This window comes from Rhodococcus sp. SBT000017 (assembly GCF_003688915.1).
Classification (GTDB): domain Bacteria; phylum Actinomycetota; class Actinomycetes; order Mycobacteriales; family Mycobacteriaceae; genus Rhodococcoides.
In genome coordinates this window covers 3660755-3716239 of record NZ_REFU01000001.1, presented here as the reverse complement: position 1 = coordinate 3716239, position 55485 = coordinate 3660755, and the positions used below count along the sequence as shown (strand labels likewise).

General features: G+C 64.0%; 62 protein-coding genes and 2 pseudogenes (2 of these 64 only partly in view). 35 read left to right on the top strand and 29 right to left on the bottom strand.

Translation table 11 applies throughout. The features are described from left to right. The 4 genes in view from AYK61_RS17395 to AYK61_RS17380 are tightly spaced (at most 58 nt apart) and all read left to right on the top strand, a layout consistent with a single transcriptional unit that may run on beyond the window. Nucleotides 1–785, top strand: the 3' portion of a protein-coding gene (locus AYK61_RS17395) for an ABC transporter substrate-binding protein (RefSeq protein WP_121871721.1). 511 nt of this gene lie to the left of the window's left edge; only the last 785 of its 1296 coding nucleotides appear in the window; the start codon falls outside the window, past its left edge; its stop codon occupies nt 783–785. Between the two features lie 58 nt (nt 786–843). After that, nucleotides 844–1743, top strand: coding sequence for a carbohydrate ABC transporter permease (locus AYK61_RS17390; protein ID WP_121871720.1), 900 nt, complete (start codon nt 844–846; stop codon nt 1741–1743). After that, complete coding sequence (locus tag AYK61_RS17385) at nt 1743–2672, top strand: carbohydrate ABC transporter permease (protein ID WP_121871719.1); 930 nt, start codon at nt 1743–1745, stop codon at nt 2670–2672. The genes AYK61_RS17390 and AYK61_RS17385 overlap by 1 nt, the downstream gene beginning before the upstream one ends. Next, entirely contained in the window at nt 2669–4801 is a 2133-nt protein-coding gene (locus AYK61_RS17380) for an alpha-galactosidase (protein WP_259468104.1), read from the top strand. Before AYK61_RS17385 ends, AYK61_RS17380 begins: the two co-directional genes overlap by 4 nt. 81 nt (nt 4802–4882) lie before the next feature. Here AYK61_RS17380 and AYK61_RS17375 read toward each other — a convergent pair whose 3' ends face one another. After that, on the bottom strand, nt 4883–6139 hold the full coding sequence (locus tag AYK61_RS17375) for a reverse transcriptase family protein (protein WP_237669001.1): 1257 nt from the start codon (nt 6137–6139) through the stop codon (nt 4883–4885). 248 nt (nt 6140–6387) lie between these two features. Continuing rightward, nucleotides 6388–6966, bottom strand: a complete 579-nt coding sequence (locus tag AYK61_RS17370) for a hypothetical protein (RefSeq protein ID WP_128644938.1) — start codon at nt 6964–6966, stop codon at nt 6388–6390. Nucleotides 6967–7066: 100 nt separating this feature from the next. On the opposite strand from AYK61_RS17370, the gene AYK61_RS17365 reads away from it, so the two are divergent. Both AYK61_RS17365 and AYK61_RS17360 read left to right on the top strand, forming a co-directional pair. Further along, on the top strand, nt 7067–7642 hold the full coding sequence (locus tag AYK61_RS17365) for a DUF3558 domain-containing protein (RefSeq protein WP_310886835.1): 576 nt from the start codon (nt 7067–7069) through the stop codon (nt 7640–7642). A gap of 28 nt (nt 7643–7670) precedes the next feature. Then, on the top strand, nt 7671–8057 hold the full coding sequence (locus AYK61_RS17360; RefSeq protein WP_121871717.1) for a hypothetical protein: 387 nt from the start codon (nt 7671–7673) through the stop codon (nt 8055–8057). A gap of 27 nt (nt 8058–8084) precedes the next feature. Here the strand turns inward: AYK61_RS17360 and AYK61_RS17355 are convergent, their stop codons facing one another. From AYK61_RS17355 to AYK61_RS28290, 4 genes and pseudogenes are all read right to left on the bottom strand, one after another. Continuing rightward, on the bottom strand, nt 8085–10481 hold the full coding sequence (locus tag AYK61_RS17355; RefSeq protein WP_183130330.1) for an ABC transporter permease: 2397 nt from the start codon (nt 10479–10481) through the stop codon (nt 8085–8087). Further along, nucleotides 10400–11233, bottom strand: a complete 834-nt coding sequence (locus tag AYK61_RS17350) for an ABC transporter ATP-binding protein (RefSeq protein ID WP_121871716.1) — start codon at nt 11231–11233, stop codon at nt 10400–10402. Before AYK61_RS17350 ends, AYK61_RS17355 begins: the two co-directional genes overlap by 82 nt. Nucleotides 11234–11328: 95 nt before the next feature. Beyond that, nucleotides 11329–11634, bottom strand: coding sequence for a DUF6790 family protein (locus AYK61_RS27650; RefSeq protein ID WP_220709125.1), 306 nt, complete (start codon nt 11632–11634; stop codon nt 11329–11331). Nucleotides 11635–11692: 58 nt separating this feature from the next. Continuing rightward, nucleotides 11693–11842, bottom strand: a pseudogene (locus tag AYK61_RS28290) (hypothetical protein); the annotation flags it as partial. A gap of 56 nt (nt 11843–11898) precedes the next feature. Between AYK61_RS28290 and AYK61_RS17340 the strand changes: the two are divergent. From AYK61_RS17340 to AYK61_RS17320, 5 genes are all read left to right on the top strand, one after another. Next, complete coding sequence (locus AYK61_RS17340) at nt 11899–12351, top strand: MarR family winged helix-turn-helix transcriptional regulator (protein WP_121871715.1); 453 nt, start codon at nt 11899–11901, stop codon at nt 12349–12351. A gap of 305 nt (nt 12352–12656) precedes the next feature. After that, nucleotides 12657–13604 (top strand): ABC transporter ATP-binding protein, encoded by a 948-nt coding sequence (locus tag AYK61_RS17335; protein WP_121871714.1) that lies wholly within the window; start codon nt 12657–12659, stop codon nt 13602–13604. A gap of 9 nt (nt 13605–13613) precedes the next feature. Further along, nucleotides 13614–14396, top strand: a complete 783-nt coding sequence (locus AYK61_RS17330; RefSeq protein ID WP_121871713.1) for an ABC transporter permease — start codon at nt 13614–13616, stop codon at nt 14394–14396. Nucleotides 14397–14468: 72 nt separating this feature from the next. Further along, the gene (locus AYK61_RS17325) at nt 14469–15614 is read left to right on the top strand and encodes a sensor histidine kinase (protein ID WP_121871712.1); all 1146 of its coding nucleotides are present in this window, start codon (nt 14469–14471) and stop codon (nt 15612–15614) included. Continuing rightward, nucleotides 15611–16219, top strand: a complete 609-nt coding sequence (locus tag AYK61_RS17320) for a response regulator transcription factor (RefSeq protein WP_121871711.1) — start codon at nt 15611–15613, stop codon at nt 16217–16219. Before AYK61_RS17325 ends, AYK61_RS17320 begins: the two co-directional genes overlap by 4 nt. Nucleotides 16220–16365: 146 nt before the next feature. Here the strand turns inward: AYK61_RS17320 and AYK61_RS17315 are convergent, their stop codons facing one another. Then, a complete protein-coding gene (locus tag AYK61_RS17315) occupies nt 16366–16923 on the bottom strand; it encodes a helix-turn-helix domain-containing protein (protein ID WP_121871710.1) in 558 nt (185 codons plus the stop codon). Between the two features lie 66 nt (nt 16924–16989). On the opposite strand from AYK61_RS17315, the gene AYK61_RS17310 reads away from it, so the two are divergent. Genes AYK61_RS17310 through AYK61_RS17300 form a run of 3 tightly spaced genes read left to right on the top strand, consistent with a single transcriptional unit; the run spans nt 16990 to nt 18776 of the window. Next, the gene (locus AYK61_RS17310; protein WP_121871709.1) at nt 16990–17688 is read left to right on the top strand and encodes an AzlC family ABC transporter permease; all 699 of its coding nucleotides are present in this window, start codon (nt 16990–16992) and stop codon (nt 17686–17688) included. Further along, nucleotides 17685–17996: an AzlD domain-containing protein gene (locus tag AYK61_RS17305; protein WP_121871708.1), complete on the top strand. Its 312-nt coding sequence runs from the start codon at nt 17685–17687 to the stop codon at nt 17994–17996. The genes AYK61_RS17310 and AYK61_RS17305 overlap by 4 nt, the downstream gene beginning before the upstream one ends. A gap of 18 nt (nt 17997–18014) precedes the next feature. Next, nucleotides 18015–18776 (top strand): IclR family transcriptional regulator, encoded by a 762-nt coding sequence (locus tag AYK61_RS17300; RefSeq protein WP_121872843.1) that lies wholly within the window; start codon nt 18015–18017, stop codon nt 18774–18776. Here AYK61_RS17300 and AYK61_RS17295 read toward each other — a convergent pair. From AYK61_RS17295 to AYK61_RS17285, 3 genes are all read right to left on the bottom strand, one after another. After that, nucleotides 18750–19895, bottom strand: coding sequence for an aromatic ring-hydroxylating dioxygenase subunit alpha (locus AYK61_RS17295; RefSeq protein WP_121872842.1), 1146 nt, complete (start codon nt 19893–19895; stop codon nt 18750–18752). The genes AYK61_RS17300 and AYK61_RS17295 overlap by 27 nt on opposite strands. Continuing rightward, nucleotides 19892–21031, bottom strand: coding sequence for an N-methyl-L-tryptophan oxidase (solA, locus tag AYK61_RS17290; protein WP_121871707.1), 1140 nt, complete (start codon nt 21029–21031; stop codon nt 19892–19894). The genes AYK61_RS17295 and solA overlap by 4 nt, the downstream gene beginning before the upstream one ends. A 76-nt stretch (nt 21032–21107) precedes the next feature. Then, nucleotides 21108–23540: an FAD-dependent oxidoreductase gene (locus tag AYK61_RS17285; RefSeq protein WP_121871706.1), complete on the bottom strand. Its 2433-nt coding sequence runs from the start codon at nt 23538–23540 to the stop codon at nt 21108–21110. A 177-nt stretch (nt 23541–23717) separates the two neighbouring features. Between AYK61_RS17285 and AYK61_RS17280 the strand changes: the two genes are divergently transcribed. The 3 genes from AYK61_RS17280 to AYK61_RS17270 all read left to right on the top strand — a co-directional run bounded on the left by AYK61_RS17280 (nt 23718) and on the right by AYK61_RS17270 (nt 26488). Further along, nucleotides 23718–24053: a bifunctional 3-phenylpropionate/cinnamic acid dioxygenase ferredoxin subunit gene (locus AYK61_RS17280; protein WP_183130329.1), complete on the top strand. Its 336-nt coding sequence runs from the start codon at nt 23718–23720 to the stop codon at nt 24051–24053. Beyond that, the gene (locus tag AYK61_RS17275; RefSeq protein WP_183130328.1) at nt 24050–25195 is read left to right on the top strand and encodes an NAD(P)/FAD-dependent oxidoreductase; all 1146 of its coding nucleotides are present in this window, start codon (nt 24050–24052) and stop codon (nt 25193–25195) included. The genes AYK61_RS17280 and AYK61_RS17275 overlap by 4 nt, the downstream gene beginning before the upstream one ends. 273 nt (nt 25196–25468) lie before the next feature. Further along, on the top strand, nt 25469–26488 hold the full coding sequence (locus AYK61_RS17270) for a DUF5914 domain-containing protein (protein WP_037195433.1): 1020 nt from the start codon (nt 25469–25471) through the stop codon (nt 26486–26488). Between the two features lies 1 nt (nt 26489). Here AYK61_RS17270 and AYK61_RS17265 read toward each other — a convergent pair whose 3' ends face one another. Beyond that, entirely contained in the window at nt 26490–26957 is a 468-nt protein-coding gene (locus AYK61_RS17265; RefSeq protein ID WP_121871705.1) for an SRPBCC family protein, read from the bottom strand. Then, nucleotides 26954–27298, bottom strand: a complete 345-nt coding sequence (locus AYK61_RS17260; protein WP_121871704.1) for a helix-turn-helix transcriptional regulator — start codon at nt 27296–27298, stop codon at nt 26954–26956. Before AYK61_RS17260 ends, AYK61_RS17265 begins: the two co-directional genes overlap by 4 nt. 229 nt (nt 27299–27527) lie before the next feature. Here AYK61_RS17260 and AYK61_RS17255 point away from each other — a divergent pair, with 229 nt between their 5' ends. Beyond that, a complete protein-coding gene (locus tag AYK61_RS17255) occupies nt 27528–27965 on the top strand; it encodes an Hsp20/alpha crystallin family protein (RefSeq protein ID WP_121872839.1) in 438 nt (145 codons plus the stop codon). Between the two features lie 50 nt (nt 27966–28015). Then, a complete protein-coding gene (locus tag AYK61_RS27375; RefSeq protein WP_183130327.1) occupies nt 28016–28189 on the top strand; it encodes a hypothetical protein in 174 nt (57 codons plus the stop codon). 52 nt (nt 28190–28241) lie between these two features. Here the strand turns inward: AYK61_RS27375 and AYK61_RS17250 are convergent, their stop codons facing one another. The 7 genes from AYK61_RS17250 to AYK61_RS17220 are packed head-to-tail and all read right to left on the bottom strand — an operon-like array spanning nt 28242 to nt 34240. Beyond that, nucleotides 28242–28697, bottom strand: a complete 456-nt coding sequence (locus tag AYK61_RS17250; protein WP_183130326.1) for a GNAT family N-acetyltransferase — start codon at nt 28695–28697, stop codon at nt 28242–28244. Nucleotides 28698–28705: 8 nt separating this feature from the next. After that, nucleotides 28706–30223 (bottom strand): NAD(P)/FAD-dependent oxidoreductase, encoded by a 1518-nt coding sequence (locus tag AYK61_RS17245; RefSeq protein WP_121871703.1) that lies wholly within the window; start codon nt 30221–30223, stop codon nt 28706–28708. Further along, nucleotides 30220–30957: a class I SAM-dependent methyltransferase gene (locus AYK61_RS17240; RefSeq protein ID WP_121871702.1), complete on the bottom strand. Its 738-nt coding sequence runs from the start codon at nt 30955–30957 to the stop codon at nt 30220–30222. The genes AYK61_RS17245 and AYK61_RS17240 overlap by 4 nt, the downstream gene beginning before the upstream one ends. After that, nucleotides 30954–31187 carry an RNA-binding S4 domain-containing protein gene (locus tag AYK61_RS17235; RefSeq protein WP_032397061.1) on the bottom strand — a complete coding sequence of 78 codons (234 nt, stop codon included), beginning with the start codon at nt 31185–31187 and terminating at the stop codon, nt 30954–30956. Before AYK61_RS17235 ends, AYK61_RS17240 begins: the two co-directional genes overlap by 4 nt. Before the next feature lie 43 nt (nt 31188–31230). Then, nucleotides 31231–33417: a cation-translocating P-type ATPase gene (locus AYK61_RS17230; RefSeq protein WP_121871701.1), complete on the bottom strand. Its 2187-nt coding sequence runs from the start codon at nt 33415–33417 to the stop codon at nt 31231–31233. After that, nucleotides 33414–33701, bottom strand: a complete 288-nt coding sequence (locus tag AYK61_RS17225; RefSeq protein ID WP_121871700.1) for a hypothetical protein — start codon at nt 33699–33701, stop codon at nt 33414–33416. Before AYK61_RS17225 ends, AYK61_RS17230 begins: the two co-directional genes overlap by 4 nt. Nucleotides 33702–33727: 26 nt before the next feature. Continuing rightward, on the bottom strand, nt 33728–34240 hold the full coding sequence (locus AYK61_RS17220) for a GNAT family N-acetyltransferase (RefSeq protein WP_259468103.1): 513 nt from the start codon (nt 34238–34240) through the stop codon (nt 33728–33730). A 104-nt stretch (nt 34241–34344) separates the two neighbouring features. Between AYK61_RS17220 and AYK61_RS17215 the strand changes: the two genes are divergently transcribed. Beyond that, entirely contained in the window at nt 34345–36039 is a 1695-nt protein-coding gene (locus AYK61_RS17215) for a cutinase family protein (RefSeq protein WP_121872837.1), read from the top strand. A 261-nt stretch (nt 36040–36300) separates the two neighbouring features. Here the strand turns inward: AYK61_RS17215 and AYK61_RS17210 are convergent, their stop codons facing one another. Together AYK61_RS17210 and AYK61_RS17205 are read right to left on the bottom strand one after the other, a co-directional pair. Then, nucleotides 36301–37530, bottom strand: a complete 1230-nt coding sequence (locus tag AYK61_RS17210; protein ID WP_121871698.1) for a hypothetical protein — start codon at nt 37528–37530, stop codon at nt 36301–36303. 16 nt (nt 37531–37546) lie between these two features. Further along, nucleotides 37547–39081: pseudogene (locus AYK61_RS17205) on the bottom strand (aldehyde dehydrogenase family protein). 124 nt (nt 39082–39205) lie between these two features. Here AYK61_RS17205 and lat point away from each other — a divergent pair. Next, nucleotides 39206–40534: an L-lysine 6-transaminase gene (gene lat / locus AYK61_RS17200; protein WP_121871697.1), complete on the top strand. Its 1329-nt coding sequence runs from the start codon at nt 39206–39208 to the stop codon at nt 40532–40534. On the opposite strand, the gene AYK61_RS17195 is transcribed toward lat, so the two are convergent. Continuing rightward, nucleotides 40531–40857, bottom strand: a complete 327-nt coding sequence (locus AYK61_RS17195; RefSeq protein WP_121871696.1) for a hypothetical protein — start codon at nt 40855–40857, stop codon at nt 40531–40533. The genes lat and AYK61_RS17195 overlap by 4 nt on opposite strands. A 127-nt stretch (nt 40858–40984) precedes the next feature. On the opposite strand from AYK61_RS17195, the gene AYK61_RS17190 reads away from it, so the two are divergent. Further along, nucleotides 40985–41389, top strand: a complete 405-nt coding sequence (locus tag AYK61_RS17190; RefSeq protein ID WP_121871695.1) for a hypothetical protein — start codon at nt 40985–40987, stop codon at nt 41387–41389. A gap of 1 nt (nt 41390) precedes the next feature. On the opposite strand, the gene AYK61_RS17185 is transcribed toward AYK61_RS17190, so the two are convergent. Further along, complete coding sequence (locus tag AYK61_RS17185) at nt 41391–42245, bottom strand: LysR family transcriptional regulator ArgP (RefSeq protein WP_121871694.1); 855 nt, start codon at nt 42243–42245, stop codon at nt 41391–41393. Between the two features lie 75 nt (nt 42246–42320). On the opposite strand from AYK61_RS17185, the gene AYK61_RS17180 reads away from it, so the two are divergent. From AYK61_RS17180 to AYK61_RS17170, 3 genes are all read left to right on the top strand, one after another. After that, nucleotides 42321–42938, top strand: coding sequence for a LysE/ArgO family amino acid transporter (locus AYK61_RS17180; protein ID WP_121871693.1), 618 nt, complete (start codon nt 42321–42323; stop codon nt 42936–42938). Between the two features lie 101 nt (nt 42939–43039). After that, nucleotides 43040–43393, top strand: a complete 354-nt coding sequence (locus AYK61_RS17175) for a PLD nuclease N-terminal domain-containing protein (RefSeq protein ID WP_121871692.1) — start codon at nt 43040–43042, stop codon at nt 43391–43393. Between the two features lie 4 nt (nt 43394–43397). Continuing rightward, nucleotides 43398–43922 carry a DUF664 domain-containing protein gene (locus tag AYK61_RS17170; protein WP_121871691.1) on the top strand — a complete coding sequence of 175 codons (525 nt, stop codon included), beginning with the start codon at nt 43398–43400 and terminating at the stop codon, nt 43920–43922. Nucleotides 43923–43926: 4 nt separating this feature from the next. On the opposite strand, the gene AYK61_RS17165 is transcribed toward AYK61_RS17170, so the two are convergent. Together AYK61_RS17165 and AYK61_RS17160 are read right to left on the bottom strand one after the other, a co-directional pair. Continuing rightward, nucleotides 43927–44313, bottom strand: coding sequence for a VOC family protein (locus AYK61_RS17165; protein ID WP_121871690.1), 387 nt, complete (start codon nt 44311–44313; stop codon nt 43927–43929). Between the two features lie 19 nt (nt 44314–44332). Then, a complete protein-coding gene (locus AYK61_RS17160) occupies nt 44333–44710 on the bottom strand; it encodes a VOC family protein (protein WP_121871689.1) in 378 nt (125 codons plus the stop codon). A gap of 45 nt (nt 44711–44755) precedes the next feature. Between AYK61_RS17160 and AYK61_RS17155 the strand changes: the two genes are divergently transcribed. The 3 genes from AYK61_RS17155 to AYK61_RS17145 all read left to right on the top strand — a co-directional run bounded on the left by AYK61_RS17155 (nt 44756) and on the right by AYK61_RS17145 (nt 46997). After that, on the top strand, nt 44756–45580 hold the full coding sequence (locus AYK61_RS17155; protein WP_259468102.1) for a helix-turn-helix transcriptional regulator: 825 nt from the start codon (nt 44756–44758) through the stop codon (nt 45578–45580). A gap of 117 nt (nt 45581–45697) precedes the next feature. Further along, nucleotides 45698–46768, top strand: a complete 1071-nt coding sequence (mraY, locus tag AYK61_RS17150; RefSeq protein ID WP_121871688.1) for a phospho-N-acetylmuramoyl-pentapeptide-transferase — start codon at nt 45698–45700, stop codon at nt 46766–46768. 16 nt (nt 46769–46784) lie between these two features. Next, entirely contained in the window at nt 46785–46997 is a 213-nt protein-coding gene (locus tag AYK61_RS17145; RefSeq protein ID WP_121871687.1) for an oxidoreductase, read from the top strand. 4 nt (nt 46998–47001) lie between these two features. Here the strand turns inward: AYK61_RS17145 and AYK61_RS17140 are convergent, their stop codons facing one another. Further along, nucleotides 47002–47346 carry a hypothetical protein gene (locus AYK61_RS17140; protein WP_237669082.1) on the bottom strand — a complete coding sequence of 115 codons (345 nt, stop codon included), beginning with the start codon at nt 47344–47346 and terminating at the stop codon, nt 47002–47004. Between the two features lie 139 nt (nt 47347–47485). Then, entirely contained in the window at nt 47486–48115 is a 630-nt protein-coding gene (locus tag AYK61_RS17135) for a hypothetical protein (RefSeq protein ID WP_121871686.1), read from the bottom strand. A 217-nt stretch (nt 48116–48332) separates the two neighbouring features. On the opposite strand from AYK61_RS17135, the gene AYK61_RS17130 reads away from it, so the two are divergent. From AYK61_RS17130 to AYK61_RS17120, 3 genes are read left to right on the top strand one after another with little or no spacing between them, the layout of a single operon-like run. Further along, a complete protein-coding gene (locus AYK61_RS17130) occupies nt 48333–49457 on the top strand; it encodes a Cmx/CmrA family chloramphenicol efflux MFS transporter (protein ID WP_121871685.1) in 1125 nt (374 codons plus the stop codon). Between the two features lie 34 nt (nt 49458–49491). After that, on the top strand, nt 49492–49941 hold the full coding sequence (locus AYK61_RS17125; RefSeq protein ID WP_121871684.1) for a hypothetical protein: 450 nt from the start codon (nt 49492–49494) through the stop codon (nt 49939–49941). Between the two features lie 50 nt (nt 49942–49991). Beyond that, nucleotides 49992–50417: a hypothetical protein gene (locus tag AYK61_RS17120; RefSeq protein ID WP_128645270.1), complete on the top strand. Its 426-nt coding sequence runs from the start codon at nt 49992–49994 to the stop codon at nt 50415–50417. A gap of 134 nt (nt 50418–50551) precedes the next feature. Here AYK61_RS17120 and AYK61_RS17115 read toward each other — a convergent pair whose 3' ends face one another. After that, a complete protein-coding gene (locus tag AYK61_RS17115) occupies nt 50552–51277 on the bottom strand; it encodes a haloacid dehalogenase type II (protein ID WP_121871682.1) in 726 nt (241 codons plus the stop codon). Nucleotides 51278–51474: 197 nt separating this feature from the next. Between AYK61_RS17115 and AYK61_RS17110 the strand changes: the two genes are divergently transcribed. Genes AYK61_RS17110 through AYK61_RS17100 form a run of 3 tightly spaced genes read left to right on the top strand, consistent with a single transcriptional unit; the run spans nt 51475 to nt 53416 of the window. After that, a complete protein-coding gene (locus AYK61_RS17110) occupies nt 51475–52587 on the top strand; it encodes a hypothetical protein (RefSeq protein ID WP_121871681.1) in 1113 nt (370 codons plus the stop codon). A 2-nt stretch (nt 52588–52589) separates the two neighbouring features. Then, nucleotides 52590–52958, top strand: coding sequence for a cupin domain-containing protein (locus AYK61_RS17105; protein WP_121871680.1), 369 nt, complete (start codon nt 52590–52592; stop codon nt 52956–52958). Next, entirely contained in the window at nt 52955–53416 is a 462-nt protein-coding gene (locus AYK61_RS17100; RefSeq protein ID WP_183130324.1) for a GNAT family N-acetyltransferase, read from the top strand. The genes AYK61_RS17105 and AYK61_RS17100 overlap by 4 nt, the downstream gene beginning before the upstream one ends. Nucleotides 53417–53428: 12 nt before the next feature. Here the strand turns inward: AYK61_RS17100 and AYK61_RS17095 are convergent, their stop codons facing one another. Further along, nucleotides 53429–54502 (bottom strand): aldo/keto reductase, encoded by a 1074-nt coding sequence (locus AYK61_RS17095; RefSeq protein ID WP_121871679.1) that lies wholly within the window; start codon nt 54500–54502, stop codon nt 53429–53431. 129 nt (nt 54503–54631) lie between these two features. Here AYK61_RS17095 and AYK61_RS17090 point away from each other — a divergent pair, with 129 nt between their 5' ends. Next, nucleotides 54632–55485, top strand: the 5' portion of a protein-coding gene (locus AYK61_RS17090) for a helix-turn-helix transcriptional regulator (RefSeq protein WP_121871678.1). The gene runs 16 nt beyond the window's last position; 854 of the gene's 870 nt are visible here — the first part of the coding sequence; the start codon lies at nt 54632–54634; its stop codon lies beyond the right edge, outside the window.

Genomic DNA, 55485 nt, shown 5'->3' with positions numbered 1-55485 from the left:
GGTACGAGCCCCCGGCGACGTACGACCAGTGGGTGGCGCTGAGCAAGCAGATGCAGGCCGACGGCCTCACCCCGATCGGCTTCGGTGCCCGCGACGGATGGCCACCGTTCGGAACGTTCGACTACCTCAATCTGCGGCTCAACGGCGTCGAGTTCCACCGAACCCTGCTCGCAGGCGACGTGAGCTGGACCGACAATCGCGTGCGCTCCGTGTTCGACACCTGGCGGGAACTGCTGCCGTTCCACCAGCCACAGCCACTGGGCCGCAAGATCGCCGACGCGCAGATGGCACTGCTGAACAAGAGCGTCGGGTCGCTCGTCGCCGGCATGTTCGTCGCCCAGAGCTTCCCCGCCGGTGCCGAACGCGACGATCTGGACTTCTTCACCTTCCCCGAACTCGACTCCGCCGTAGGAACATCCACGGTCGAGGCACCGATGGATGGGTTCATGATGCGCACCGACCCTCGCAACCGGCCCGGAGCCGAGGACTTCCTCACCTACATGACCGGCCCCGACCCTGCCGTCGCCTACGCGAAGCAGGATCCGCAGGCCATTCCCGCTCATCGTGATGCCGACCTGTCGAGTTTCCCTGCGCTGGTCCGCAAATCGGCGGACCTCGTGCAGAACGCCGAGGAGATCACCCAGTTCTTCGACCGCGATACCCGTCCCGATTTCGCGTCGATCGTCATGATCCCGGCCCTGCAGCAGTTCATCGGTAACCCCGACGATGTCGACGGCCTGGTACGCAGTATCGAACGCCAGAAGTCAGCGGTGTTCGGAACATGATCGTGCGCAGTGTGATTCGACGCCCATCATCCACTCGACATCGAGATCAGGTAATGCCATGACCGCACCCGAACGGGTCAAGTCGCCGAAGGTTCGGCGCAGTGTTCGCGAGAAGTGGACGATCGCGCTCATGCTCGGGGTCCCCGCGCTGATCGTCATCGGGCTCGTCTGGATTCCGACGATCTTCACGGTGATCCTGTCGTTCGCCCGCTGGGACGGCATCGGCGGCACGTCGAGCATCGAGTGGATCGGCACCCAGAACTACGTCGACGCGGTGCAGGCCTACCCGCCGTTCCAACAGGCCCTGCACAACAACGTGCTCTGGCTCGTCTTCCTGTTCCTCGTCCCCACCGTCATCGGTATCCTGCTGGCGATCCTTCTGGACAAGAACCTCAAGGGATCTCGGCTGTACCAGAGCATCTTCTACATTCCCGTGGTGCTGTCGATGGCCCTCATCGGCTTCATCTGGCAACTCATCTACTCCACCGAGGGTGGCGTCCTCAACAGCCTGCTGGGTACCGACGTCGACTGGCTCGGCGACCCGGACATCAACATCTGGGCCGTGATGGTCGCAGCCGGTTGGCGTCACACCGGTTACATCATGCTGTTGTACTTGGCCGGCCTCAAGGCCATCGATCCGTCCGTCCGCGAAGCCGCGGTGATGGACGGCGCCGGTCCGATCCGCACGTTCTTCAGCGTCATCTTCCCGCTGATGAAGAACACCAATCTGCTCATCGTCGTCATCACCGTCATCGAGGCACTGCGCGCCTTCGACCTGGTCTGGGTGATCAACAGGGGCAGAAACGGATTGGAACTGATATCGGCGTTGGTCACCGCCAACGTCGTCGGTGAAGCAGGCCGCATCGGCTTCGGCTCGGCCCTCGCGACAGTCATGCTTCTCATCTCTCTCGTCTTCATCGCCCTGTACCTCGCCATCGTTCTTCGGAGCAAAGACTGATGACCACTTCACTCACCCGCACAGCGCCTCCCGAGCGCGATCCGCTGACCCGCAACCGCACCGCCGTCGCCAACCGTCGGCGCGCAGGCACAGCCCAGATCGCGATGTACGTGCTGCTGACCGTCATGGCGCTCGTCTGGATGTTCCCGCTCGTGTGGGCGGTGTACAACTCGTTCCGCGACTACGACTACGTGTTACTCAACGGATACCTGTCCGTCGGCGGCTATACGTTCAGCAACTACATCGACTCGTGGCAGATCGGCGGGATCCCGCACTACTTCTTCAACTCGCTGATCATCACCGTGCCGTCGGTACTGCTCATCCTGTTCTTCGGCTCGATGGCGGCGTTCATCCTGGCCCGCTTCAGCTGGAAGTTCAACATCTTCATGCTCGCGGTGTTCATCGCAGGGAACCTGCTGCCCCAGCAGACGCTGCTCACGCCACTCTTCCGTCTGTACAACGCAATTCCCGTTCCGTACTGGATGAGTTCGTCGGGATCGCTGTACGACAGCTACTGGGGTCTGATCATCGTGCACGTCGCGTTCCAGACCGGGTTCTGCGTGTTCGTGCTGAGTAATTACATGAAAACCGTGCCGCACGAACTGCTCGAGGCCGCCACCGTCGACGGAGCGAGTCTGTTTCGTCAGTACTGGCAGGTGGTGATGCCGCTGTGCCGTCCGGCCTTGGCCGCACTCGCCACGCTGATGGTGACGTGGATCTACAACGACTTCTTCTGGGCTCTCGCCCTGATGGTCAGCGGCGACAAGCTCCCGGTGACGACGGCGCTGCAGAATCTGCAGGGTAGCTTCTTCACCGACACCAATCTGCTCGCCGCGGGCTCGGTGCTGGTGGCTCTACCGACAGTGCTCGTATTCGTTGCGCTGCAACGCCACTTCGTGTCCGGTCTGACGATGGGTGCCAACAAGTGAGTTTTTCCGCCCTTCGCCGTGACGGTGTCATGGTGATCCTCGGCCCGTCGTCCACCGCCGTTCCGGCTGTGCTGCACTGGGGTACCGACCTGGGCGAGCTGTCCGACAACGACCTCACCGAGGTGCGCAGGGCCGCGATCCCCGCTGTCCCGCATTCGAGCGTGGATGTGCCCAGGTGGCTCACCCTCGCACCCGGCGGCGACGACGCCTGGCAGGGAACACCGGCTCTGGCATTGCACCGCTCCGGCACCGTGCAATATCCGCGGTGGGCCGACGTCACCGTTCGTTCCGGTGAATTCCATTGTGCGGTGGAGGCGTCCGACTCCGAGTTGGGAATTGCATGGTCGATCGAGTTGTCACTCGAGGTCGGCGGTTCGCTCCGTGTGCGTCAGAGTGTGCGCAACGTCTCCGGTGGCCCGTTGACCGTCGACGGCGTCGTGACACTGATGCCGTTGCCGGACACTGCAACCGAACTACTCGACCTGACGGGACGGCATTGCCGCGAACGTACACCGCAGCGGCGACGGTTCGATCACGGCTCGACCGTGCGTGCCTCACGACGCGGAAGAACCGGGCACGACGCCACCCTGGTCCTCACTGCCGGGAGCGAGGGCTTCGGCTTCCGCGACGGCGAGGTGTGGGGTGCGCATGTCGCCTGGAGCGGTGATCACCTGCATCTGGCCGAGCGTCTACCCGAGCGGGCCGGACAGGCCTCGGGGGTTCTGGGTGGCGGCGAGCTGCTCGCGCCCGGCGAGGTGGTACTGCAGAGCGGCGACACCTACACGACCCCGTGGGTGCATTTTGTGTATTCCGCTGCAGGACTGGATGGTTCTGCGCAATCGTTGCACCGATGGATGCGATCTCGACCCGCGCATCCCACCTCGCCGCGTCCCGTGGTGTTGAACGTCTGGGAAGGCGTCTACTTCGATCACGATCTCACCCGACTCCGCGGGATCGCCGACGTCGCCGCGCACGTGGGCGTCGAACGATTCGTGCTCGACGACGGCTGGTTCCGACACCGACGCGACGACCGGGCCGGCCTCGGCGACTGGCAGGTGGACGAGGGCGTCTGGCCCGACGGGCTGGCCCCGCTGTTCGATCACGTTCGCGCCCTCGGCATGAGCCCAGGTCTGTGGTTCGAACCCGAGATGGTCAACCTGGATTCCGATATCGCTCGGGCCCATCCGGATTGGCTGCTCGCGGCACCCGGGCGGATCCCGCTGGAGTGGCGTCATCAGCTCGTGCTGGATCTGACCCGTCCGGAAGTGTTCGAGTATCTCCTCTCTGCCATCGATACGGTGCTGACGAACGAGCAGCCGGACTACGTGAAGTGGGACCACAACCGGGATCTGATGCTGGCGGTCGACTCCGACGGGCGAGCGGCGGTGCATGCCCAGACCTCGGCGTTCTATCGGTTGTTGGACGCGTTGCGTTCCCGGCATACCCGCATCGAATTCGAGTCCTGCGCATCCGGCGGCGCCCGCATCGACCTCGAGGTTCTCGAACACACCGACCGGGTGTGGGCGTCGGACACCAACGATCCACTCGAACGTCAACGCCTGCAACGATGGACGACGCAGTTGCTGCCGCCGGAGCTGATCGGATCGCATGTCGGTCCGCAGATCGCGCACACGTCCGGTCGATGGTCGACTCTTCAGTTCCGTTGCTTGACATCATTGTTCGGCCATGCCGGGCTGGAGATGGACGTCACCGAGCTGGCGGCGGAAGATCACGAATACCTGCGGTCGTGGACTTCGCTGTACAAGGAATTGCGCGGGTTGCTTCACACCGGCAACGTGGTACGCGCCGACCATCCCGACCCGAGTGTCTGGGTGCACGGCGTCGTGGCAGCGGACTGCTCGGAGGCCGCATATGCGGTGGTGCGGATGGACACCTCGCCCGAGGATCGCACCGATCGGGTTCGGCTTCCCGGTCTCGATCCGATCGTTCGGTATCGGGTCGAATTCGTGCGGGAACTCAGCGATCTGGGCAACGGAATAGCACTGCCGCCGTGGATAGCCGACGGTGGAGTGGTCGAGCTGTCGGGTTCGATGTTGGCTCGGGCTGGCGTGGCACTACCGGTGTTGTTCCCGCAGACCGGGGTGTTGCTCAGGGTGCAAGCCGTCTGAACTGTGAATCGGCTCCTCAGTTCTGGATTTCCGACTGCGATCAGAGGATGGAATCCGAATCCGAGGAGCCGATTCGCCGCTTCAGTCCCAATTCACCCGGGACGCCATGTTCAGTAGCTTCGCTCGACGCGTTTCGTTCGTTTCGCCGATTCGGGCGATGCGTCCGTGGACGTGAGCTCGGAAGTCGCTTCGGTCGTCGCGATTCTGCTCGGCTGCGCCGGTGGCAATGCAGTTGTGCAGCAGCGCCCTGAGAGTGTCGTACTCCTCTCGGGGCACTGCCGGCCACGCGTTGACGACAAGCCCGGTCAGCTGTTGTCGCTGATGAGCGCGTCGAACCCTGGTCTTGTCGGGATGAATCGTGAAGCTTTCGTCGTGGGCGATCTGAGAAATCAGCCACAGCAGTCTGTCCACGTCGATGTCTGCACCACCGGAGAACGCCAGATCGTCGGCGTAGCGGCTGTAGCGGGCACCGACGGACCGGGCCAGGCCTGCGGCCCGGATATCGAGCTGTCGCGCAGCCAGATTCGCCAACGCGGGTGACGTGGGCGCGCCCTGCGGCAAGTGGGTGGCTCGAAGCCGCGCCGCAGTGGGACGGTCCACGCCGACCAATTCACCTGCCGGGGTGACCGTCGTGCAGAGCGCGGCGAGATTCGCCGCGACCTTCCTGGGATAGCCGACCGCCTCGAAGATCGCGACCACGCGATCGAACCCGATGGACGGAAAGAAGCGTCGAAGATCCACCGAGATCACCACGTCACGTTCGGAATGCGGCATCGCGAATGTTCTGGGACTTCGCGCTGTGCGAAACCCGTGCGCGGCGGGATGAGCCGGAATACGATCGAGAATGCGGCGCAGTATCTTTCGCTGAATCTCGCGCAATCGTGGTTTCGGCACCTCGAGCAACCGGATACCCTGACGCTTGTCGAGCCGTGCAGATCGATAGTGCTGCAGCGGGAACGGCGCGGCGCGTAGCCTGCCCTGCAGATCGGCGAACCATTCGATCTCCGAGATCGTCAAGTCCAGCGACCGCGCGAGCTGACCGGTGGTCTCGTACCGCGGTACCTCGAATCGCCAGGGCTTGTCACTGTGACGCGTCGGTCTCTGTGACGACACCGACGGCTCCGGAATGAACGGAAGGTCGCGCAGCAGAACGAAAGTCGATGCTTCGTCGAACGGCGGACTCGGATACAGATTGATGACCCGATCCGCCAACCACGACGCCTTGGCCGGGACGAGTGGCTCGAACGCCTCCTCGAGTCCGGACCGCGTCCATTCGGCGTCGGCAGCCAGGCGGGCCAGAGTCGCCGCTGCTCGCGGAGTGAACTCCCGCTCGATCACGGATGCCTACCGATCGGGTGCAGCGCTGTGAAATGCAACGGCGCGGGGCGACCGAAATCTTTCGTCCTCGGAGCGGGCAAGCACGCGGAGCGTGCAGAGCTGCTTCGGACGCAGTGCTCGATTCTCGTGATGTACCCAGGGGTTACCCCTGAGACCGGTCCCGCGGACCAACTCTCGCCCACGCGCCGCTGCATCCCTCCACCATGCCAAAGGGAGGCAGATCTGTCAGCGCGTTGCCCGCAGGACCGTCACGGAAGAATTGATTCGACTGCGCCCATGACGATCGTCGTCAACGACAGTCCGCCGGTTCCGAACGCCGCGGCCACGACGATGCCGATCAGAGCATCTTCACGAGTCGGTGTCGGCGGTTCGATCGTCCTGTTCATCATCGTGAACGGTAGTGACCACAACACCTCGACGCCCCCACCGAAAACGCGCGTCAACACCCCGAACTCGTTGTCGCCCCGATCCGACGGCCCGTCCAGCAGCGCACTGTCTTCGAGGTTCTTCGCCCGCAGCGTCAGAGTGCGCCCGCCGTACTGGATACCGACGCGGTAGGACCGTTTGAAGAGCCTCGCGCGGCCTGGATCGAGAACGATCTCTCGGCCGTCGATGCCGGCCCGCAGGTTCGCGGCAGTGCGCGTCCCGATCGGCACCTTGTCCGAGGTCCGAGGCCCCGTACGAGAGATCGTGACGGTCATGGGTACGCCCTCGCGATACGAACCGAAGATACTTTCGTCCCGATGGGTCAGGTCCGCTTCCCCGTAGATGCCTGTCTCGACCACTGCAGCGGTGAAGTCCGCGGAGTCATCGTCGCAATCCTGCATCTGCGCCACCCTGTCATAGATCCTGATCGTCTGGAATCGGCCCAGGTTCGGGAACCGACAGGGGTCGCGCTGCGTCCAAGGACGTAGACGTTCGTGAGAAATGGGTGAGGCAATGCGCAGGGCACGACGATGGATACTGGCGATGGCGGTGCTGCTGATCGCCGCAGGCTGCTCGAGCACCGCAGATGGGGACGCCGTCGCCGGCGCGACATCGAGTGCGGTGCCCAGTACGACGACCTCTGCGCCGACGCCTTGGGACCCATGCACCATCCCCGACGAGGCCATCGAGCGTGCAGGATTGAACGTGGACACCAAGGAATCGGGGGTGTTCGGGCGGGATCAATTCGGATTCAAGATCTGTGGCTGGGAAAACCAGGCGCCGCCGGAGAGCAAGTACTACGTGCGAATTTTCGTGGGGTTCCAAACCATCGACTGGATCAGCGACACGAGTCGTTTCGATGGACTGCGCCCTGTCCAGCTGGGCACTCGCGACGCTACTCAGTTTGAACAGATTTCCGCGACTGAATCACTCAACTGCGGCGTCGCCTACACGGCCGGTAGCGAACTGGTCATGTCAACGATCATCTCCGACGTGCTTGTCGATTCACCGCAATACGATCCGTGCACCGAGCTGAACTCGTTGATCGCGACGCTCGGTTCCGAACTTCCCAGTTGAACCGCACCCGACCGAAGGACACCTACCCATGGCCGATTTCGAGCAGAACGTTCTTGCTCATTGGCAAGACCTCAACGCCCAGGCCGACGCGGGCACGATCACCATTCCCTGCGATGTGGCCGCGAGGTGCGACGCAGCCTGCGTCGCATATCTTGCTCATCTGGGGAGGATGCAACGCAATGCTCTCGCCATCGACATAGCAACTCCATGGGGCGCCCTGAAGTCCGCCCAGGATCTACAAGCCAGGTTCGGACGCCTGGTCACCGGCACCGATCGGTCTCTCGACATCATTCTTCAGCAGCACATCGACGTCATCGAATCGATGCGGATGCTTTTTCGTCGCTACTTCGACGAGACCGAGGCTGCCGATGACCAGACAGCTGCGAACATAACCGCGCTCGCTCCGGAGAACTGATAGACCGCCGCTGTCGCCGGACCGCCGCTATCCCGCCCGCACCCGAAGCGCCCGTCGCGTCACTGTCACGGTGGCCACCAACGCAAGAGCCGAACATCCCGCGACCACCCACACCACGGATGACCAATCGACGTGCAGACCGACCTCGGTTCCCGTCACCTGCGACAGGCCGGCCGCCATGCCGTACAGCGGCGGCACAGTGACGAGTACGCCCAGCAGGGAACCGATCGCCACGACGATCACGGTCTCCCCGACGGCCATCGACAGCAGCTGGCGGGCACTGCCTCCGGAGGCTTTCAGAACAGCAGTGTCGGGCCCGCGACGATATGCCGACATTGCCAGACTGTTCGCAATCGCAAGCCCGCTGTATCCCACCGTCATTGCCATCAACACCGTCGCAAGCCAATTGGTGAGCCGCGCGTCGACCATGTAGTCCTGCAGCGCAAAACTGTAGGCGTCCTCGACCTTTGCACCGGAGGTCAGGTGTGTCGGTGCCTGATCTTCCGGCAGGAACACGATATCGGTCAACGCTGACGGATCATGACTGCGCACCAAGTCACGAGGTAGTACGAACGACCCGCGGGCGGGATCGAGTGGAAGCACCTGCGACACCACAACGTTCTCGTAGTTCCCGTCCACGAACTGCACCGACAGCGACTCACCGGCTTCGACACCGAGCAACGTCGCAGTCGGCTCGTCGAGCACCGCCTGTCCCGGGGCGGCATACCGCTCGTCGAAGCTACCCACTGCGTCGATGACCACAACGTCGTTCGCAGCTCTCGAAACGAACACCCGAGTCGGCAGACCGGCTCGCGTTCCGACCGGGCCGGCACCTGTTTCGGCCACGACCTCATCACTCAGCCCTGCTGTTCCATCGGATGTCACGAGCGCCAGACCACGCAGTTGCTCGGCCTGTTCCGACGGATATGCCGCGGCCATCGTCTGCACCATTCCGCTCAGTAGCACCGCAAAGCCGACTGCAGCGATGACAGGGGCAGCGGTAGCAGCAGCGCGTCGGGTACTCGTGGTCAGTTCCGCTCTGACGAGCATCATTGCTGCCGAGCGGGATCCGCGTTCGAGCGGCCACGTCACGATGCGTGCGATCGGTCCGATCACGACCGGTGCAAGCAGCGATGCAGCAACGATCAACAGCATGGCGGCACCGATTGCGGTGTTGATTCTGCTGTCGGATCCGGTTGTCGCTGTCAGCACTGTCGCACCCACACCGCCGATGAGCGCGACAAGTCCGGCGACCCACCGCGACCTCGTCATCGGACGTCGTTCTACTGCGGCGGTGAGCAGCGCCTCGATCGGAGCAACCCTGGTAGCGGACCGAGCGACTGCCCAGGCACCGACCACCGCAACCAAGACCCCGATCCCGACGGTGAGGAGCAAGGGCCACAACGAGATACGAAGCTCGAAATCCGGTGGTTGGACGTCGAGGTTCAACAGCAGGATCCGAAGCGCCGGAGCTGCAGCAACCCCGAACGCGGCACCGACCAGACCGCCGACGAGGCCGATTGCCGCAGCCTCACCGAGCACCATGCGCCGGACTTGTCCCGGCGACGCACCGACAGCCCTGAGCAAGCCGATCTCCCGCCGGCGTTCGGACATGGCAAGAGCGAGTGTCGATCCGACAACGAAGACGGTCGTGAACAAGCCCAATGCGGACATCGCGGTCACCAGCTGAGTGCCGAGGTTTCTTCGGTGTGAAACGAACTCCGGCTCGAGAGCAGCGCGATCGGAGCCGGTAGCAATCCGACCTCGATCGCCCAGTCGCTGCTCGGCCTTCCTCACGATGTCGTCGATGCTCGAATCGGGTGACGCTACGATCCCGATCGCGCGCACTCCGGGATCGAGTTGCGCTGCAACGCTGTCGGCAAAGTAGAACCCCTCGCCGTCCAGTGTTCCCGACACCGTGAAACTCTCGATCCCCGACGCGAGATTGACCGAGACCGGATCTCCAGGAGAAACTCCCACCGAACTCGGGACGACAATCTCGGCGGAATTCGACGGTGCAACACCGGATATCAACCGGTACGGCTTCAATTGCGCACTGGACCAGCCGTGTCCGGCTTCTTGTGCTCCCTCGTCCTCGATCGGCGCACCGTCGATGAACGGCTGGGCATAGAACGATCGGTCGATGATCACAGCTTCCGCTCCTGGTACCGAGCCGAGATCGTCGACGATCTGCCCAGCTCGGCTTGCGCTCCAAGGAATGAAGTCTGCTTTGCTACCGAACTCGTTCTGTGCCTGTGCAGGCAAGACCAGCACGGCTGCGCCTTCCAGTCGCGGCTGAACTACCGGGCGCGAGGAGTCGTAGACGATGAGTGTGGCGCTGATCAAGGCTGCCCCGAATGTCTTGGCCAACAACGCGGCCAGAAAGCTTCGCCAGGACGTCCGAACGTTGGCGCAAGCGAGCACCACTTCTCCAGCCCAGCCATCCGAGCCGTGATCACCGCAGCGTTGTCCGAGCGACTGCGGCCGATCTGCAGCGAGTCGACGATGCGACCGTCCTCGAGGAAGATCACCCTGTCCGCGTACGAGGCGGCGAGCGGGTCGTGGGTGACCATCACCGTGGTCTGGTGTTGATCGTCGACGAGCTTCCGCATCAACGACAGAACCTCTTTCGAGGTACGAGTGTCCAATGCGCCGGTCGGTTCGTCCGCGAAGAGCACATCCGGACGGGTGCTCAGAGCGCGCGCCAGGGCGACCCGTTGCTGCTGACCGCCCGACATCTCAGCGGGACGATGCGACGCGCGATCCTCGAGCCCCACTTCTGCCAGCGCTGCCGTCACCTCGTTCGTCGGAACGCGATCACCGGCGAATCGCACTGGCAGCTCGACGTTTTGAGCCGCGGTCAGTGAGCCCACGAGATTGAACGCCTGGAAGACGAAACCCACGTGCCGTCGCCGCAGCTCGTTCCGCGCTTTCTCGTCCAACGCGGCGATGTCGAAGCCTGCGATCGTGACGGTGCCATCGCTTGGATGATCGAGGCCCGCTGCGCACTGCAGGAGTGTCGACTTGCCAGAACCCGACGGCCCCATGATCGCAGTGAAGCTCCCCCGCTCGAAGTCCATCGACACGCCGTCGAGAGCCGAAACCGCACGATGCCCCTCGCCATGACCCTTCCGAACTCCGACGAGTCGAACCGCAACTTCATTCTGTCGAATCATGCACTCATCGAATCGGTTTCATCAACACAGCACAGTGACGCGCGCACTACGAAAAATCCGTGGGTCAGCCCTACCGAGTGAATCGCGAGATGTATCTACGATGGCAGTCCTTCGGCGGAGCGTGTTCGCATCGATACGGCAGCGATAGCGATCAATCCCGCAGGGGCGAGGATGTCGTAGACAAGCACGCCGCCGGTATTGCCCGGGGCGTGGTCACCGTTGGCGAACCATTGATAGAGGTGTCCTATCACCGCGCCCCAGAGAAAAGCTGCACTGCTCAGGCCGATGGTCATCAGTTCCCGCACAGAGGCGGCAGCGGCACGTATCGCCAGGACGGCCAGGGCCAGGTTGGCGAAGGCGATCTCGAACATGAACGGTGTGCAGGTGAAATCCGATTGCATCGGACATGACTTCGGGTGCGCCCAGGAATGCCGCCACCATCCACAGACTTCCACCCCCCAATGCGGCGATCGACCACCAGCGTTGCCACACCGCGATCTTTTCCTGCGAACCGACAGCACGCCGGCTGCGCAGAGTGCCACCGAGGATGGCCACGACTATCCAAACCGCGGGAAAGGCCGACTGCAGGGAGTAAGAGATGCTGTTCATGAGTTTCAGTCTTACCTTGTTAACATTCACACGTCAACACTGATAAGGTCGGTGCCGTGGACGAAGGGTTGGCGGACTTGTTGCACCGCGTTGTGCTCTTGCTGGGCGAAGCAGCACGGGCGCAACTCGACAGCCCTGACGGACCGACCTACAGCCAGCTGCGGATTCTCGGAACTCTGGACGACATAGCGCCGGTCACCCAGCATGAACTGGCGCAGGCGATGTCGGTATCCGATCCGGCGATCAGCAGGGCGCTTCAGCCTCTACGCGAGACCGGGCTCGTCGACATCACCGTCGACCCCACGCACGCTCGACGCCGTCTGGTCCGCATTACCGACGCAGGCAGGCACACATTCCACTCGGCCGGGAAGCCGCTGCAAGATCAGTTCCGCGCAGCACTGATCGAGGCGGGCTTTCCGTACGACAGCTACCTCGAACACACCAAGCAACTCGCGGACCTTCTCGACGGAACCGCTCCTGGAGCGTCGAAAGATCAACCGGACGAATGAAATGCAGCAAAAGGGCACTTTCGTGACTCCCACGGTAGATCCAATTCCACGATCCACGCCCCCCGCGGGCATTTACGCCCCACGCACGCGGTGTGGATCCCCACGAGGGGCGTGAATCCCAGCATCGGGGCACTTACGTGACACCTGGTCCATAGTTGCACATGACAGTTGTCAACAGTTCGTCGTGACGACCGAAACGACGTGCCGTTTCGCGTTGACCTGGCCTTTTGCCCGGGTGAAGAGTCTGATGTGTCGCCGAGGAACACGGCTGAAGATCCGATGACGAAGAGCGAAGGGAATCACAGATGATCACGCAGAGTTCAACTCGCGCCGAGGCGGTGGGCACACAGACAGGACCAGCGGTGCACGCCACCGGTGTCCACAAGTCGTTCAGCGACTCCACGGGTTCGAAGTTCCGCGCGGTTCGCGAGTTGAACCTCTCGATTCCCCGCGGGCAGATCGTGGCATTCCTCGGCCCGAACGGCGCAGGCAAGAGCACGACGATCGACATGATCCTCGGACTCACCGAGCCGGACGGCGGCACCATCGAGGTGCTCGGCAACGATCCGCTCACGGCAGCGTCGACGGGACGCAGCGCAGCAGTGTTGCAGTCCGGCGGGCTCCTTCCCGACGTCGCTGTCGGTGCGCTCGTCGAGATGATGGGCTCGCTGTACATCGGTGCCGACCCCGCTGCGGCGATCACCCGCGCCGGGCTCGGAGACCTGGTGAATCGGCGCGTCTCGAAGTGCTCGGGCGGCGAACAGCAGAAGGTACGTTTCGCCCTCGCGCTCCTGTCGAACCCCGAACTGCTGCTTCTCGACGAGCCGACTGCAGGCATGGATGTCACTGCCCGCAAGCATTTCTGGCAGGCGATGCGCGCCCAGGCAGCGAACGGCACCACGGTGATATTCGCGACCCACTACCTCGAGGAGGCGCAGAACTTCGCCGATCGCATCGTCGTCATCGTCGACGGAGCGCTCGTCGCCGACGGAACGGTTGCTCAGATCGAGGCAACGGTCTCCAACCGCACCGTCGACGCAAACCTGCCGCGGGCTCAGGCCGAAGCCGTTGCCGCACAGACCGGCTCGCGGCTACAGGAACTCGCCACCGGCCGGTTCCGCTTCGTATGCACCGACACCGATCCTGTGGTGCGAGCGCTGAGCACATCCACCTCCGCCACCGACATCGCGATCGTGCCGGCCTCGCTCGACGAAGCCTTCGCCGCGCTGATCGACCGCGCCGACCAGAACTGAGGACATCCGATGACCACCAGGACCTCACTACGCCCCCGCCGAGGACTGCACCCCACGTTCGTACTGCACGACGTCCGCCGACAGATCACTCCACAGAATCTCGTCTTCACCGTCGCGCTTCCCGCCGTGCTCTACCTCGCCCTGTTCCGCGTCGTCGAGCCCCGCGCGGGGGCGAGCCTGCCGCACGGCAACTTTCAAGCCTGGATGATGATCGGCATCGCCGTCTACGGCGCGTCCATCGGCACCATCTCGCGGGCCGCGGGAATCTCGAACGAGAAGGCCAACGGCTGGCTGCGGACAATTCGCCTGTCGCCCTTGGGCGCCGGCGGCTACGTCGCATCGCGCATTATCGCGTGCCAGGTGTACGCAGCCATTCCGGTCATCGTCGTCGGGATCCTCGGCGCACTCACCGGGGCCCGAGCCGACGCAACCGTCTGGATCACCGGTCTTGTCGTGGCCTGGCTCGGGTCGGCCATCTTCTCCGCGCTAGGTCTTGTCCTGGGGATGCTCCTTCCACCCGAGGTGGTCACCCACGTTCCCGGCGTCGTCATGACCGGACTTGCCTTCCTGGGCAACATCTTCATCCCGCTCTCGGGCGGCATGCTCGCCGTCGCACAGGTGACTCCCCTGTACGGCGTCGCGACACTCGCCCGCTACGCACTGACCGACGGCTACAACCTCGACGGATCCCACGCCTCACTGGCAGGTGCCCTCATCAACGTCGCAGCCTGGTTCGCCGGATTCTCCTTCGCCGCCGTCCGACGATTCGCTGGGGCAACCGGCCGCCAATGACATACAGGTCACGGTTGCCCAGCGCGTAGGCGTCGTTCATAGTGTGGGTTCCTCACCGGAGAAAGTGACGCAGTGACAACGCAGACGACCGATGCCCGACGCGACGAGCGGTTCCCCAGCTCGTTGGTCGCGTTCATTGCAAGTTGGTTCGTCGTCGCGTTGTTCACGTTCATCGCTCTCACCACCGTGTTCGACCATCGGGAGATCATCGGGTTCGGTCTTGCCACACTGTCGGCAGCGATCGTCGTTTTCGTCGCGGTGGTCATGATCCTGGCGCAGCGGATGTTCGTTTACGGACGCGTCGATCCTCGACTGGCCGCCGCGGCCTGGACTGCGATTCCGTTGGGCATGGTCGTGGTCCCGATCTCCGAGGTGTGGGAGATGTGCGCGATGTCGGTGGCGATTTCGTCGACGCTGGTGCGAGGGCGCTGGGCGCCAGCGGTCGTCGGCGGGGTATTCGTTATCGCGACGGTCGTCACCGTCGACGTGGACCGGGCTGAACCCCTACAAGCATTCATCATCACGCTGTTCACCCTCGGCGTGACCATCGTGCTGATCGCACTCACCGAACTTGCGCGCGCACTCGACGCACTGCATGCATCACGTGAACAAGTTGCCAGACTGCTCGTCGACGCTGAGCGCCATAGGATTTCACGGGATCTGCACGATGTCATCGGCCGAACTCTGGTGACCGCGCAGCTACGCAACCAGGCCGCATTGCAGATGTTCGAGAATCAGCCGGAGATGGCGCGCGAGCAGCTCGGGCACGTGCACGACGTTCTCAACAGTGGTCAGGCCGATCTCAGGAGGATTACCAGCGGACCCATTCTGGATGACTTTGCGTCGGAGCTGGCAGCCGTCGAAGCGATGTGTGCCCGGCTGGGCATCGACTGCTTCACCTCGGTGGAGGCCCCGCCTAGCAGCGACGTGGACCGCGTCTTCGCCGCGGTCGTACGTGAATCGTCCACCAACATGCTCAAGCATGCTCACCCGCGCAGGTGCACCGTTCGAGTCACCGCCGAGAAGGACTGCGACGTCTTCGATTTCACCAACGACGGCGTCACCCGTGAGGAGACCGACGCAGGTACGGGAACCGGGATCGCTGCACTGACCCGCCAGGTCGAGGACGTCGGAGGCAGACTCACAGCCGGCAAGACGGCATCGGGTACCGAGTTTCGAGTCGTGGCCACCATCCCGAGGGCAAAGGCAGACGTATGACGATTACCGTGTTGCTTGCCGAGGACGTCGCTCTACTGGCCGAAGCCTTCGAGGTGTTGTTGTCCACCGACCCGGACATCGAGGTGGTCGGACGAGTGTCGCGTGGAGACGAAGTATGCGATGCCGTAGATCGCTTGCGGCCGGACCTCGTCCTGATGGACATCGACATGCCCGGGATGACAGGCATCCAGGCCACGGCCGCCCTTCGAGCAATGAATGATCGCACCCCCGTACTGCTACTGACCGCGCTCCCCGGCAGCGGACATGTGCACGACGCCTTGGCCGCTGGAGCGAATGGGTATCTCCTCAAGAGCACGGACGCGGTGCACCTCTTTGCCGGCATCAAGGCGGTGATCTCGAAACACACCGTCATCGATCCGGCCCTGGCTGCGGAGGCGTTGCGGGCGGGACCGAATCCATTGAAAGAGCGCGAACTCGATGTGTTGAGGCTCGTCGACCAGGGCCTGTCGACCAAACAGATCGGCGAACGGCTGTTTCTGAGTCCCGGAACCGTGCGCAACTACCTCTCGAGTGCCATCACCAAGCTCGGCTCCAACAGCCGACTGGAGGCCATCCGCACCGCACGCGAAAACGGGTGGTTGTAGAAGGAAGTAAGGGACGACGTCCGCTGCAAACGCCTCTCGGCGAGTGGTCGCTCGAAGCGACAAATGGGGTGAGGCCCGGGGCTTGCCAAGCGAACGCCGTCGAAAGAGTCCAACGAGGCAAGTCCGCCGACTATTCCCACCCACCGTCAGCTGTGTTCGGTGATCATCACCGCCATGGTGTTCGGCTCCATCGCTTCGAAGATGTGTGGCACATCGCCGGGGTAGGCCACGTAGTCGCCCGCGGCCAGTTCGACGGCCTCACCCATCGGCCCCACCATGGCCCGTCCCGCGCTGAGCACCACATGTTCGACGACTCCCGGCGAGTGCGGGTCCGAGCGCCTCGGTTCGCCGACGTCCGCGCTGATCAGATAGATGTCCCGTCGAGCGTTCGGTGGAGACGACGCCAGCAGCGTCGCCGTGTAGTCCGCCCTGTACGACGCGAATCTCGGCCCCTCCCCCGCACGGATCAGGCGGACCGACTGCTTCGCGGGCTCGACCAGCCTGGAGAACGGCACGTCCAAGGTGACGCTGAGTGCCCAGAGAGTCTCGAGGCTCGGATTTCCGGTACCCGATTCCAGTTGCGACAGAGTCGATTTGGCGATGCCGGCTCGGCGAGCCACTTCGGCGAGAGACAGGCCGACGCGTCGTCGCTCCTGCTGGAGAGCAGCCGCGATGGCCGCTATCGGTGGACCGGTATCCGCCATTCGTTCACTCCATCGGTACGTTCGTTTGATTTGACGAACAGCCTAACAGGGTCCACTATAACGACCATGCGTTCGACATGGCGAACCCTGCAGGGGGTCAACATCCGCGACATCGCGTTGGCCTGCCTGGCCGACGCCCTGGTCGGGGCATCGTTCGGTGCCATCTCGGTGGCCGCAGGCCTGCCCCTGTGGCTGCCGGTCGTGATGTCACTGGTGGTCTTCGCGGGCTCCTCCCAGTTCATCTTCGTCGGCATTCTGGCGGCCGGCGGAAATCCCGTTGCCGCTGTGGCCAGCGCGTTGCTCGCCAACATTCGACTGGTTCCGCTCGGCTTCTCCATAGGCGAGGTGTTTCGGAACGTCTCACCACTGAAGCGGCTACTCGGAACTCACCTCATCACCGACGAGGCAGTGGCCTTCAGCGTTGCCGAAAGGGACGAGGACAGCCGTCGAACAGCGTTCTGGCTGTGCGGGATCGGACTGTTCGTCACCTGGAACATCGGCGTCGTGATCGGCACGCTCGGCGGCGGTGCAATCACCGATACCGCTGCACTCGGTCTCGATGCCGCATTCCCGGCGATCCTGTTGGGATTGATCATGCCTGCGCTCCGAGACCGGGCCACCCGCAACGCAGCCCTCGTCGGCGCGTGCATTGCGCTCGTCGCGTCGATGTTCCTGCCCAGTGGACTACCCGTGCTTCTGGCACTGGTCGCCGTCGTACCGGCCATGCTCTCCAATGCTTCTGTCGCACAGAAGGAATCCGCATGAACCTCACGATTCCCCTGCTCGCGTTGATCATCGGCACCTACGCGCTCCGCATGGTCGGCCCGGCACTACGAACCCGAGTCACCATCTCACCTCGCATCGACAAGGTGATGAACACCGCCGTCGCCGTCATCTTCGTGGCACTGGTCGCCACCTCGACCCTCCTCGTGGGCAAAGACTTCGCTGGATTCGCCTTGCCCGCCGGCGTAGCTGTTGCCGCTGTACTCGCCTGGCGACGAGCGCCGTTCGTCGTCATCGTTCTCGCCGCAGCTGCCACTACTGCGGGACTTCGATGGGTCGGCCTCAGCTGAGTCTGCAAGACTGGGTTGGTGTCCGAGTCCCCTGTCCAGTCCGTCGACCGCGCGATCGAGGTGCTCGAATACCTTGCCGACCACGGTGAATCCGGCGTGCAGGACGTTGCGGCGCACCTCGAGGTACACAAGTCCACGGCGTTTCGCCTGCTCAGCGCACTGGAATTCCGCAGACTCGTCGAACAACCCGGCGAGCGCGGCAAATACCGCCTCGGCATCGGCCTGATCCGCCTCGCCACGTCCGTGTCCGCTCAACTCGACATCACCCGCATCGCCCGACCGATCCTGCAGGAACTCGCCGACACCATCGGCGAGACCGTCAACATCGCTGTCCCCGACGGCAACGTCACCGTCAATATCGATCAGGTCCGCGGCGGCTCGTCGATCATCAGTCACAACTGGCTCGGTGAGAGGTCTGCTCTGCATGCGACGTCGAGCGGGAAAGCACTGATGGCGTACGACGACTCGCTCCTGAAGGCCGGCGTCGACGGTCATCTCGAACTGTTCACCGCGAACACCATCACCACCAAGGCCGACCTGCTCGACGAGATCGAGACCATCCGTGTCACCGGAATCGCCTATGCGCGCGAGGAGTTGGAGATCGGACTGAACGCGACAGCGGCCACCATCCTCAGCTACGACGGTTCAGCGGTGGGAGCGATCACCGTCTCGGGCCCCGCCTATCGACTGGACGAGGACCGCCTCACGGCGGCGGGGGTATCCGTTCTCGCTGCTGCGCAGCGCGTCTCGACGCTATTTGGTTGGTCCGGCCACGCGTGATCCGACCCAGTCGTGGAACGCCCTGATGTGATGCTCGGCAGGCACCAGCACGCCGCCGTCGCGATACATCCGTGACGACATCGCCGGCTGGCACCGCTCGCACGCCTCGAAGTCCTGCTCGTTGACGCGATGGAACAGCTCCACCGACTTGTCCATCGTCGCCGCACTGTGGGGATCTGCCACCACCGCAGGGGCATAGAGCCAATCGCACTCGACAACCGTGCGATCGACGGACATCGGGAACATCCGGTGGATGATGACGTGATCGGGAACCAGGTTGACGAACACCGTCGGCCTGATCGTGATCGCGTAGTACCGACGATCCCGATCCTCTCCCACTCCATGGAGGGCGTCGAATCCGTGGGAGCCGTCGACGGTGAAGCCGGCTATGTCGCTGCCGAATTCGGCACCGTGACCCACGTACGTCTGCGCTGCCATGCCGTCGGCGAACTCGGGTAGCACCTCGGTGAGTTCGGGGTGAATCGACGCGCAGTGATAGCACTCCATGAAATTCTCGACGATGAGCTTCCAGTTGGCCTTGACGTCGTAGACGATCCGACGCCCCAGGGCAAGTGATTCCATGTCGTACGAATCGATGGCACCCACACCTCCGAGCCGTTCGCGAACATCGCCCTGCACCGTGTCCTCGAACGATGGAGCCTCGTCGGCCACGCACACCCAGACGTACCCGAGCCATTCCCGGACGTGCACCTTCCGGAGCCCGTACTCCACACGATCGATCATCGGCATGTCGATCAGGTTCGGAGCTGCGATCAGCTTGCCGTCGAGATCGTACGTCCATGCGTGATAGGGACATTGAAAGTTTCGACGCACCGTGCCCGACGGCTCGGTGCACAGTGTCGCGCCGCGGTGTCGGCAGATGTTGAAGAACGCGGTCACACCGCCCTTCCGATTGCGGCTCACCAGGATCGACTCACGACCGACCTGAACCGTGCGGAACTTTCCGGGTTCTCCGATGTCATCCGATCTGATCGCACAGAACCACATCTTCTCGAAGATCTGCTCCTGCTCGCGGACGAAATATGCGGGATCGACGTAGGTTTCGCCGCCCAACGTCGGAAGCAGAGTGGGCTGGAGTTCGGGATCGACCATCGTCATGCCGACACCGCGCATCTCGCCGGGTCGAACAGCGCAATGGGGTGGTTCGTCGCACCGTCGATCGCAAGGTCAGCCAGAACTTCTCCGATGACGGGCACGAACTTGAAGCCGTGGCCCGAAAAGCCGCACGCCACGGTGACATTGGCGTGGTCCGGATGCTTCGCCAGAACGAAGTGCTCGTCCGGAGTCGTGGTGTACATGCAGGTCTTCGCGTCCTGATGTGGCCCGGACAGCGCCGGGAACGTGGTGACGATGCGCTGTTGCAGTCGAGCGATCTCCTCGGGATGCACTGTGCGATCGATGGTGTCGGGGTCGCACGGTGTTCCAGCACGGAAGAACGAGATCTTCACGCCGCCGCCCTCCCCGTCGATGGCCGGAAACCCGTAGATCTGATCCGGCCCGTCCCCGCAGATGTACACGGGGTGGTGCGAGCTGTCGAAGGCCGCTTCGCCCGACTCCGGGGTGATCCAGTGCATCACCTGCCGTTCGACAACCATCGGTACGCCGATCTCGGCCAACAGCTTCGGTGCCCACGCTCCCGGTGAAATGACCAGTGCTCCAGCGGTGTACGTGCCGGCCACTGTGGTCACGGTCACCGAGGAGTCGGTGGATTCCCAACCGAGCACCTTCTCGTCGTAGCGCAGTTCGGCACCGGCAGCCTCGGCGAGATCGAGGTGTGCGGCGACCGTCGCCTCGGGTCGAGCGATGCCCGCCTTCTCCTCGAAGAGGGCGAACTCGTCGGGCTGCAGCCGGACAGTCGGGAAGCGCCGCTGCGCCTCGGCCGGGTCGAGTACGTCGTGCTTGAGGCCCCATTTCTCCGAGGCCCGCAGACTGCCGCCGAACGTGAGCCCATCCGGCCTTCCCACGTAGAGGCCACCGGTTTCGGTGAACACGTCCCGCCCACTGTCCGAGGCGAGGTCGTGCCACAGCTCGTACGCGCGCAGCAGCAGCGGTACGTAGGCCGGGTCCTCGAAGTACGACTGCCGATAGATGCGGGAGCCACCGTGACTCGATCCCAGCGCATGCGCGGGTCCGAACTGGTCGATACCCAGCACTCGCTGCCCGCGCCGGGCGAGGTGACAGGCGGCGGCACTTCCCATGCCGCCGATACCGAGGACGATCACGTCGTAGGTCATATCTCTCCTAGGTCGTTCCTGCGGGCTCCACTCCCGATATCTCTCCTGGGTCGTTCCTGCCGGCTCCACTCCCGTCTCAGCATCTGATCTTGTTCATGTCGGGATCCACCAGCGGTTCGGCCATCACCGTCGCGGGCAGTAGGTCTCGGAAGTACTGCACAGCAACGTGATCACCGGGTTGCACCCCTGCCGGTAGCCAGGCGTAGGCCACCGTCCTGCCGATCGTGTAGCCGTACGCGGCACTGGTCACGTACCCGACCACTGTCCCGTCCCGCAGCACCGGCTCCTTGCCCATCACCACATGTGACGGATCGTCCAACGTCAGGCAGGTCAGCACCGGTCCGGCGCCGCCTTCCTGCAACGCATCGGCTCCGACGAAGTCGCCCTTCGCTTTTCGCACCGCGAAGCCGAGCCCCGCCTGATACGGATCGTGTTCGGTGGTCATATCGGTTCCCCACGACCGGTAACCCTTCTCCAGTCGGAGGCTGTTGAACGCACTGCGCCCCGCTGCGACCACGCCATGCGCCTGCCCGGCGTCCCACAGGGTGTCCCACAGGCGCAGTGCGGTATCGGCATCCGTGTACAGCTCCCAGCCGAGCTCGCCCACGTACGACAGTCGCAGCGCCAAGACGTCGACCCCGCCGACGTGAATGGTCCTGCCGTTGAAGTACTTCAGACCGGTATGCGAGATGTCGGCCGAGGTGAGCGGAGCCAGCACCTCCCGTGCCGACGGTCCCCACAGCCCGATACAGGCGGTGGCACCGGTGATGTCGCGAATGTACACATCACGGCCGGAGTGGCGCAGCATCCAGTCTTCGTCGAGCGGACCGTTCACCCCCACTTGGAACCGATCCTCGGCCACCCGCGCGACGGTCACGTCGCTGCGCACACCGCCGGTCGCGTCGAGCATCAGTGCGTAGGTGACGGCTCCGACCTTCTTGTCGAGTTGGTTGGTCGTCAACTTCTGCAGTAGCGCGAGCGCACCGGGTCCGCCGACCTCGAGGCGTCGTAGCGGCGTCATGTCGTACATCGCCACCGCCTCGCGGGTGCGCCAGGCCTCTACCGCGCTGATCGGTGACCAGAATTTCGCCGACCACGGCTCTCGCTTGGGTGCCTGCCACTGTTCCGGAAGTTGTTCGAGCAGAGCGCTGTTGGACTCGTACCAGTGCGGCCGCTCCCAGCCCGCACCGTCGAGGAACATCGCGCCGAGCTCCTGCTGGCGGCCGTAGAACGGGCTCACTCGCAGCGGCCGCGGTTCCACTTTCGGCTGCAGTGGATGGATGATGTCGTACACCTCGACGAAGTTCTGGGCACTGGTGCGCGCCACGTTCGACGGCACCAGGTCGGTCTTCTCGAATCGGTACAGGTCGCACTCGTGCATGTCGATCTCGCTGTGCCCGGTGATCATCTGCTCGGCAAGCGATTTCGCCACACCGGCAGAATGCGTCACCCAGATCGCCTCGGAGACCCACAGCCCCTGCACTTCTCGTGATTCACCGACGATCGGTGCGCCGTCCGGGGTGAAGGAGAAGATGCCGTTGAACGCGTGCTGGACTTTCGTTTCTCCGAGAGTGGGAATGAGCTCGGTGCTGCGCTGCCAGGCGTCGGCGAAATCGGTCTCGGTGAACGGCATCGACGACGGCATGCTCTGCGCGGTCACGTTCTCACTGGAACCGAGTTCGCGGGAATCGACGGGCATGGGACGGTGGTGATACGAGCCGATCCCCAGGTGATCGCTGTGTTCACGGTAGTAGAGCCGCTCGTCCTGATGACGCAGAATGGGCAGAATCGCTTCGGTACCTGCTCGACGCGATGGCAGGTCCAACTCGGTCGTGTGCGCGTACTGATGCGCCAGCGGCTGTAGCGGCACCGCCATCCCGAGCAGCTCGCCCAGCTCCGGTCCCCAGAATCCGGCGCAGCAGACGACGATGTCGGCCTCGAACGTGTGCTCGCCCGCCCGCACGGCTGTGACTCGGCCGTTGCTCTGGTCGATCGACGTGACGTCCATTCCGCCGATGAAACGCGCACCCCGCGCGGTGGCCAGCTCGGCCTGCGTCGCGCTGGCCTTCACGGCCTTGGCCAGTCCGTCGTCGGGGGTGTGCAGTCCGGCGAGTATTCGTCCGCGGTCGAGCAGGGGGTAGAGCTCGAGGCATCGTTCGGCGTCCACCACCTCCGACGGCAGGCCCCAGGAAGTGGCGAAGCCGTGGCGTCGATGCAGCTCGTCGACGCGCTCGGGCGTCGTCGCCACCTCGAGACCGCCGACGTCGAGAAAGCAGTCGAGGCTCTTGAACTTGGCAGCCGTGTAGGCCGCGAATCGCGACATCGATCGGGAGGAGTTGGTGGCGAACACCAGGCCGGGCGCATGCGAGGTGGAACCGCCGGTGAGCGGTAGCGGGCCCTTGTCCAGGACTGTGACGTCGGTCCAGCCGCGTGCGGTGAGTTCGTCGGCGAGGCTGCAGCCGACGATTCCGGCACCGACGATCACAACCCTCGGGATGCTCGAGGACATGACACGCTCCTAGGGGGTGTACGTCGAGTTGATTTAGTTGCACAATACGAACTGCACTTCGTATAGCGCAACAGATTCACACGATCGAAACTCGAGCGTTCCACCGCCGCAACGGGGTGATCTCACGCTGGGTACAACACGAGCACTGCACACCCTCAGGTCCCCGGAGGCCCGACCATGACCGCAACGTTCTCCACCCGTGTCCTGCTCGACGTCGGTCGCGCCGAGGATCTCCCCGACGGCGAGGCCCTGCGCATCACCCCGGCCGGAGCACCGCCGATCGCGATCTTCAACGTCGAGGGTGAGTTCTTCGCCATCGACGACACCTGCACCCACCAGGACGCCTCACTGTCCGAAGGCTGGGTGGAGAACTGCGCCGTCGAATGCCCGCTCCACACAGCATGTTTCGACCTTCGCACCGGAGCGGCACTGGGCGCACCCGCCAAGATCCCCGTACGCACGCACGCCGTACACGTCGAGGACGGGGTAATCCGCATCGCGGTCACCCCGTGAAGTCGGTGACCGTGGTCGGAGCCTCGCTCGCGGGAGTGGCCACGGCGCGGGCACTGCGCGATCAGGGTTTCGACGGCCGAATCACGATGATCGGCGACGAAGTGCACCTGCCGTACGACCGGCCGCCACTGTCGAAGAGTTTTCTTCTCGGTGACGAATCCGCACTGCCACTCGACATCGACGGCCTCGATGTCGAGTGGCGTCTGGGTTGCGCGGCGACCAGCCTGTCGGGGACCACGGTCTCGACCGTATCCGGGGACATCAGTGCCGATGCGGTGGTGATCGCAACCGGCGCTGCGGCCTGCCGCCTCCCCGACACCGTCGGGATCGACGGAATTCATGTGCTCCGCAACCTGGACGATGCGCGTGCGCTGCGGTCTTCGCTGTCGTCGGGAGTTCGGGTCACGGTGGTCGGAGCGGGGTTCATCGGCAGCGAAGTCGCCTCCACGGCAGTGGGACTGGGCGCTTCGGTGACGGTTGTCGAGGCCTCGAAGACTCCGCTTGCCCGCGTGTTCGGTAGTGAGCTCGGCTCACTCATCGCCGGGTGGCATCGGAGCGCCGGTGCGGCACTACTGACCGGAGTATCGGTGGCCGGGTTCGTCGTCGAGGCGGGCCGGGTGCGTGCGGTGGAGTTGGCGGACGGTTCGATGATCGAGTCCGACGTGGTCGTCCTCGGCGTCGGTTCTACGCCGAACGTCGGATGGCTCGACGGATCCGGTTTGGACATTCACGGCGGAGTGGTGACCGATCAGCGGGGGATCACCGCGAACCCGGCCGTCGTCGCCGTCGGTGACTGCGCAGCAGTGCGAGATGCCGCCGGAGTGATTCGGCGCGACGAACACTGGACCTCCGCCGCCACCCGACCTGCCGTCACCGTCGAGGCACTACTGACCGGTGGGTCCAAGGAGTTCACCGGGCTGCCGTACGTGTGGTCGGACCAATACGCCGCACGAATCCAATTCGCCGGACATCACGGACCCGACTGCACCGCCGACATCGTCGAGGGCGACCCCGCCACCGGCCCCTTCGTCGCACTCTACCGACGCAATGACCGCCCGGTCGCCGTGCTCGCAGTCTCCTCGCCGCGATCCTTCGGCAAATGGCGTCGCCAGGTGGTCGATACCTCCGACCTGGTGACCTGAGCGTCCACTATTTCCCTCCGCCCACGGAATCCCGTTTCTCGAGCAAAATTGTGGGCAGTGACGGCAGTAGGTCGATCCATTCCCTGAACCGACAACCCCGCCGAATTCCCCAACCCCGCAACTCTCCAAACCCCGCCGCCACTCACCCGCTCCCCAAGTCCACTCGATGTGACATTGACCCCCGAAAAGGCCACCGAATGTCACATTGAGTACCCACCAACGGGAACAATGGTGACGGAACACGGGAATCGATTGTCGACTTTGGGAGCAGCAATGACCGCGCTGGATGCAGTACGACGACGTTGGCCGAAGACGATGCCGTTGCAGCCGCTGCCGTCGGAATCGTGGGCCAAGCAGGAGCCCACCTGGAAGGGTGCGAATCCGCAGGTCATCGAGTCTGCTCTGAAGCGTGCGAAGACGCGGACCTCCGGCAATTGGTTTGTGTTCGCTGCCAGTCGCGACGTGAAGGCCGACAAGCCGTTCGGTCGTTACGTGGGTACCACTGAACTCGTTGCCTGGCGTGACTCTGCAGGCAAGGTCCACATCGGGCCGGGTGCGTGCCCGCATCTCGGTGCAGCGTTGGACACCGCTAAGATCGAGTGCGACACGTTGGTCTGCCGCTGGCACGGTCTTGCGCTCGGACCGAAGGGCAAGCCCGGTTGGCGTCCGGTTCCCGCATTCGACGACGGCGTTCTGGTGTGGGTACGGCTCGACGAGCTCGGCGGTGAGGAGCCGACGCCCGTCCCGGTGGTCCCGATCCGTCCGCCTGCCTCGACTGCCATCGCCGGTGTGGTCACTCTCGTCGGGAAGTGCGAGCCCGACGACATCATCGCCAATCGACTCGATCCCTGGCACGGTGCGTGGTTCCACCCGTACTCGTTCGCTCGGCTGAAGGTGGTCAGCGCGCCGACCGAAATCGATGTACCCGAGGAAGACGATCGCTTTCTGGTCGATGTGACCTTCCGCGTCAGTCGCGGCATCGGAGTTCCGGTGCGGGCCGAGTTCGTCTGCCCCGGTCCCCGCACCATCGTGATGCGCATCCTCGACGGTGAAGGAGCGGGAAGTGTCGTCGAAACGCATGCGACGCCTCTGGCCCCCGCAGCCGACGGCACACCGCGTACCGCCGTCATCGAAGCCACGATCGCGAGTTCGGATCGTCCGGGATTTCAGATGGCACGTAAAGCATCCGGTCTCCTGCGTCCGGCGATGAATTTCACCGCGGCACGGTTGTGGAAGGACGATCTCGACTACGCCGAGCGACGCTACGAGCTGCGTTCGCAGGGCCGGGCCTGATCTAGCCTTCGACGAACTCGGCGAGTTGTGCGATGACGGTGCCCCAACCGTCCTGGAAGCCGTACTCCTCGTGCATCTTTCGGTCCTCTTCGTTGCGGTGCATCACATGGGCGTGGTACTCGGTTCCGTCGGGGTGGTCGGAGAGGGTGATCGCCGCGGTCATGAACAGCTGCGGCGCCGGCCGCCACCCTTCGACGAGGGAGTTGGTGAACACGATGCGCTCACCGTCGTCGACGGCCAGGAAGCAGCCGTCGATGTGCGGCCCGAAGTCGCTACCTGATTCGCTGATCGAGGTTCGGAAGGCTCCGCCGGGTCGCGGGTCCCAACCGTCCACGCGACACAGCGCAGGCGCGGGAATCCACCATTTCTCGAACTTCGACGGGTCGATCCACGCACTCCACACTGCTGCGCGTGGAGCCTTGATCACGCGGGAAATGGTCAAGTCCAGGGAAGGATCGATCGGTGTCATTGCGCTTCACTTTCTTTCGAGGTGTCGGTGACGAACTGCTCGAGGCGATCGGTCCGGGATTCCCAGACCGCCCGCTGTTCCTGCAGCCAGTGGCCGGCCGCATCGAGGTTGGATCGCTCGATCGTGCACGCACGTACGCGGCCGACCTTGCGCGTGCGTATCCAGCCACTGCGCTCGAGCAGATGAATGTGTTTCATGAACGACGGCAGAGTCATGTCGAACGGTTCGGCAAGTTCGCCCACAGTGGCCGGTCCGGATCCCAACCGGCTCAACACTGCCCGCCGGGTCGGATCGGCCAGTGCCTGAAAGACATCGTCGAGAACGGTCGAATACTGAGCCATAAGGCACACTATCGCTCGATCAATACTTAGCGCAAGGGCTAAGTATGTGAGCGAGCTGCTGCGATCACGACCCCTACTGCGGCACAGCACTATTGGACCTTAAAAATTTCTGAGAACCTCCGAGAAACCCCTTGGCACTCTCAGGGTCAGAGTGCTAATTTTTGTCCTGCACAGTTGAGGAGCGACTCGCCACAGGGGTGAGCGCATCTGGGTACAGGAGGTGGTTGCTGTGCTTCGTTTCGATCCGTTCCGTGATGTCGATTCCCTCACCTCGGCAATGCTGGGTGCCTCTTCCGGTTCGGACCGCGCCCCGCGATTCATGCCGATGGACCTCTACAAGGTCGACGACCACTACGTCCTCAGTGCCGACCTACCCGGCATCGACCCCGGATCGATCGATGTCGACGTCGACCGCGGCACGTTGACGCTCACCGCTCATCGATCCGCTCCGGAAAGCACTGGTGTGCAGTGGATTACCTCGGAGCGATTCGCCGGCACCTTCCGTCGCCAGGTCTCTCTCGGTGACGGCGTCGATACCCAGCGCATCTCCGCGGCGTACGACAACGGCGTTCTGTCCATCACCATTCCCCTCGCCGAACGCGCGAAACCACGCAAGATCGACATCGCACACACCGAGCAGAAGTCCATCGAACACGAGTCGACCTGACCCGAAACGGACACCCGAACAGATCACGAAAACCATTGGGGTGATGCACTATGCCATCCGAGGCGGTGGTGTGGACGGAATCGACCTACCGTGAGCAGTGGTGGCGCACGGTGGTGGGCGTCGAGACGAGCATGAAGGAATGCTCGACGGCGGACGTGCTCGATCAGTGTCGAGCCGAGCCTCTCGACGACGATCTCTACCCGCACACACAGCACGCAGCCTGACGAGAAGGGCCGGTACCGAACACTCGGTGCCGGCCCTCCGTCATCGGAACCTCTACAGAGACAACGAGAAGAACGTGCTCGACGGATCCAGCACGTAGTCCCCGAACGGCGGACACTCGACGAATCCGTGGCGCGCGTACAGCCTGTGAGCCGCAGCGAAGTAGTCCTGAGTTCCCGTTTCCAGGCTCACCTTCGCGAACCCACGTCGCCTCGCGTTGTCCAGCGCGTGACCGAGCAAGCGCGACGCCACACCCTGGCCCCGCGCCGCCTCTGTGGTCCGCATCGACTTCAGCTCGGCATGATCGGGTGAGAGCTCCTTCAGCGCAGCGATTCCCAGCAGTACCTGTGCCTCCCAGGCCGTCCACACACTGACGTCCGGCCCGCGCAGACCAGACAGATCCAGGGCGTGTACACTCTCGGCAGGCGAGGTGGCGTGCATGTCCGCGAGATGCTCGGTGAGCAACGCACGCACTTGCGGACGCGACAGATCGTCGACCTCGATCCGCACGCCGGAACTCACCTGTTCATGAGCCTCTCGATGGCGTCGAACATCTTGAATCGTCCACTCGTCGGCACTGTTTCGATGTCGTGACCGGTGATGCCCCAGCTCGCCAACAGTGTGTTCGCGGCCTGCAGCCCGGTGGTGGCGGCACGTTCCATCAGCGCCACCGGCAGATCGATACGGATGCCATCGCCCGCAAGAACCAGTGCGGGTTCGGGGGTACGGACGGTGGGGCGCTCAGCGAACGCGCCGAGGCCGAACATGGGGCAGTCGTCACGCCACTCGGATCGCTCTGCGATCACCTCTGCATCAGCGGTTTCCGGATAGATCTCGTGCATCCGATCCATCAGCTGCTGACGCGTGACCTCCTCGGATTCCTCGGCGGCGTAGGCGTGCAGCTCGACGACGGAGCCGCCGGTGCGCGCAGCCCACTGCGCGGCCTCGTCCTCGAATCGTTCGAGCACGCTGATGTTGTCGATCGGCGGCATGCCACCGGTGCCGATGAAGGCGGGACGGTCGGCGTTGACTGCCTTGCTCAACCAGACGCGGTGCACCAGGAACGGCGGTGTGTTCTGCAGCGCAGCAACCTGTTTGCGCCAATCGGGCGTCCCGAGCTCGGGTGACTGCTCGAGTACTCGCTGCAATCCGGCGATGTCGGTCGCCAGTACCACTGCGTCGGCGTCGATGATGCCGCCTGCGTCGACGCGGAACTTCCGTAATCCACCGCGGCTGATCTCGCCGCACGGAGTGGAGGTTCTGATGTCGACTCCGAGTCCGGTGAGGTACTCCCCCAGCGGGTCCCACAGTGCCTGCGGATACGGGTCACGTGGAACGTCGAAGATCAGGCCCTCGGAGGAGCCGAGGAAGTAGATGTGGAACATCATGGCCAGCTCGGCGGCAGACATCTTCTCGGGATCGGCGAAGAAGCTTCGGGAGAACACTCCGAACGCCAGGTGTCGTGCGGCCTCGGGAAAGTTGATGTTGCGCAGAAACTCTGCGGCCGGAGTGGTGTCCAGCTCGTCGAAGGTCTTCGGCACACTCACCGTCATCAACGGCAGTGCCGCAATACCATTGAGGTCGGTGAGGTCCTTCCACCGGAACGTCGGACTACGCTTGACGAACGCGAAGGCGTTCAGTGGCGGCGTTTCGGGCAGGCCCTTGAATCCGTCGATCCGGCCGTCGCCGTCGATCAGTGGGTAGTCGTCCACCGGACGCAGCCGTGTCAACTCGGGGTCGGTGCGGCGGAGCAGGTTTCGCAGGTTGTAGTACTGCCGGAAGAACGCGTGGAAGCCGCGGCTCATGGTGGCGGGTGAGCCGTCCTCGAGCGTCGTGTCCCATCCGCCGACGCGGCCGCCGAGGTAGCTCTCGCGTTCGACCACGTGCACTTTCACTCCGCGCTCGGCCAGTGCGGTCGCAGCACTCAGCCCCGCGATACCACCGCCGACCACCACCACGTGCGGCACGTCCGCCAGCTGTGTGGCGTCGCAATACCCTTGCGTCGCAGCATGGGTGACTTTTTTGGAGTCGGTCAACGCTCTTCCTCCGTGGGACGAGAGCCGAGGAACGTGTGCACCACATCGTTCTGCCAACCGGTCATGGTCTCTCTGGCTACGCCGGTGTAGCCGGCTCGCTGCATCCGCCGCATGAAGGCCGAGGCACCGTCGAAGGTCACGACGCTGCGCCACAGATGCCGGTACAGAGTGGCGTCGCGTGTCGCCAGCCAGCCGAGCGGAATGATGATGCCCCAGCTCACCACGTTCCAGGAGATCCTGGCCCGGAGCGAATCGTGCACCGAGTACTCGTGGAACGCGATGGTCGAGCCCGGACGCAGCAGTGACAGAAGCGATTTCAGCTCGGTATCGGGATCGTCGACGTTCCTGATGAGGTACGCGGCGAGTATCGCGTCGAACGGACCGTCCACCCCGTTCATCGCCAGATCCTCGACGCGTGAGTGCACGAACGTCACGTTCGACGGCCAGTCCTTGCTCCGCGCGACCTCGAGCATCTCGGCCGACGCGTCGGCGGCGACGATCTCCGCATGCGGCGCGGCTTCGAGCAGCGCTGCAGTGGATGCGCCGGTGCCGCAACCGATGTCGAGCAGACGCAGGCCGGCACCCAGGTTCGGGATCCGCAGGCGCTTGGCCGACTTGAGCAGGTGGTCGTGATAACCGGGGTTCGCTCCGACGAGTCGGTCGTACGCCTTCGCGCCGACATCGAATGCCCCGGGAACTTCGTTGCGCGGCAGTCCGCTCTTACCGACCTTCACAGTGCCTCTTCCTTGCTGACGCGGGCCGAGGGCCCACCCTGGACCGATACGACATCACCGTGCTGCAACTGCCGTCCGCGCCGCACGTCGACATCCCCGTTGACACTGACCAAACCGTCGGCGATCACGCCCTTCGCCTCCGCACCGGATTCGATGAGGTTGGCGAGCTTGAGGAATTGACCCAATCTGATCGATTCGTCGCGGATGGGGACATCGTGTGCGTCGGACATGTCTCCATCCTGTACTAGCAAGCCGTTCGCTGCTACCAACCGGTCACATCGACGAACGGAACCGGCGCAAGCGCAGGCTGTTGCTCACCACGAACACCGAGGACAGCGCCATCGCGGCACCGGCGAGCATCGGGTTGAGCAGGCCCGCAGCGGCCAGCGGAACTGCAGCGACGTTGTAGGCGAAGGCCCAGAACAGGTTGCCCTTGATGGTGCTCAGCGTGCGTCGCGAGAGCCGGATGGCGTCGCCCACGGCCCGCAGATCACCGCGCACCAACGTCAGGTCGCTCGCCTCGATCGCCACATCGGTGCCCGTACCCATCGCAAGCCCCAGATCGGCCGTGGCCAGCGCGGCCGCGTCGTTGATCCCGTCACCGACCATCGCCACGACCTTGCCCGACGCCTGCAGCTCGGTGACGGCATCGACCTTGCCCGTCGGCAGGACACCGGCGATGACCTCGTCGATTCCCACCTCGGCGGCGATCGTGCGCGCGGCGGCCTCGTTGTCGCCGGTCAGCATGACGGGAGTCAGGCCGAGCGCTCGGAGTTCCGCGACGGCTTGCTTCGACGTCGGCTTGACCGAATCGGAGACCACCAGCACTCCGCGAGCCCTGCCGTCCCAGCCGAGTGCGACGGCGGTCCGTCCCTGCCGTTCGGCGGCCTCGAAAGCATCTGCAAGCTCCGACGGCAGCGGCATCGACCAGTCGGCCAACAGCGAGCGCCGCCCGATGACCGCGGCGCGACCGCCCACGACACCCTGCACCCCGAGTCCGTCGAGGCTGGTGAATTCCTCGACGTTCATGGACTGGGTCGAACCCGCGATGGCGCGGGCGATGGGGTGCTCCGAACCCGATTCCAACGCTGCCGCCACGGCACGGACCACGTCCTCGTCCTCGCCGTCGGCCACGTGGACCGACTGCAGAGTCATCTCCCCGGTGGTGACGGTTCCGGTCTTGTCGAGTACGACGGTATCGACGCGGCGCGTGGATTCGAGGATTTCCGGGCCCTTGATCAGGATGCCGAGTTGCGCGGCCCGTCCGGTGCCGACCATCAATGCAGTCGGTGTGGCAAGTCCGAGCGCGCACGGGCACGCGATGATGAGCACCGCGACCGCAGCGGTGAACGCACCGGCTGCGGAACTGCCTGCACCGAGCCAGAATCCGAGCGTCGCGACCGAGATCGCGATGACGATCGGCACGAAGATTCCGGAGATACGATCGGCCAAGCGCTGCGCCTGCGCCTTGCCGGTCTGCGCGTCCTCGACGGCCTTCGCCATCTGTGCGAGCTGAGTATCGGCACCGATTCGCTGTGCCCGCACGGTGATCCGGCCACCGACGTTGAGCGTCGCACCGACCACGGTGTCGCCGACGCCGACCTCCACGGGCACGGATTCGCCCGTCAGCATCGATCGGTCGACGGCCGAGGATCCACTCTCGACGGTGCCGTCCGTGGCCACCTTCTCGCCCGGACGAACGACGAACAGATCGCCGACGGCCAACTGCTCGATCGGAATCTGTTGTTCGTCACCGTCTTTCAGTACAGCAACCGTCTTGGCACCGAGGTCCATCAGGGCGCGCAACGCTGCACCGGCCTGACGCTTGGATCGGCTCTCGAACCATCGTCCGGCCAGGATGAAGGTGGTCACGCCGGCTGCGGCTTCGAGGTAGATGTTGCCGGCCCCGTCCGTTCGCGCGATCGTGAACTCGAACGGATGCGTCATACCCGGGGTGCCTGCGGTGCCGAAGAACAGTGCGTACAGCGACCACCCCAACGCCGCGAGGGTGCCCATGCTGACGAGGGTGTCCATGGTGGAGGTGCCGTGCCGCAGGTTGGTCCATGCGGCGCGGTGGAACGGCAACGCGCCCCACACGACCACGGGCGCGGCGAGAGTCAACGACAGCCATTGCCAGTTGGTGAACTGCAACGCCGGAATCATTGCCATCGCGATCACCGGCACACTGAGCACCGCCGAGACGATCAATCGCTGCTTCAACGGGTCGGTGGGAAGCTCGTCGACCGGTTCGGCCGCGGGCAGAGTCGCGGTGTAGCCGGCGGCTTCGACTGCCGCGATCAGGTCCTCGGTGGCCACGCCGTCACTGGTGACACGCGCCTTCTCGGTGGCGTAGTTGACCGTCGCCGATACCCCGTCGAGCTTGTTGAGCTTGCGTTCGATGCGGTTGGCGCACGACGCACAGGTCATGCCGCCGAGGATCAGTTCGGTTTCCTGGCTCATGACTGTCCCTCCTGTGCCTCGATGGTGAATTCGGCTGTGTGTACGACGCCCCCGTGCTGGAAGTCCAGGTAGGGCGCGTATGTTCCCGCGGTCGGCGCAGCCGCCGCGTCGTGCGAGTCGTGGTCGGTGTGCGAGTCGTGGTCGGTGTGCGACGCCACGGGGGGCGGGACGTCGGGTCCGATCTTGTCCCCGACGAACAGCGCCGCCAGGAACAGGAACGCGATCCCGACGACAAATCCGACGAGCTTGGTGGGTGCGTCGAGTTCCTGCCGTTCTGTGTTCACGGCACTACCCTACCCCCCCAGGGTATCTATCCGGTAGTTCCGAGTGCCATCTTGTAGCCGACGTGGGAGTCGACGAAGCCGAGACGGGTGTAAAAGCGATGGGCGTCCGTTCGAGTGGCGTCGGACGTCAACTGCACCAGAGCACACCCCCGTCGCTCGGCCTCCGCGATCGCCCACCTGATCAGCGCACCGCCGAGCCCCCGGCTGCGCCACCGCGCGTCCACCCGAACTGCTTCGATCTGCGCCCGCAATGCGCCCCCTCGGGCAAGCCCGGGAATGACGGTCAACTGCAGCGTTGCCACTACCTCGTCACCGTGCACCGCCACGACCTGCAGGTTCCGTGGGTCCGAGGAGATGTCCTCGAACGCGGCGCGATACCGATCCATGTCATCGGCGCGCTCCCGAGTGACACCGAGCGGGTCGTCGAGCAGTAATGCCACGATCGATTGGAGGTCCGACGCCACCGCCTCACGCACCGAGCAGCGGGTGCCGTCGGTCAGGTCGAATCCCGTCGATGTCATTCGAGGATGAAAAGCCATGCGTACGACGGTAAATGATGCGGTTTGTAACGCGAAGGACCCGACCGACGAAATCCCGGGTAACCCACTGGCAACTGCAGTCGGGATCAGTTCGGGCGGACATGATGGGGATCGAAAACATGAATGTTGGCAAGTCGAAGCGTGCGCGCGTCGCGTTGAGCGCGTTCGCGATCGGAGCCCTCGGTGCCGGAGTAGTTGTGGCCGCACCGTGGTCGTCTCCCTCCACGACCACCGAAGCATCCATCGAACTGGTGTCGACGGCCACCTGCTACGACATGGTCAGCATCGCGATCGGCGGCCGCGGCGACACCCCGCGCGAGGGCGTCAAGTGGCTCACCACCCCCGAGGGCGAGCGGCTCCCCGCAGCGATGTCCGGCGACTACTCCAGCGACTGGATCGACCAGGCCGTGCGTGCCCCCAACAACGGCAACGTGGTTCCGGACTCCTACGCCGCGGTGTACGTCGAGTACCCGGCCGACCTGGCGAGCTACGAGAACGCCGTGCAGACCGGCGTCACCAACTCGCAGACCATCATGAGGACGATCACGGCGTCCTGCCCCGACACTCGATTCGCCATCGTCGGCTACAGCGAGGGCGCAGACGTTGCCCGCCGCACCGCGATGGAGGTCGGCAACCAGGTCGCCGGAACCGACGGCAAGTACGGAATCGTCGACCCCTCCCAGGTCGTCGGTGTCGTCATCTTCGCCGACGCCGGCCGCGTCGCCGGGGAGGGCCCGTTCCCCGGTGCCGAGAACCCGTTCAGCAATCCGGACGGCTTCGACACCCGGTACCAGAACGGCAACAACGCAATTCCCGGCCAGGGAGCACTCCCCGGCACGTCCGGCGGATTCGGAGCGCTCGACGGTCGAGTGGCGTCCTTCTGCTCCGACGGCGACCTCACCTGCGCACTGCCCGCCAACACGTCACTGATTCACCTCGCCGCCAACGTCGGTCGCCAGGTCAACGCCGACGCGCTGCAGAACGAGAACCTCACCCCCGCCACCGGTGCCGATCTGGCGCTGGCCCTGGGACGCATCGCCGTCAATGCCTTCAACGACATTGCCTCGCAGCCCGACTGGATGCAGAGCGACGAGACGTTCCTCGACGTGTTGATCAAGGTGTCCGAGCCCGGCTACAAGCCCGGCGCAGTGACCACACCGGTCGCGGCCAAGGTCGACGGCGAGCAGGAGCCCATCGAGACCGGTCAGATGGTCGACATGGTGTACCTGCCGCAGAAGATCTTCAGGGAGATCACCGGTTTCATCTCCTCGAATCAGAACACCATTCCCGTCGTGATGAACGACCCGTACGGCCTCACCCTGGCACCCGGATCGGGACACCACTTCGACTACTGGCGCAACGCCGATCCCGCCAACGGCAAGCCGCTGACCTCGGTGCAGTACGCCGCGGCCTGGTTGACGCAGCTGGCGGAGCAGGCCAACAGGGGCGAGCCGGTGAAGACCAAGGAGGTGCAGGAGAAGGCTGGACGTGCAGCGATCGAAACGATCGTCGCACCTGTGACCACGTCGGCAACGGCAACTCCGAAGGCGACGACGACCGCCCCGGCAACCTCGACGCCCGTCGTGACCACCACCGTCCCGGTTGTACCTGCACCCGTCACCACCGCCGAGACGCCGGCACCCGCCGTCGTCGAGACGACCCCCGAGTGCACGATCCCCGTCGACGGTGAAACCCCCGTCGAGGGAGCACCGCCGGTCTGCGTCACCCCGACGGCAACCGACGCCGAGGTAGCACCGGAGTCCGTCGTTACGACCACCGAGGTTGTACCTGCGCCGTAGTCCATTGCGTGCAGAACGCTCACGAGCCCGTCCACCGCAGTCATCGGGTGGGCGGGCTCGTGTGGTTTCGCATCGAGCGGTTTGCAGTCGAATTCACCGGACTCAGGTACCCGCGATTCGTTCCCAATCAGAACGACTCTGGACCCGATCTTCCACATGCACCATGACAGTCGCCAGCGGTACCGCCACGACCAACCACAACAGCGGGGACAGCGGCAGTCCTACCCGGCCGAGCTTCGCGGGGATAGCCGCCGTCGGTAGCTACCGCGCCGCCGGGTTCTGGGTGGGTCTGCGCATCAACAGCACGCAGGCAACCGTCACCACTGCAACGACCACGAGCCCGGCCACCGACAGCATCAGGTGGTCGGGCTCGCTCGTGCGGGTGGCCACTGCGTCGGTAGACGATGACAGACCCGGCTGATAGCTCGCGGCGTACACCGTCACCGGCAGGGTCATGGTGAACAGCGCGGGCAACGCGACGGCAAGCGAGCCCGGCGCAGTCGACAGTGTGGACGCCACCGCATACGCGACGACGAACGGCAGAGCGAACTGCGACACCGGCGGCAGAGCGACGTAGCCCTCGATCAGAGCTGCACCGGCAACGAGGAGCAACCCACCCAGTCCGACGTACAGCTGCGGCCAGCGGTAGCCGATCCCCGCCCCGACGACCAGCAACGCGGCACTCACGGCCAATTGCAGCGAATCCTCGACGGCGAATCCCATCGACCCGATCGTGGCCGACGCGAACAGCACCAGCAGTACGCGCCCGTCCCGCCCGGGGAATGCGAACGCCGCCACCACCGCAAGAACGGCCATACCGGCGAGCGCACCGAACCAGACGGCGTCCCCACTGTCGTGGCCGCCGGCGAACCAACTCAGAACACCGGCAGCTACGGGCAGCGGAAGTCCGACCAGCAGAGTCCGTCGGGTCTCGTGCGACTGCAACGCCACATCGCGGTGTGCCAGGAACAGCGAGAGCGCCCCACCCAGTGCCGCAATCACCATGATGATCGCCCGCTCCGGAACCACCGCGTCCTCGGCACCGACGACATCCCACACGAACACGGGACCGTCGTCGACTTGCAGCAGGGCATCCAGCGCTGTGCCGAGAAGACCGGCTCCGATCGCGGCGACGGCCAGCGATGCCTGCGCTCCGCGATGCCGCCCCGCGAGTACGGCGGACGCGCCGAGCAGGGCGCCTGCTCCCACTGCGCCGGCCCAGTCGCCGAACATTCCGGTCACCATGCCCACTGTCCGGAACAGGACGACGAGTACTGCTCCGATCGCCACGACGAGCACACCGCGCGCACTCGAACGCGCGAGCGCGACGCTGGTCAGGCACGCGGTCAGCGCGAGGACGGTGAGCCCGTTGACGATCGTTGCCAGTGAACCGAATTCGGCCGTGCTGCTCAGCAGGGAGTCGAAGGGTCGGATATCACCGATCGCATAGCCGACGGTCAGCCCGGCCAGGAGCATCGACAGTACTTTCATACTGTCGATCATGCCGTCAGCCGAACTTCACTCCCTGTGCCAGGGGCAGTTCGTTCGAGTAGTTGACCGTGTTCGTAGCTCGCCGCATGTAGGCCTTCCACGCGTCCGAACCGGATTCACGGCCCCCACCGGTTTCCTTCTCGCCGCCGAAGGCACCGCCGATCTCTGCGCCGGAGGGGCCGATGTTGACGTTCGCGATGCCACAGTCCGAGCCGGCAGCGGACAGGAAGCGCTCCGCCTCGCGGAGGTCGGTGGTGAAAATCGACGACGAAAGACCCTGTGGCACATCGTTGTGCAGTGCGATTGCCTCGTCGAGGGTGTCGTACGTCAGCACGTACATGATGGGCGCGAACGTCTCGTGCTTGACGATGTCGGTCTGCGCGGGCATCGTCACGATCGCGGGCTGAACGTAGAACGAGTACTCGTCGACCACATTCACCCTCTCCCCGCCGACGACGACCGTTCCACCGTCGGATATCGCGGTCTCGAGTGCCTTCTGGTACCCCGCGTAGGCGCTGGCATCGATCAGTGGACCTACCAAAGTGTCGGTGGCCAAGGGAGATCCGATGGAGAGCGTCTCGTATGCCGCGACCAGCTTGCCGACCAGTTCGTCCGCGACAGAGGAATGCACGATGACGCGTCGCAGCGAGGTGCAGCGCTGACCGGCGGTTCCGGCGGCCGAGAACACCAGTCCACGCGTCGTCAGATCGAGATCGGCCGACGGCGTCACGATCGCTGCGTTGTTTCCGCCGAGTTCGAGCAACACTCGGCCGAATCGCTCGGCGACCCGAGGCGCGACGGCACGGCCCATTCTCGTCGAGCCGGTGGCCGACACCAACGCAACCCGCGAATCGTCCACCAACGCTTGGCCGGACGCGCGATCACCGACCACCAGCTGCGCGATCTTGGGGTCCACTCCCGCGGCAGCGGCGGCACGCTCGAACAGTGCCTGCACTCCGACTGCCGTCAATGGAGTCTTCTCCGACGGCTTCCAGATGACGGTATCGCCTGCGACGAGTGCGAGAGCGGTATTCCAACTCCACACGGCGACAGGGAAATTGAAGGCAGTGATGACACCGACGACACCGAGCGGGTGCCATTGCTCCATCATCCGATGCCCGGGCCGTTCGGTGGCGATCGTATTGCCGTACAGCTGACGCGAGAGTCCGACGGCGAAGTCGCAGATGTCGATCATCTCCTGCACCTCACCGAGCCCCTCGGAAACGATCTTTCCGGCCTCGATGGACACCAGCGCGCCCAGATCCTCCTTGTGTACGCGCAGCAGTTCTCCGAGTTCCCGGATCACCTGACCACGCACGGGGGCAGGCACCTGCGACCACGACACGAAGGCGGTGCGCGCGTCGGCTACGACGGTCTCGACATCGTCCGCCGAAGCCGACGCCAGCGACGCCAAGTTCCCTCCGGTGATCGGCGACCGCGCGATGATCGCGTCGGGTCCCGCGGGGCATCGAGCGCGATCGTGGCACCCAGCCGGTCGAGGATCGCGCGAGTGCGCACACTCAACTCGTCGTGGGTGATGGATGCAGACATGCGCGTACACCTTCCGTGAAGAGAACCGAACTGTCGGAGATCAGCCTACCGATGAGGGTCGCAACCGTATAATTTCCTGTTCTATGGACTTGCTTACGGAATTTTAACGCGTATCTTCGACGTTATGACGCAAGTATTACAGCGCACAGGAGCGACCATCGACGCCTCGACGGTTCGCGAGGTGATCGGTGAACACCTACTGGCCGACGGTTTCGAGCTGGTGTTGGACCTCGATGCCTCGACCGGGGCAACCCTGGTCGACGCCAGGGACAGCACCCGCTACCTGGACCTGTTCACGTTCTTCGCGTCCAACGCCCTGGGCATGAACCACCCCGCGCTGATCGACGACTCGGAGTTCCGGGCCGATCTGATGCAGGCAGCGATGAACAAGCCGAGCAACTCCGACATCTACACCGTCCCCATGGCTCGATTCGTCGACACGTTCGCGCGGGTCCTCGGTGACGCTCGCCTGCCCCACCTGTTCTTCGTCGAGGGCGGCGCACTGGCGGTGGAGAACGCGTTGAAGGTCGCCTTCGACTGGAAGTCACGCTGGAACGAGCGCCACGGCATCGATCCGTCGTTGGGCTCACAAGTCATGCACCTCGAGCACGCGTTCCACGGACGTTCGGGGTACACGATGTCTTTGACCAACACCGACCCGAACAAGGTCGCACGCTTCCCGAAATTCGACTGGCCGCGCATCCCGTCCCCCTTCATCAGATCCGATGCGAACATGGACGAACTCGAGGACGCCTCCTTGGCGGCGGCTCGGGTGGCGTTCGAGGCCAATCCGCACGACATCGCCTGCGCCATCATCGAACCCATCCAGGGCGAGGGCGGCGATCACCACTTCCGGCCTCGTTTCCTGCAGAAGTTGCGCGAGCTCTGCCACGAGTACGACGCCTTGTTCGTCATGGACGAGGTACAGACCGGAGCCGGAATGACCGGTACGGCATGGGCTTTCCAGCAGCTCGACGTCGTCCCCGATGTCGTCGCCTTCGGCAAGAAGGTTCAGGTCTGCGGCGTCATGGCCGGCGGTCGCGTCGACGACATCGACGACAACGTCTTCGCTGTCAGCTCCCGCATCAACTCGACGTGGGGTGGCAACCTCACCGACATGGTGCGGTCGCGTCGGATCCTGGAAGTCGTCGAGGCCGACAACCTCATCGAACGAGCCGGAGCACTCGGCGCGGTACTGCTGAAGCAGTTGCAGGAGTTGGCAACTCGACACACAGTTGTATCCGAGGTCCGTGGCCGCGGGCTGATGTGCGCCTTCTCCCTGCCCGACGCCTCCACCCGCGACCGAGTGATCGAACTGTTGCGTACCGAAGAACATGTACTGGCGCTCGGCTGCGGCGACGCAGCAGTGCGATTCCGTCCTGCACTGACGATCACCGAAGCCGAGCTGACCCAGGCAGTCGACTCCATCGACCGGGTGCTGGGCATGCTCTAGCGCTCGGGCTCGATATCCTTGTGCGCCAATCGAATCTGTGACGTCGGGATGATGCCTGGACGGAAGTAGAAGTTCTCCGGCGACTGCACGAGATCACCGTCTTCGACTCCGCTGACCTCCCAGACATCGACCGGTCCACCTGTGTTGTTCATGCCCACGAACCAATCACGTTCCCACGCATCGGCGGCCAGAAAGCAACCTTCCTGCTCGGGCTGGTGGCTACCGGCAATACCGCGAGCGGCACCCATTCGACGCCAGTCGAGTCCGTGCCGCCGAATCGACTCACGGTTGAGCACCGAGGTCACGTGATAGCGAATGGTCATCGGCAAAAAATAGCAACGGAAACTGGCCGGGTACAGCGATTATCGGCCCCTCCACAATCCCGTGTCAGGCAATTCTTGACAACACGTCCTTCTGCTGTCAGGCTTTTCCTGACACAGGAGGTAGTCCATGGATCCCATCACCCTCGCAACCGAGGCAGATATCACCGCTGCAACGCGGGCCGTCGTGACGGCAGCAGCCACCGAGGCCGGGAGCATCGCAGACGAGATCATCGGCACCGGCCCGCTGCCGGGCACACCGGAATGGGAGGCCGAGCAATCGACCGATCTGCCCGCACGACGGAGTATCGCGTGGCATCTACTGAGCCTGCGCGTGCAACTGGCAGCGGGCCTGGACGGCATCGAAACCGTTGTGGTGCTCCGTGTTCAGGGCGCAACGTGGGCGACGATCGGGATGGCCGTCGGAATGTCGCGGCAGTCGGCTCACGAGCGGTGGGGTGCCCGATCGGCGGCCGTTCTCGATCCGGTCGGCGACGGACTGCCCGAGATCGTCCCGAACGACAGCCCCGCGTGAACTACAACAGCATTCGCTCGGCGCCCACTGCCACGGCGTCGGCCGCTCGCTGGAGTGCAGCAGACGACAGCGACCATTGCTGCCAGTACAGCAACACGTCGTCGATTCCGTTGTCGTCGAAGCACTTCAGCGAGTCGCGGGCCTGCAGATCGGGAATCATGCCCCAGCCGAATCCCAGGTCGACGGCCCGCGCGTAGTCCGCGGACGCCGGCACCAGATGCCTCGGGGGCTCATGTGGTTCGACATCGAATCGCTGTAAGTAGTTGTCCTGCAACCGGTCGTCGGAATCGAAGACCACCACCGGCGCGGAACGCAAGGCCTCTGCGGTCACCCCCGCGGCGAACCACCGTTCGATGAACTCGGGGGTGGCCGACGGCCGGTAGCGCATCGCACCGAGGCGTCGAACGGTGCAGCCGCGAACCGGGTCGGCCACCGATGTTATTGCAGCGGAGACGATCCCGTCGTGCAGCAATTGCGCGGTCCGGTCCTGATCCTGTCGATGCAGATCGAAGGTCATCTGGGACGCCAGTGGAGCGAGCGCGGGCAATACCCAGGTCGCCATCGAATCCGCATTGACGGCAATCGAAATGGGCGCAGCGACACCGTCGTCACTCAGTTCTGCCCGAGTCTGCTCGGTGAGAGTGTCGATCTGGCGCGCCAAACGCAGCACTGCGACACCCGATTGGGTTGCCACCACCGGCTTGCTCCGCTGGACCAGAGTCCGGCCGAGCGACTGCTCCAAGGACTTGATGCGCTGACTCACCGCCGACGGCGTCACGTACAGCGCGCGAGCCGCGGCCTCGAAGGTCCCGCCGTCGACCACGGCCCGCAGGGCCCTGAGCTGCTCGATCTCCATTAGATGAAGCTACGCTAATTGTTCCTGAAATACATTCGCTGGACCTAATCCCAACTTGTTCCTAGCGTTGCCGTCATGACCTCCCTTGCCGCCGCACAATCGACCCTCACCGGACTGGGCGTCGGACTCTCCCTCATCGTCGCCATCGGAGCGCAGAACGCATTCGTACTGCGTAAGGGCCTACAACGCGCCCACGTACTGCCCGTGGTGGCAGTGTGCGCGCTGTCCGACGCGGTGCTCATCCTGGCCGGGGTGGCAGGAATCGGCGTTCTCGTGGACCGGTTTCCCGTCGCCCTGCGGGTCGTGACCGTCCTCGGTGCTCTGTTTCTCCTCGTCTACGGTCTGCTGGCGTTGAACCGCGCCCGAACGCCGGGTGCGATGACCTCTCAGGTGGAGGGAACGGGTTCTCTGATCGCAGCCGTCGCCACGTGCCTGGCTCTGACCTGGCTCAACCCTCACGTCTACCTCGACACCGTGGTGTTTCTCGGGTCGATCGGAAACCGTCAGCCGGGGGACCTGCGGTGGTGGTTCGCCGCCGGCGCGATGCTGGGCAGCGTGCTGTGGTTCACCGCCCTGGGATACGGATCGCGGGTGCTCAGTCCGCTGTTCGCGAGGCCGTCGGCGTGGCGAGTACTCGACCTCGGTATCGGAGTGATGATGCTGACCCTGGCTGCTCTGCTGGTTTTCGGCTGAACCACGACATTGACGTCCGGAGCACTTGATCCGCAGTACAACGAGTGATCTGATAGTCGCGAAAGACCGACCGCACGGTCTGACAACCCTGGAGGATTTCCGTGCCGTACCTCGGCTTGCTGATCATGCTGCTGTCGATCTTCTGCTTGATCGACGTCATCACCGCCGACGACTCGGGAATTCGCCACCTCCCGAAGATCGTCTGGCTGCTGCTCGTCATCGTTCTGCCGCTCGCCGGGTCTCTTGCGTGGCTCCTCGTCGGCCGGCCCGAGAACGGCGGCATCTGGGGTGGCAGCGGCGCATCCCGGACCGCGTCGGCCTACCCCGAGTACGACGCCAGACCCGGACGCGCCGTTGCCCAATCGCAGGAGAGCGACGAGGAATTCCTACGCCGTTGCCGCGCGCGTGCCGAGGAACAGCGCCGCATTGCCCGCGAGCAGCGCAAGAACGATTGAGACCATGGCCAAGCTGACCGTCTTTCCCGAACCGAACTCCGCCCTCTCCGATCCCGCTGACCTGTTTCGCGAGTACCTACGCTTCTATCGCGGCGAGTTGGTTCGGCGAATCACTGCGCTGAGCGAGGATGCCCTGAACTCCACGACAGTGCCGTCCGAGTGGACCCCACTGCAGATGCTCACCCACCTGGTGCACATGGAGCAGCGCTGGTTCGTCTGGGGATTCCTCGCCCGCGCAGTCGACGCACCGTTCGGTGACCAGAAGGACGGGTCGTGGCATGTGCCCTCCGATGCGGACGCCGAGACCCTGCTGCGCAGACTCGAGGACGGTGCCCGCCTCACCGAAGAGGTACTGAGCTCACACCGGATGGACGAATTGGCCACTCTCGGTGGGCGATTCACCGATGAAAGGCCGACTCTGAGTTGGATCTGCTTCCATGTACTCCAGGAATACGCCCGACACCTCGGCCACCTCGACGTCGCTGTCGAACTCGCCGGCGGGCCGAGAGGTGAAGAAACCGAGAGCTGACGCCTCAGACGTTCGCGTACAGATCGACGGTGGTGCCGTCGGGGTCGTGCACGACGGCATAACGCTGTCCCCAGAACGCATCCCAGGGCTGCAGGTGACCGGTGTACCCAGCCGCGGTCACCGCTGCCCATGCGGCGTCCACCCCGTCGGGGGTACCGCAGTCGAAGGCGAGCGCAACGCGGTGGCCCCCGCTGGGCGGCGTCCACGTCGGATCGAACGAGGTGATGGTCGACGGCAGGTCGAACAACAAGCGAACGCCGCCGAGGTCCACTTCCACATGTTGCTCGACATCGGCAGTGGCCGGAATGTCCAGTCCCAGAACACGGTAGAACGCCAGAGCTGCGGCCATGTCGGCGACAATGATTTCGATTCCTGCGAGGCGAGGGTTCACGGGAAGAAGGTTAGACCTGTCAGCCCCAGTTCGCGGCATTCGTCAGACAGAAGGGATGCCCTGACGGGTCGAGCAACACCCGCCATGTCTCACCCGGCTGGTCCTCGGGCAGCGTCGCACCCAGATTCACTGCCGCACTCGCCGCGGCGTCGAGATCCTCGACCGCAAGATCGAAGTGAAACTGCTTGCTGCCGTTGGCATTGGGCCAGGCCGGAGGCCGATAGTCGTCGATGCGACCGAATCCGAGCGCACTGCTCGGCCCTTGCAGCATCGCGTAGTCCTTCTCCGCATGGACGACGCTCCAACCCAACAGCGACGACCAGAACGCGGAGCTGACCTCGGGATCTGCGCAATCCAGGGTGACCATCTTCAGGGTGGCAACGGGTGTCTCGGTCATGATGTTCTCCTCCTTGTGTCGGACCAGACTCCTACACTGACGCGCGTGCCGGATAGGAAAAGCGCGACAACCACCCAGTCCGGTGTCCTGCGGCCCGACAAGCTGGCGAAATTCGTCGACCTTCGACGGCTGCCGTGTGCCACATCCCTGGAACCGTGGGTCGAGAACTACTGGCAGCTGCAGTGGACTCTGCCGTCGGGCACGTCTCACAGCAGCTCGACGCTCCCCCACCCGGCCTGCACGTTGAGCGTCGAACACGGTTGGACCCGCGAGGGCGTCGTCGAGCCGGTCGTCGTGACGGGGGTGCTCACGCGCCGTTTCGACGTCGTTCTCGCCGAGTCCGGGTGGGTCTTCGGCGTCAAGTTCCGGCCCGGCGGCTACGCGAGTTTCACCGGAACCGTGGCAAGAACCCTGCGAGACGTCTCGGTCGCGCCACCGACCCCGTTCCGGTCCGAGACCGTCGCTGCACTGGCCGAGCTGGGTGGACATCTCGATGCCGACCACTGCCGAACCGTCGTCGACTCGGCTCTCGCGCCCTATGCCCGTGACGTGGAACCGGAGTACGAGACCGTCCTGGGCATCATCGCGACGATGCTGCGCGACCGGACGCTGGTTCGCGTCGCACAGGTGGAACAGCGGTGCGACATCGGCACTCGTCGACTGCAACGGCTGTTCGAGCGCTATGTCGGAGCGACGCCCAAATGGGTACTCGGGCGCTATCGGATTCACGACGCCCTCAGCGAGCTGGACAACGGCTACTCGGGTCCGCTGGCAGACCTGGCCGCCCGATACGGCTGGTTCGACCAGGCTCACTTCACTCGGGAGTTCACCGAATTGGTCGGAATGCCGCCGAGCGCGTACCAACCCTGAGTAACGCCTTCGTCACGCAATGCGACTTTTACCGATTCGTTTGGCACAGTATCCCGCGGTGCTCGAGGAGCATCTCGGTGAGGAACAGCAGCACAGAGGAAGAGTGGGCTTCAACGCATGATCAACATTCTCGTCGCCGGTGGAATCGCGTTGGCGGTCTCGATTCTGTTGACTCCATTTCTCATCGCGCTGTTCACCCGGCAGGGCTTCGGCCAGGAGATCCGCGTCGAAGGTCCGGCAAGTCACCACGCCAAGCGAGGAACGCCGACGATGGGCGGCGTCGCGATCATCGTCGGCCTGTGGGCCGGTTACCTCGGCTCCCACCTGGTCACGATGGGCGGCGATGGACCGTCGGCTTCGGCGTTGTTGATACTCGCTCTCGCGACGGCACTCGGCGTCGTCGGATTCCTCGACGACTACATCAAGCTCCGCATGAAGCGAAGCCTCGGACTCAAGGCCACCGGCAAATACGTCGGGCAGATCAGTGCAGCGGTCATCTTCGCCGTGCTGGCGCTGCAGTTCCGCAATGGGAACGGGCTGACGCCGGGCAATGTCGAACTGTCGCTGGTGCGCCAATCCACGTTCTTCACCATGGCCCCGATCGTCTTCGTGCTGTTCTGTGTCTTCCTCGTCGTCGCGTGGTCCAACGCGGTCAACCTCACCGACGGTCTCGACGGGTTGGCGGCGGGCTCGATGACACTCGTCCTCGGCGCGTACACGGTGATGACGTTCTGGCAGTACCGGCAATCCTGCGCCACCAACTCCGTCGCCGGGTGCTACCAGGTGCGCGATCCACTCGACCTCGCCGTCGTCTGCGCCGCGGCCGCCGGTGCCTGCATCGGATTCCTCTGGTGGAACGCCGCTCCGGCCAAGATCTTCATGGGCGACACCGGCTCCCTCGCCCTCGGCGGACTGCTCGCAGGCCTGTCGATCGTCAGCAAGACCGAGCTGATCGCCCTCGTCTTCGGAGCCCTGTTCGTGGCCGAAGTTGCGTCCGTCGTCATCCAGGTCGCGTCGTTCAAGAGCACGGGCAAGCGGCCGTTCCGAATGGCACCGATCCACCACCATTTCGAGCTGGCAGGCTGGGCGGAAACAACGGTCATCATCCGACTGTGGTTGTTCGCTGCCATCGCGTCGGCACTGGGGCTGGGGTTGTTCTACAGCGAGTTCCTCGCGGCCGTCGGCTGACCTCTACGATTCTGGGATGACTGACGAACTGTCTCCGGTTGCCAAGGTCGACGCACTCGCCGCCGAGCTGGAAGATCTCGATGCTCGACGCGTCGCCATCGGGGTCGAACTCGTCAACCTTCAATTCGGTCTCGACGGAGACGCCAAAATCCGTGCGACGGAGGTTTTCCACAGCGACTACCTGGGACGACTGTTCGCACTGGTCGACGAACTACGCACTGACGAGTAGCGCCTCAGGGCGCGACGATGCAGCCCGGTCCGAGCGGAGTGGCCGGGTTGACGGTGACAGTGCGAATCGGGCCGCCCGCTGACGTTTCGTAGGCCACCAACGAGTGCTCGCCCGGTGCAGTCGGGGTCCACAGCGTGAATTTGTGGCCGAGAACTACCGGCGTGCTGAAGTACGGATCGACGTTCCACGCCAGTTCCTCGGGGAACATGACCGACTCGTTCGTGTAGTCCTGGATATCGACCCGCGGGCCGCTCAGTGTGTCGGTCCGAGCCACGACGAGATATGTGCACCCCACCCCGAACTGCGTTGTGGGACCGGAACTGAGCCCGGGCAGGATATCGAGGCTCACGACCTCCGCCGACGCCGCTGGAGCAGCCCAACACGCGGTCGCGACAAGAGCAGTCGATATGAAGGCCAGGCGACGAAGACGCTTCGATGTGGTCACACCAGGTGGTCGGTTCGCTCGACGATCTCGTTACACCCCCGATTCAATCGGACTCGGAACGAGACACGACGACCAGTCGAAAATCCCTCAGCGACAGAGTGAATGCCGCCAACGCAGCAACAAGCACACCGCCGACCGGAAACACCAACCACGGATCGCCGATGGTGGGGGTGAAAGACGATGCTTCGTCAACTCGTGTGATGTACGACGTGTCCGAGACGTATGTGTCCGACACTGAACTACCAATCGACGTCCAGCCGAAGTCAGCTGCAGGAGGCGAGTTGATCTCGATACTCAACGGATGCTCCCACGACCAATTCGACGCGGCTTCGGTTGGTTGCGGTGGCCAATGCGTCCAGGCGAGTGCACTGCCCGCTCCCAGTGCCGCACCCACGACGATCAACAATGCGAACAGGTGGAATCGGCTGCGCTGACGATCCTGGACGATGCGCAGACCCGAATCGACCAGAAACGAGGCCACCACCAGACCCACCGCCAGTCCCGCTGCGACGAGATAGAGCGTCATCGGGAACCAACTCGGCCGAATGTTGGTCACGCCCAGCTCCTGCGGATCGGCTACGGCGACATGCCAGACCACCGCTGCGGCAGCGCCTGTCGAGGCACCGACAGCGGCGAGCACGGCGACCAGCTTCTTCCCCGATGGGCTGTCCACGGTCGGGACTCTACCCACGAGATCCGAAGGGAACTCGGTGGCATCGGAGGAGAACTCGCGTTACGGTGTGTCGGTGAGTTCGCCCGAGGCATCCAGATCAGAGCTACCGGCACCCCGGTAGCTCGAGAAGCCAGACGCGCTCGACTACGAACCACTCGGTGAGCACCCGTGTGCCGGTCCAACTGTCCAGGACCCGTCGCACATTCGGAGCACATTCATGCCACCGCTCGTATTCTTGCTTGCCACCGCAGTTTTCGCCCAGGGGACTTCCGAGTTCCTGCTGGCCGGGCTGCTACCCGACATCGCCGCCGACCTCGACACCACTGTGCCCTCAGCGGGGTTGCTGACATCGGCCTTCGCTGTCGGCATGGTCGTCGGTGCCCCCACGATGGCTGTTGCTACACGACGCCTACCACCCCGTCTCGCCTTGACTGCCTTCTTGGTTGTCTTCATTGCCATGCACGTGATCGGTGCAACGACAACAAGTTACGCGGTCCTGTTCGTTTCCCGGATCGTCGCAGCATTCGCCAACGCGGGCTTCCTTGCGGTCACCTTGGCGACGGTCACGGCGTTGGTGACACCCGACCGGATCTCGCGGGCAGTCGCAATGATCCTCGCCGGCACAACACTCGCACTGGTTCTCGGCGTACCGGCCGGCACGTTGGTCGGAACACTTCTCGACTGGCGCGCGGCTCTGTGGGCAATAGCGTTGCTCTCGGCACCCGCATTGATCGCCGTGGCCATCGCCGCACCTGACCGCAGGACCCATCGAGCAGACATCTCGCTGACAACCGAATGCACTGCCTTGCGGAACCGTTCGCTGATCCGCGTCCTCGCTCTCTGTGCTCTGATCAACGGTGCCACATTCTGTTCGTTCACTTACCTGGCTCCGATCGTCACCGAACGCACAGAACTGCGTCCGGCATCGGTTCCCCTGGTGCTTGCACTTTTCGGAGCCGGCGCTCTGTGCGGAGTGTGGGCCGCTGGGAAGTACGCGGACCGATACGCTTCCCGGATCGTCTCGGTCGGCGGCCTGGCACTTCTCGGCGGCTGGTGCTGCTTCGGTCTCCTGGCGCAGTTGCCGACGGCTGTTCTACTGCTTGCGTTCGTTCAAGGCGGTTTGTCGTTCGCCCTAGGAAGCACCCTGGTCGGTCAGGTGATGCGCACAGCAGTCCACGCACCGACCATGTCGGGCTCATTCGCAACAGCGAGCCTGAATGTCGGTGCGGCCGCAGGCCCGGCCCTCGGCGGATGGGCATACGGCTCCACCCTCGGCACGGTTGGACCACTCGCCGTCAGTGCAGCGTTGGTGGCAGTGGCGCTGATCCTGACTCGCTCTTGACCTGAAGCTCGGTTCAGGTTTTAGGGTCTACTTCATGACAACGAGCAGACCGATGCAACCGCCCGAGCTTCAGCCGATCGGGTTCTGGACCGCGCGAGCCGGGGAAGCCATTCGAACCCGGACCCGCGGTGCGCTCCACGAAATCGGCGTCACACAACCCGAATGGTGGCTACTACACCAGATCTCACTGCATCCCGCGGGAGCCGATCGCGCCGAGACGATCGAGAAGATCGGGCACAACGACACCCCGGAAGCAATTGTCGATGCCATCGACTCCGCGCGTTCCAAAGATTGGATCGTGGAATCGAATTCGCGTCTGAAGTTCACCCCGGACGGTCGTGACACTTTCCGGCGCGCAGCCGATCTCCAGAACATGCTGCAGGAGGAGCGAATGAACGGCATCAGTGCGGCAGACTTCGTGACCACCATCGAAGTCCTGCAACGAACAATCCGGAACGTCGGAGGCGACGCCTGGCATTGGTGACGATCAGGCGCGTCGGGTCGCCTCCGCCCTCGCGTGTGAGACTGTCGGCTGTGCGAGCACTCGTTGGTATCTCGACCATCTCGGTCGCCTGCTCGGCGTCGATCGCCTTGTACGCCGCCGCGCAGCTGGCGACGATCGGAATCATCGAGACCGGGCCGCTTTTCGAGATCATGGTCGTCCTACCGGCCGTGATCGCCATCGTCACGTCGATTCTCGGTGCTCTGGTCGGTCTCGGCATGCTGGTTCGTTCTTCGACCCGGAAGCTTCCCTTCGTACTCATGGCCATCGGCCACCTCGCAACCACCGTCGGAGTAGTCGCCGTCGTCATATGGTCGACGCGGCCATCGGCGTCGGGTTGGGATCTGCTGCTCCTTCCCGCGCCGGTTGTATTGGGACAACTCGTCGTACTGGCGGGTCTCGGCGTGCTGATTCTGCTCCGTTCACGCTCGAATTCAGTTCGCGGACAACAACCCTGAAGTCAGGGTTTCGTCCGCGGCCCAGGGCCACCGAGTACTGTCGACTGCCGGCGACGAACGCGTACTTCACTCGACGCGGTGCTCTGCCGATAGACTCGATGCGCTCCAGTGGGAAGCCGATCAGTGTGGAGACCTTACGCATCCGAACGAGCCTCGCGGGCCGCTGCTGCGAATGCGGCCATGCTCGGGAACTCGAAGTCGACACTGTATTCCTCGGACGGCTCCGGCGTTGCTCCCCATCCGGGGCGATCGTGCCGCCGATCGATCCACACCGAAGCGATGCCGTGCCGTTTCGCCGGCACGTGGTCGTGGAACAGGCTCTGCGCAACATGGAGTAGTCGTGACCGTGGAACGCCCAACGTCTCGAGGACTCCGTCGAGCGCGTCGAAGTGGTTGTCGGCCGGTTTGTAGGCCTTGACGTCCTCGGCGGTGACGATGGCATCGAACTGCACGCCGAGCCGGCGGTTGCTACCTGCGAAGCCGTCGCGATGCACATTGGACAGGATGACGAGCTTGTAGCTCTCGCCGAGGGACGACAACGCGTCGGCCGAGTCCTCGAATGCCGGCCAGTCCGGAACGGACGCCCCGAGCCTGTCCGCCCATTCGGCCGAGACAGATATTCCCAACTCGCCACCGGTCCGTGTGAAGGCGTCGGCGAGTATCCGAGGGTACAGCGCAGAGGGCGAATCCCGCTGCGCCTGAGCTTCGTTGACGCCGTGCAGCTCGAGAAGCTCGTCATCGGACAACGGCGAACCGGCCTGCTGCGCCCATGGCCTGAGCACCTCGAGAATGCCGGCTTCCCAATCGATCAGCGTTCCGTAGCAATCGAAGCTCAGGACGTCGTAGTCGGCGAGATTCATGTGGCCGGGCCTCCTTGCGAAATTCGATGGCGGACGACTGTTCGTGCCGATACCGTCTCCAGATCATGAGCAGCCTACTGCCCTTTATCTGCCCACGACCGTGTGTCGGTCGTCAGGGCAGCCCAGTGCACAGCTGAAGTCCGGACGTCCGACTCGGTCGAGGAAATCCCATCCGTCGATCGGCAAAGGACCCTCACATGACCAGCTATATCTCCAATTCCCAACTGATTCAGGATCTCTCGATACGCGACCTGACCGATCCGAACCAGGGCGCACACGCGATGCAACTCTTGTTGACCGCTGTGGTCGAGAATCTCACACGCACGTGGAACACGGACACCGAGGTTCTACGGCTCAGTGCCGTCGTACCCGTGCAGGACAACTACGACAAGCTAGGCTTCGACGCCGATGCCGTCACCCGTGACCGACGGTACTCGCGCTACATCGGTCCCGACGTGATGCTGCGCAGTCACACATCCGCATACATCCCATGGATACTCGAGCAGATGGACGACGCATCGGACGTCGATCGGCTTCTCGTTCTGCCCGGCCTCGTATATCGACGCGACGCCATCGACCGCATGCACGTCGGTGCGCCTCATCAAGTCGATCTGTGGCGCGTGGTGTCCCGTCCGGGCGTCACCGACGTGGATCTGATGGCGATGATCGAGTCCGTTGTCCGTTCGGTCCTGCCGGACGCCCAGTGGAGGGCAGTGCAGGCGGACCATCCGTACACCCGGGGTGGCTACCAGATCGACGTGCGCGTGGGCGACGCCTGGATGGAGCTCGCCGAATGCGGCTTGATCTCGTCAGAGTTGTTGCAGCGCAGTGACCTCAACCCGGATCGGTGGTCCGGCCTCGCACTCGGAATGGGGTTGGACCGCGCGTTGATGCTGCACAAAGGGCTGGACGACATCCGACTTCTCCGCACTGAAGATCCGCGTATTCGAGAACAGCTGCTCGACCTCGAACCGTGGCGCCCGGTGTCGACCATCCGCCGCGACATTTCCGTCGTGGTTCACCGGAGCGTCGACGGCGAACTACTCGAATCCGTGGAGCTACTCTCCATCACACACTATGACGATCTGCCCGATGCCGCCCGCGTCCGAGTCGGCCTCGATGCCGACCAAGTCAATGCGTCGATCCGCATGACGCTGCGGCCGATCGGTCGCACGATGACCGACGGTGAGGCAAATCTACTGCGCGACAGAGTCTATCGAGCTGTTCACATCGGCCCTTCATCCGAGCTGATCGACGGTAGAGTTCCTCGTGACAGTCGATCAGCTGACGATGAAAGGCAGAACCTGTGAATATGCGCAAGGACGACGCGGTACGCAAGGTCGCCGACGCGCTGAATGCGATCGAGAAGCCCTGGCAGCCTCATCGACTCGTCAGCGTCAACGACTATGACGTCAAAGTCGTCAAGTTGCTCGGGGAATTCGTTTGGCACACACACCCCGACACCGACGAGATGTTCTTCGTCCACAGCGGAGAACTCACCATCCAGCTTCGCGACCGCGATGTCGTTCTCGGCCCCGGAGACGTGTACGTGGTCCCAGCGGGCGTCGAACACTGCCCCAAAGCCGTCGAAGAAGTCTCCGCTCTACTGTTCGAGCGATCGGGCACCGTCAACACCGGGGATGTGGGTGGGGAGATGACTTCCCAGCTCCACGAGTTGTGACGCGGCTACAGCTGCGCCCTGCTGTCCCGTCCGACGCCGACTTCCTCTTCTCGATGGCTTCTGACCCCGATGTCGTTCGATGGGTCGGCGATGGAAAACCCTGGAGTAGATGCTATTTCGATGGACGGTTTCTACGTGCCCTGAACCCTGAGAACATCCGAGCGCCGGACATGCCCAGGTGGTTCATCGGCACCGACGAGGATCGACATCCAGTCGGCTTGCTCAGTCTGATTCGACGTTCGGACCACATCGAGGTCGGGTACTGGGTGCATCCGGCCGAATGGGGTCGTGGCTACGCCGGCGAACTGCTCGACCTTGCGCAGGATCACACGTATGGTCCCCCGATGGCCGCGCAGGTGTATCCGGCGAACAGTGCCTCACGTCGGGTGCTCGAGCGTGCCGGATTCACCCTCGTCGACGACGGTGATCCCATGATCTTTCGATGTCCTCCGAAGTAGCGATTCTACGGTTCACCAGGTCCTGATGGGACGGGGCCGAACCGTGGAACGGCCGGTGGTGACGCCGCGCACCATGGGTCTCATCAGGAACTCGTGCGGGAACCCGAGGTCGATATCGCTGGCTTCGTGCAGTGTGTCGAGGTGGGATTCGTCGAAGGTCACATCGAGGGCAGAGATGTTCTGCTGCAACTGTTCCGGAGTGCGCGCACCGATCAACGAGCTGACGACGGACGGATGCCGAAGCGTCCACGCCAGAGCCACCTGAGCAGGAGTCACGCCGAGTTGGCGAGCGACCTCGACGACGGCGTCCGCGATTGCGAGCCCCCGCGTGGTCAGCGTCCCGTTCGCCTTCGCATGATCACGTCGAGTTCCGGCCGGCGCATCGGAACCCGGAGTCGCGAGGTCCGCAGCGGTGTACTTTCCGGTCAGCACTCCGCCGCCGAGCGGTGCCCAGGGAATCACGCCGAGCCCAAGATCTGCTGCCATGGGCAGCAATTCACGTTCGGTGGTTCTTTCGATCAGGCTGTATTCCACTTGAAGGGCCGCGAACGACGGCCGGCCCCTCATGTCGGCAATGGTCTGCATGCGCGCGACCTGCCACGCTGGCGTATCCGAAATGCCCAGATAGAGAACCTTTCCCGATCGGACCAGCTCGCCGAGCGAAGAAATGACCTCGTCGCTCGGAGTCACACCGTCCCACGCGTGCAGGTACAGCAGATCGATGTAGTCCGTCCCGAGATTCTTCAGACTCGCCTCGACGGATCCACGAAGACTCTTTCTGCCGCCCCCGCCGGCATTGGGATCCGAAGGTTCACGCGTCGCCGCATACTTGGTCGCGACGACGACCGAGTCACGTCGGCCACGGAGAAACTCGCCGAGATACCGTTCCGATTGGCCGTCGGTGTAGATGTTGGCGGTATCGACCATGTTGCCCCCGGCATCGAGATACGCGTCGAAGATGCGTTTCGAGTCCTTCTCGTCGGCACCCCACCCCCAGGCGTCGCCGAATGTCATGGTTCCCAACGACAATGGTGATACCCGCAGTCCCGAGCGTCCGAGCAATCGATAGTCGTCCATGCGCGTCATGTCCTGTCCCCCTCCTCGATTCGTCTACCTCGATCACGGTCACAGATGCATAGAGCCGCGGGAAGGATGTGTTCTTCCTGGGACGAGCGATACCAGGCTGATCACGCTGAACTGGCCTACCCTGGATGAGTGAATACGACGCCACCGCAGCGAGGTCGGCACGAGCTGGCCGCATTTCTGCGTGCCCGACGCGAGGCGCTCGCGCCGTCGGACGTCGGCCTGCCACCTCGGATAGGAGCGTCACGCACGCCCGGTCTGAGACGTGAGGAGGTCGCAACGCTGGCCGGTGTGAGCGTCGACTATCTCGTACGGCTCGAGCAGGCACGTGATGTTCGGCCATCCGCCCAGGTGGTGCAGTCACTGTCGAACGCACTGAAACTGTCCGCTGATCAGACCGGCTACCTGTTCACCCTCGCAGGTCATCGCGCACCCGAGCGACCCGCCACCCAGCAGGTGCCCGCCGGCATCGGAGCGTTGATCGACGACATCGGTCCGCTGCCGGCGATGGTGCTCAACCACCGACTCGACATCCTCGCCGTGAACGAGACCATGGCCGCGCTGCTTCTCGACATCGACGAACGTCCGGCGTCGGAGCGGAATGTTCTACGAATGTGTTTCCTGGACAGCCGGTTCGACGGCTTCTACGATGCGCGCGACGATGTGGTCCGCGGTGCAGTTGCCGACCTGCGTGCCGCCTGGGTGAACCATTCACACGACGCCGAACTCGCGGCCTTGATCGACGAACTCGAGCGAGGCAGCGCAGAATTCTCCCGCTATTGGCAGTCCCGAGAAGTGTCGGTGCGCAGCCGGGGAGACAAACCCATGCATCATCCGCTCGTTGGACCGGTGACCGTGACATTCGATGTTCTCACGCCACTCGGCGACCCGGACCTGCGGTTGATCGTCTACCGGCCTGCCGATGCGCAATCTCGGTCTGCGCTGGACGAACTCGGCCGTTTCCGTTCTCATCGGAAGCAGCGGCA

Excerpts from the sequence above, each read along its gene's own strand:
- AYK61_RS17195 (WP_121871696.1), bottom strand. The coding sequence starts at position 40,857 with ATGACCATTCGCTATCACGTGACCTCGGTGCTCAACCGTGAGTCGATT.
- AYK61_RS17125 (WP_121871684.1), top strand. The coding sequence starts at position 49,492 with ATGACAACGAGCAGACCGATGCAACCGCCCGAGCTTCAGCCGATCGGG.
- AYK61_RS17105 (WP_121871680.1), top strand. The coding sequence starts at position 52,590 with ATGCGCAAGGACGACGCGGTACGCAAGGTCGCCGACGCGCTGAATGCG.
- AYK61_RS17360 (WP_121871717.1), top strand. The coding sequence starts at position 7,671 with ATGGCCGATTTCGAGCAGAACGTTCTTGCTCATTGGCAAGACCTCAAC.
- AYK61_RS17220 (WP_259468103.1), bottom strand. The coding sequence starts at position 34,240 with ATGGCTTTTCATCCTCGAATGACATCGACGGGATTCGACCTGACCGAC.
- AYK61_RS17145 (WP_121871687.1), top strand. The coding sequence starts at position 46,785 with ATGACTGACGAACTGTCTCCGGTTGCCAAGGTCGACGCACTCGCCGCC.
- lat (WP_121871697.1), top strand. The coding sequence starts at position 39,206 with ATGACGCAAGTATTACAGCGCACAGGAGCGACCATCGACGCCTCGACG.
- AYK61_RS17315 (WP_121871710.1), bottom strand. The coding sequence starts at position 16,923 with ATGGCGGATACCGGTCCACCGATAGCGGCCATCGCGGCTGCTCTCCAG.
- AYK61_RS17385 (WP_121871719.1), top strand. The coding sequence starts at position 1,743 with ATGACCACTTCACTCACCCGCACAGCGCCTCCCGAGCGCGATCCGCTG.
- AYK61_RS17170 (WP_121871691.1), top strand. The coding sequence starts at position 43,398 with ATGGCCAAGCTGACCGTCTTTCCCGAACCGAACTCCGCCCTCTCCGAT.
- AYK61_RS17320 (WP_121871711.1), top strand. The coding sequence starts at position 15,611 with ATGACGATTACCGTGTTGCTTGCCGAGGACGTCGCTCTACTGGCCGAA.
- AYK61_RS17350 (WP_121871716.1), bottom strand. The coding sequence starts at position 11,233 with ATGATTCGACAGAATGAAGTTGCGGTTCGACTCGTCGGAGTTCGGAAG.
- AYK61_RS17365 (WP_310886835.1), top strand. The coding sequence starts at position 7,067 with ATGGGTGAGGCAATGCGCAGGGCACGACGATGGATACTGGCGATGGCG.
- AYK61_RS17305 (WP_121871708.1), top strand. The coding sequence starts at position 17,685 with ATGAACCTCACGATTCCCCTGCTCGCGTTGATCATCGGCACCTACGCG.
- AYK61_RS17215 (WP_121872837.1), top strand. The coding sequence starts at position 34,345 with ATGGGGATCGAAAACATGAATGTTGGCAAGTCGAAGCGTGCGCGCGTC.
- AYK61_RS17230 (WP_121871701.1), bottom strand. The coding sequence starts at position 33,417 with ATGAGCCAGGAAACCGAACTGATCCTCGGCGGCATGACCTGTGCGTCG.
- AYK61_RS17115 (WP_121871682.1), bottom strand. The coding sequence starts at position 51,277 with ATGAATCTCGCCGACTACGACGTCCTGAGCTTCGATTGCTACGGAACG.
- AYK61_RS17190 (WP_121871695.1), top strand. The coding sequence starts at position 40,985 with ATGGATCCCATCACCCTCGCAACCGAGGCAGATATCACCGCTGCAACG.
- AYK61_RS27375 (WP_183130327.1), top strand. The coding sequence starts at position 28,016 with ATGCCATCCGAGGCGGTGGTGTGGACGGAATCGACCTACCGTGAGCAG.
- AYK61_RS17270 (WP_037195433.1), top strand. The coding sequence starts at position 25,469 with ATGACCGCGCTGGATGCAGTACGACGACGTTGGCCGAAGACGATGCCG.
- AYK61_RS17330 (WP_121871713.1), top strand. The coding sequence starts at position 13,614 with ATGACCACCAGGACCTCACTACGCCCCCGCCGAGGACTGCACCCCACG.
- AYK61_RS17160 (WP_121871689.1), bottom strand. The coding sequence starts at position 44,710 with ATGACCGAGACACCCGTTGCCACCCTGAAGATGGTCACCCTGGATTGC.
- solA (WP_121871707.1), bottom strand. The coding sequence starts at position 21,031 with ATGACCTACGACGTGATCGTCCTCGGTATCGGCGGCATGGGAAGTGCC.
- AYK61_RS17295 (WP_121872842.1), bottom strand. The coding sequence starts at position 19,895 with ATGACGATGGTCGATCCCGAACTCCAGCCCACTCTGCTTCCGACGTTG.
- AYK61_RS17210 (WP_121871698.1), bottom strand. The coding sequence starts at position 37,530 with ATGAAAGTACTGTCGATGCTCCTGGCCGGGCTGACCGTCGGCTATGCG.
- AYK61_RS17180 (WP_121871693.1), top strand. The coding sequence starts at position 42,321 with ATGACCTCCCTTGCCGCCGCACAATCGACCCTCACCGGACTGGGCGTC.
- AYK61_RS17310 (WP_121871709.1), top strand. The coding sequence starts at position 16,990 with ATGCGTTCGACATGGCGAACCCTGCAGGGGGTCAACATCCGCGACATC.
- AYK61_RS17335 (WP_121871714.1), top strand. The coding sequence starts at position 12,657 with ATGATCACGCAGAGTTCAACTCGCGCCGAGGCGGTGGGCACACAGACA.
- AYK61_RS17235 (WP_032397061.1), bottom strand. The coding sequence starts at position 31,187 with ATGTCCGACGCACACGATGTCCCCATCCGCGACGAATCGATCAGATTG.
- AYK61_RS17390 (WP_121871720.1), top strand. The coding sequence starts at position 844 with ATGACCGCACCCGAACGGGTCAAGTCGCCGAAGGTTCGGCGCAGTGTT.
- AYK61_RS17185 (WP_121871694.1), bottom strand. The coding sequence starts at position 42,245 with ATGGAGATCGAGCAGCTCAGGGCCCTGCGGGCCGTGGTCGACGGCGGG.
- AYK61_RS27650 (WP_220709125.1), bottom strand. The coding sequence starts at position 11,634 with ATGCAATCGGATTTCACCTGCACACCGTTCATGTTCGAGATCGCCTTC.
- AYK61_RS17280 (WP_183130329.1), top strand. The coding sequence starts at position 23,718 with ATGACCGCAACGTTCTCCACCCGTGTCCTGCTCGACGTCGGTCGCGCC.
- AYK61_RS17095 (WP_121871679.1), bottom strand. The coding sequence starts at position 54,502 with ATGACGCGCATGGACGACTATCGATTGCTCGGACGCTCGGGACTGCGG.
- AYK61_RS17260 (WP_121871704.1), bottom strand. The coding sequence starts at position 27,298 with ATGGCTCAGTATTCGACCGTTCTCGACGATGTCTTTCAGGCACTGGCC.
- AYK61_RS17130 (WP_121871685.1), top strand. The coding sequence starts at position 48,333 with ATGCCACCGCTCGTATTCTTGCTTGCCACCGCAGTTTTCGCCCAGGGG.
- AYK61_RS17370 (WP_128644938.1), bottom strand. The coding sequence starts at position 6,966 with ATGCAGGATTGCGACGATGACTCCGCGGACTTCACCGCTGCAGTGGTC.
- AYK61_RS17265 (WP_121871705.1), bottom strand. The coding sequence starts at position 26,957 with ATGACACCGATCGATCCTTCCCTGGACTTGACCATTTCCCGCGTGATC.
- AYK61_RS17285 (WP_121871706.1), bottom strand. The coding sequence starts at position 23,540 with ATGTCCTCGAGCATCCCGAGGGTTGTGATCGTCGGTGCCGGAATCGTC.
- AYK61_RS17110 (WP_121871681.1), top strand. The coding sequence starts at position 51,475 with ATGACCAGCTATATCTCCAATTCCCAACTGATTCAGGATCTCTCGATA.
- mraY (WP_121871688.1), top strand. The coding sequence starts at position 45,698 with ATGATCAACATTCTCGTCGCCGGTGGAATCGCGTTGGCGGTCTCGATT.